Annotated in this window: 57 protein-coding genes and 1 riboswitch (2 of these 58 cut by a window edge); of the genes, 35 read left to right on the plus strand and 22 right to left on the minus strand. The window is 63.1% G+C overall.

The window, feature by feature from the left end; translation table 11 throughout:
• On the minus strand, window positions 1-359 hold the 5' portion of the coding sequence (locus QQL24_RS33375; RefSeq protein WP_284316638.1) for a cytochrome c biogenesis CcdA family protein. Its footprint begins 445 nt before the window's first position; 359 of the gene's 804 nt are visible here — the first part of the coding sequence; its start codon is at window positions 357-359; its stop codon lies off the left edge, out of view.
• A gap of 281 nt (window positions 360-640) precedes the next feature.
• On the opposite strand from QQL24_RS33375, the gene QQL24_RS33380 reads away from it, so the two are divergent.
• From QQL24_RS33380 to QQL24_RS33395, 4 genes are all read left to right on the plus strand, one after another.
• Window positions 641-1624, plus strand: a complete 984-nt coding sequence (locus QQL24_RS33380; protein WP_284316639.1) for a P1 family peptidase — start codon at window positions 641-643, stop codon at window positions 1622-1624.
• 177 nt (window positions 1625-1801) lie between these two features.
• The gene (rpe, locus tag QQL24_RS33385) at window positions 1802-2479 is read left to right on the plus strand and encodes a ribulose-phosphate 3-epimerase (RefSeq protein WP_284316640.1); all 678 of its coding nucleotides are present in this window, start codon (window positions 1802-1804) and stop codon (window positions 2477-2479) included.
• Between the two features lie 161 nt (window positions 2480-2640).
• The gene (purB, locus tag QQL24_RS33390) at window positions 2641-3951 is read left to right on the plus strand and encodes an adenylosuccinate lyase (protein ID WP_284316641.1); all 1311 of its coding nucleotides are present in this window, start codon (window positions 2641-2643) and stop codon (window positions 3949-3951) included.
• Between the two features lie 180 nt (window positions 3952-4131).
• Window positions 4132-4695: an RBBP9/YdeN family alpha/beta hydrolase gene (locus QQL24_RS33395; protein WP_284316642.1), complete on the plus strand. Its 564-nt coding sequence runs from the start codon at window positions 4132-4134 to the stop codon at window positions 4693-4695.
• 87 nt (window positions 4696-4782) lie between these two features.
• On the opposite strand, the gene QQL24_RS33400 is transcribed toward QQL24_RS33395, so the two are convergent.
• On the minus strand, window positions 4783-5577 hold the full coding sequence (locus QQL24_RS33400) for an HpcH/HpaI aldolase family protein (protein ID WP_284316643.1): 795 nt from the start codon (window positions 5575-5577) through the stop codon (window positions 4783-4785).
• Between the two features lie 109 nt (window positions 5578-5686).
• A complete protein-coding gene (locus tag QQL24_RS33405; RefSeq protein ID WP_284316644.1) occupies window positions 5687-6010 on the minus strand; it encodes a DUF1476 domain-containing protein in 324 nt (107 codons plus the stop codon).
• A gap of 356 nt (window positions 6011-6366) precedes the next feature.
• Between QQL24_RS33405 and purC the strand changes: the two genes are divergently transcribed.
• The 3 genes from purC (at window position 6367) to QQL24_RS33420 (ending at window position 8463) form a co-directional block, all read left to right on the plus strand.
• Window positions 6367-7131: a phosphoribosylaminoimidazolesuccinocarboxamide synthase gene (gene purC / locus QQL24_RS33410; RefSeq protein ID WP_284316712.1), complete on the plus strand. Its 765-nt coding sequence runs from the start codon at window positions 6367-6369 to the stop codon at window positions 7129-7131.
• A gap of 107 nt (window positions 7132-7238) precedes the next feature.
• Entirely contained in the window at window positions 7239-7793 is a 555-nt protein-coding gene (locus QQL24_RS33415) for a hypothetical protein (RefSeq protein WP_284316645.1), read from the plus strand.
• A gap of 103 nt (window positions 7794-7896) precedes the next feature.
• Window positions 7897-8463 (plus strand): RNA 2'-phosphotransferase, encoded by a 567-nt coding sequence (locus tag QQL24_RS33420; protein WP_284316646.1) that lies wholly within the window; start codon window positions 7897-7899, stop codon window positions 8461-8463.
• Window positions 8464-8551: 88 nt separating this feature from the next.
• Here the strand turns inward: QQL24_RS33420 and QQL24_RS33425 are convergent, their stop codons facing one another.
• On the minus strand, window positions 8552-9928 hold the full coding sequence (locus QQL24_RS33425; RefSeq protein WP_284316647.1) for an APC family permease: 1377 nt from the start codon (window positions 9926-9928) through the stop codon (window positions 8552-8554).
• 414 nt (window positions 9929-10342) lie between these two features.
• On the opposite strand from QQL24_RS33425, the gene purS reads away from it, so the two are divergent.
• The 4 genes from purS (at window position 10343) to QQL24_RS33445 (ending at window position 12594) form a co-directional block, all read left to right on the plus strand.
• On the plus strand, window positions 10343-10582 hold the full coding sequence (gene purS / locus QQL24_RS33430; RefSeq protein ID WP_284316648.1) for a phosphoribosylformylglycinamidine synthase subunit PurS: 240 nt from the start codon (window positions 10343-10345) through the stop codon (window positions 10580-10582).
• The gene (locus QQL24_RS33435; protein WP_284316649.1) at window positions 10582-11121 is read left to right on the plus strand and encodes a hypothetical protein; all 540 of its coding nucleotides are present in this window, start codon (window positions 10582-10584) and stop codon (window positions 11119-11121) included. The genes purS and QQL24_RS33435 overlap by 1 nt, the downstream gene beginning before the upstream one ends.
• 88 nt (window positions 11122-11209) lie before the next feature.
• On the plus strand, window positions 11210-11905 hold the full coding sequence (gene purQ / locus QQL24_RS33440; protein WP_284316650.1) for a phosphoribosylformylglycinamidine synthase subunit PurQ: 696 nt from the start codon (window positions 11210-11212) through the stop codon (window positions 11903-11905).
• 221 nt (window positions 11906-12126) lie between these two features.
• A complete protein-coding gene (locus tag QQL24_RS33445) occupies window positions 12127-12594 on the plus strand; it encodes a hypothetical protein (protein ID WP_284316651.1) in 468 nt (155 codons plus the stop codon).
• 204 nt (window positions 12595-12798) lie between these two features.
• On the opposite strand, the gene QQL24_RS33450 is transcribed toward QQL24_RS33445, so the two are convergent.
• A complete protein-coding gene (locus tag QQL24_RS33450) occupies window positions 12799-14010 on the minus strand; it encodes an FAD-dependent oxidoreductase (protein WP_284316652.1) in 1212 nt (403 codons plus the stop codon).
• Window positions 14010-14246: an Lrp/AsnC ligand binding domain-containing protein gene (locus QQL24_RS33455; protein WP_284316653.1), complete on the minus strand. Its 237-nt coding sequence runs from the start codon at window positions 14244-14246 to the stop codon at window positions 14010-14012. Before QQL24_RS33455 ends, QQL24_RS33450 begins: the two co-directional genes overlap by 1 nt.
• Window positions 14247-14428: 182 nt before the next feature.
• Here QQL24_RS33455 and purL point away from each other — a divergent pair, with 182 nt between their 5' ends.
• The 4 genes from purL (at window position 14429) to QQL24_RS33475 (ending at window position 18480) form a co-directional block, all read left to right on the plus strand.
• Complete coding sequence (gene purL / locus QQL24_RS33460; RefSeq protein ID WP_284316654.1) at window positions 14429-16651, plus strand: phosphoribosylformylglycinamidine synthase subunit PurL; 2223 nt, start codon at window positions 14429-14431, stop codon at window positions 16649-16651.
• Window positions 16652-16667: 16 nt separating this feature from the next.
• The gene (locus tag QQL24_RS33465) at window positions 16668-16898 is read left to right on the plus strand and encodes a BolA family protein (RefSeq protein WP_284316655.1); all 231 of its coding nucleotides are present in this window, start codon (window positions 16668-16670) and stop codon (window positions 16896-16898) included.
• A 117-nt stretch (window positions 16899-17015) separates the two neighbouring features.
• On the plus strand, window positions 17016-17357 hold the full coding sequence (gene grxD / locus QQL24_RS33470; protein WP_284316656.1) for a Grx4 family monothiol glutaredoxin: 342 nt from the start codon (window positions 17016-17018) through the stop codon (window positions 17355-17357).
• A 172-nt stretch (window positions 17358-17529) separates the two neighbouring features.
• Entirely contained in the window at window positions 17530-18480 is a 951-nt protein-coding gene (locus tag QQL24_RS33475) for a hypothetical protein (RefSeq protein WP_284316657.1), read from the plus strand.
• Between the two features lie 19 nt (window positions 18481-18499).
• Here the strand turns inward: QQL24_RS33475 and QQL24_RS33480 are convergent, their stop codons facing one another.
• Window positions 18500-19405: a DMT family transporter gene (locus QQL24_RS33480; protein ID WP_284316658.1), complete on the minus strand. Its 906-nt coding sequence runs from the start codon at window positions 19403-19405 to the stop codon at window positions 18500-18502.
• An 87-nt stretch (window positions 19406-19492) separates the two neighbouring features.
• Between QQL24_RS33480 and QQL24_RS33485 the strand changes: the two genes are divergently transcribed.
• Window positions 19493-20419, plus strand: a complete 927-nt coding sequence (locus tag QQL24_RS33485; RefSeq protein WP_284316659.1) for a LysR substrate-binding domain-containing protein — start codon at window positions 19493-19495, stop codon at window positions 20417-20419.
• 156 nt (window positions 20420-20575) lie between these two features.
• Here the strand turns inward: QQL24_RS33485 and QQL24_RS33490 are convergent, their stop codons facing one another.
• A complete protein-coding gene (locus tag QQL24_RS33490; protein WP_284316660.1) occupies window positions 20576-21214 on the minus strand; it encodes a glutathione S-transferase family protein in 639 nt (212 codons plus the stop codon).
• 429 nt (window positions 21215-21643) lie between these two features.
• Window positions 21644-22261: a 30S ribosomal protein S4 gene (rpsD, locus tag QQL24_RS33495; protein ID WP_284316661.1), complete on the minus strand. Its 618-nt coding sequence runs from the start codon at window positions 22259-22261 to the stop codon at window positions 21644-21646.
• A gap of 305 nt (window positions 22262-22566) precedes the next feature.
• On the opposite strand from rpsD, the gene QQL24_RS33500 reads away from it, so the two are divergent.
• Window positions 22567-22932 (plus strand): hypothetical protein, encoded by a 366-nt coding sequence (locus tag QQL24_RS33500; RefSeq protein ID WP_284316662.1) that lies wholly within the window; start codon window positions 22567-22569, stop codon window positions 22930-22932.
• A 10-nt stretch (window positions 22933-22942) separates the two neighbouring features.
• Here the strand turns inward: QQL24_RS33500 and murI are convergent, their stop codons facing one another.
• From murI to QQL24_RS33515, 3 genes are all read right to left on the minus strand, one after another.
• On the minus strand, window positions 22943-23764 hold the full coding sequence (gene murI, locus QQL24_RS33505) for a glutamate racemase (protein ID WP_284316663.1): 822 nt from the start codon (window positions 23762-23764) through the stop codon (window positions 22943-22945).
• A gap of 228 nt (window positions 23765-23992) precedes the next feature.
• Window positions 23993-24493: a CYTH domain-containing protein gene (locus QQL24_RS33510; RefSeq protein ID WP_284316664.1), complete on the minus strand. Its 501-nt coding sequence runs from the start codon at window positions 24491-24493 to the stop codon at window positions 23993-23995.
• A 214-nt stretch (window positions 24494-24707) separates the two neighbouring features.
• A complete protein-coding gene (locus tag QQL24_RS33515; protein WP_284316665.1) occupies window positions 24708-25454 on the minus strand; it encodes an RNA methyltransferase in 747 nt (248 codons plus the stop codon).
• A gap of 216 nt (window positions 25455-25670) precedes the next feature.
• Between QQL24_RS33515 and QQL24_RS33520 the strand changes: the two genes are divergently transcribed.
• The 8 genes from QQL24_RS33520 to QQL24_RS33555 all read left to right on the plus strand — a co-directional run bounded on the left by QQL24_RS33520 (window position 25671) and on the right by QQL24_RS33555 (window position 33166).
• Window positions 25671-25913 carry a hypothetical protein gene (locus QQL24_RS33520; protein ID WP_284316666.1) on the plus strand — a complete coding sequence of 81 codons (243 nt, stop codon included), beginning with the start codon at window positions 25671-25673 and terminating at the stop codon, window positions 25911-25913.
• A 64-nt stretch (window positions 25914-25977) separates the two neighbouring features.
• A complete protein-coding gene (locus tag QQL24_RS33525; protein ID WP_284316667.1) occupies window positions 25978-26622 on the plus strand; it encodes a glutathione S-transferase family protein in 645 nt (214 codons plus the stop codon).
• Window positions 26623-26739: 117 nt separating this feature from the next.
• The gene (locus QQL24_RS33530) at window positions 26740-27951 is read left to right on the plus strand and encodes an NADP-dependent isocitrate dehydrogenase (protein ID WP_284316668.1); all 1212 of its coding nucleotides are present in this window, start codon (window positions 26740-26742) and stop codon (window positions 27949-27951) included.
• Window positions 27952-28071: 120 nt separating this feature from the next.
• Window positions 28072-28539, plus strand: a complete 468-nt coding sequence (locus tag QQL24_RS33535; protein ID WP_284316669.1) for a RidA family protein — start codon at window positions 28072-28074, stop codon at window positions 28537-28539.
• Window positions 28540-28768: 229 nt separating this feature from the next.
• Window positions 28769-30004 (plus strand): GNAT family N-acetyltransferase, encoded by a 1236-nt coding sequence (locus tag QQL24_RS33540; RefSeq protein WP_284316670.1) that lies wholly within the window; start codon window positions 28769-28771, stop codon window positions 30002-30004.
• Window positions 30005-30008: 4 nt separating this feature from the next.
• A complete protein-coding gene (locus QQL24_RS33545) occupies window positions 30009-30425 on the plus strand; it encodes an HIT family protein (RefSeq protein WP_284316671.1) in 417 nt (138 codons plus the stop codon).
• Window positions 30426-30673: 248 nt separating this feature from the next.
• Window positions 30674-31252, plus strand: a complete 579-nt coding sequence (locus QQL24_RS33550) for a hypothetical protein (protein ID WP_284316672.1) — start codon at window positions 30674-30676, stop codon at window positions 31250-31252.
• A 351-nt stretch (window positions 31253-31603) separates the two neighbouring features.
• Window positions 31604-33166, plus strand: a complete 1563-nt coding sequence (locus QQL24_RS33555; protein WP_284316673.1) for a DEAD/DEAH box helicase — start codon at window positions 31604-31606, stop codon at window positions 33164-33166.
• Window positions 33167-33293: 127 nt separating this feature from the next.
• Here the strand turns inward: QQL24_RS33555 and mce are convergent, their stop codons facing one another.
• Together mce and QQL24_RS33565 are read right to left on the minus strand one after the other, a co-directional pair.
• Window positions 33294-33698, minus strand: a complete 405-nt coding sequence (mce, locus tag QQL24_RS33560; protein ID WP_284316674.1) for a methylmalonyl-CoA epimerase — start codon at window positions 33696-33698, stop codon at window positions 33294-33296.
• Window positions 33695-34822, minus strand: a complete 1128-nt coding sequence (locus QQL24_RS33565) for an anhydro-N-acetylmuramic acid kinase (protein ID WP_348536517.1) — start codon at window positions 34820-34822, stop codon at window positions 33695-33697. Before QQL24_RS33565 ends, mce begins: the two co-directional genes overlap by 4 nt.
• Before the next feature lie 97 nt (window positions 34823-34919).
• On the opposite strand from QQL24_RS33565, the gene tyrS reads away from it, so the two are divergent.
• On the plus strand, window positions 34920-36161 hold the full coding sequence (tyrS, locus tag QQL24_RS33570; protein WP_284316675.1) for a tyrosine--tRNA ligase: 1242 nt from the start codon (window positions 34920-34922) through the stop codon (window positions 36159-36161).
• A 98-nt stretch (window positions 36162-36259) separates the two neighbouring features.
• On the opposite strand, the gene pssA is transcribed toward tyrS, so the two are convergent.
• Entirely contained in the window at window positions 36260-37108 is an 849-nt protein-coding gene (pssA, locus tag QQL24_RS33575) for a CDP-diacylglycerol--serine O-phosphatidyltransferase (RefSeq protein WP_284316676.1), read from the minus strand.
• Window positions 37109-37120: 12 nt separating this feature from the next.
• Window positions 37121-37819 (minus strand): phosphatidylserine decarboxylase, encoded by a 699-nt coding sequence (locus QQL24_RS33580; protein ID WP_284316677.1) that lies wholly within the window; start codon window positions 37817-37819, stop codon window positions 37121-37123.
• Window positions 37820-37978: 159 nt separating this feature from the next.
• On the opposite strand from QQL24_RS33580, the gene QQL24_RS33585 reads away from it, so the two are divergent.
• The 4 genes from QQL24_RS33585 to QQL24_RS33600 all read left to right on the plus strand — a co-directional run bounded on the left by QQL24_RS33585 (window position 37979) and on the right by QQL24_RS33600 (window position 41208).
• Window positions 37979-38779 (plus strand): ABC transporter ATP-binding protein, encoded by an 801-nt coding sequence (locus QQL24_RS33585; protein WP_284316678.1) that lies wholly within the window; start codon window positions 37979-37981, stop codon window positions 38777-38779.
• Window positions 38780-38892: 113 nt separating this feature from the next.
• Window positions 38893-39669, plus strand: a complete 777-nt coding sequence (locus QQL24_RS33590) for a transporter substrate-binding domain-containing protein (protein WP_284316679.1) — start codon at window positions 38893-38895, stop codon at window positions 39667-39669.
• A 102-nt stretch (window positions 39670-39771) separates the two neighbouring features.
• Complete coding sequence (locus tag QQL24_RS33595) at window positions 39772-40476, plus strand: ABC transporter permease (protein ID WP_284316680.1); 705 nt, start codon at window positions 39772-39774, stop codon at window positions 40474-40476.
• Window positions 40477-40479: 3 nt separating this feature from the next.
• Window positions 40480-41208, plus strand: coding sequence for an ABC transporter permease subunit (locus QQL24_RS33600; protein ID WP_284316681.1), 729 nt, complete (start codon window positions 40480-40482; stop codon window positions 41206-41208).
• Window positions 41209-41368: 160 nt separating this feature from the next.
• Here QQL24_RS33600 and QQL24_RS33605 read toward each other — a convergent pair whose 3' ends face one another.
• The 3 genes from QQL24_RS33605 to alaS form a co-directional block, all read right to left on the minus strand.
• On the minus strand, window positions 41369-42160 hold the full coding sequence (locus QQL24_RS33605; protein WP_284316682.1) for a dimethylarginine dimethylaminohydrolase family protein: 792 nt from the start codon (window positions 42158-42160) through the stop codon (window positions 41369-41371).
• Window positions 42161-42484: 324 nt separating this feature from the next.
• A complete protein-coding gene (locus QQL24_RS33610) occupies window positions 42485-42676 on the minus strand; it encodes a hypothetical protein (RefSeq protein WP_284316683.1) in 192 nt (63 codons plus the stop codon).
• A complete protein-coding gene (alaS, locus tag QQL24_RS33615) occupies window positions 42677-45328 on the minus strand; it encodes an alanine--tRNA ligase (RefSeq protein ID WP_284316684.1) in 2652 nt (883 codons plus the stop codon).
• 297 nt (window positions 45329-45625) lie between these two features.
• On the opposite strand from alaS, the gene QQL24_RS33620 reads away from it, so the two are divergent.
• Window positions 45626-46543 (plus strand): NAD(P)-dependent oxidoreductase, encoded by a 918-nt coding sequence (locus tag QQL24_RS33620; protein WP_284316685.1) that lies wholly within the window; start codon window positions 45626-45628, stop codon window positions 46541-46543.
• Between the two features lie 104 nt (window positions 46544-46647).
• Here QQL24_RS33620 and recA read toward each other — a convergent pair whose 3' ends face one another.
• From recA to QQL24_RS33635, 3 genes are all read right to left on the minus strand, one after another.
• A complete protein-coding gene (recA, locus tag QQL24_RS33625) occupies window positions 46648-47721 on the minus strand; it encodes a recombinase RecA (protein WP_284316686.1) in 1074 nt (357 codons plus the stop codon).
• 311 nt (window positions 47722-48032) lie between these two features.
• Window positions 48033-49319 (minus strand): porin, encoded by a 1287-nt coding sequence (locus QQL24_RS33630; protein ID WP_284316687.1) that lies wholly within the window; start codon window positions 49317-49319, stop codon window positions 48033-48035.
• A 305-nt stretch (window positions 49320-49624) separates the two neighbouring features.
• Window positions 49625-51265 (minus strand): fumarate hydratase, encoded by a 1641-nt coding sequence (locus tag QQL24_RS33635; protein WP_284316688.1) that lies wholly within the window; start codon window positions 51263-51265, stop codon window positions 49625-49627.
• A 178-nt stretch (window positions 51266-51443) separates the two neighbouring features.
• Window positions 51444-51654: riboswitch (cobalamin riboswitch) on the plus strand.
• Between the two features lie 121 nt (window positions 51655-51775).
• On the opposite strand from QQL24_RS33635, the gene QQL24_RS33640 reads away from it, so the two are divergent.
• The 4 genes from QQL24_RS33640 to metH all read left to right on the plus strand — a co-directional run.
• On the plus strand, window positions 51776-53020 hold the full coding sequence (locus QQL24_RS33640) for an aromatic ring-hydroxylating oxygenase subunit alpha (RefSeq protein ID WP_284316689.1): 1245 nt from the start codon (window positions 51776-51778) through the stop codon (window positions 53018-53020).
• Between the two features lie 90 nt (window positions 53021-53110).
• A complete protein-coding gene (locus QQL24_RS33645) occupies window positions 53111-54172 on the plus strand; it encodes an FAD-binding oxidoreductase (RefSeq protein WP_284316690.1) in 1062 nt (353 codons plus the stop codon).
• 3 nt (window positions 54173-54175) lie between these two features.
• Window positions 54176-54475: a hypothetical protein gene (locus QQL24_RS33650; RefSeq protein WP_284316691.1), complete on the plus strand. Its 300-nt coding sequence runs from the start codon at window positions 54176-54178 to the stop codon at window positions 54473-54475.
• A gap of 294 nt (window positions 54476-54769) precedes the next feature.
• A protein-coding gene (metH, locus tag QQL24_RS33655) for a methionine synthase (protein WP_284316692.1) crosses the window boundary here: on the plus strand, window positions 54770-55567 show its start. 2973 nt of this gene lie beyond the right edge of the window; the window shows 798 of its 3771 coding nt (coding positions 1-798); the start codon lies at window positions 54770-54772; its stop codon lies beyond the right edge, outside the window.

A 55567-nucleotide genomic window follows, 5' to 3' on the forward strand; every position in this document is an offset into this window, starting at 1 on the left:
ATGCCGGCCAGCAGGGCAAAGGGGTCGACGGAGGTCGCCCAGCCCATCGGCAGCAGGCCGGCATTGGCGGCACCCACCAGCCACTGGGCAAGGAGCCTGCGGGCCGAGATCAGCAGCGAGCCCACCAGAGACGCTGTGGCTCCGAGCGAGATGAACACGGTGGCGAGCCCCGCCATGAAGACGAGCGCGGAGATCACGGCGCGCCGGCGCACGGTCCTGTCGATGGTCTCGCCTGAGATTTCGTCCAGCGTCGTGCCGGCAAGATAGGTCAGGTAAGGCGGTACCAGCGGCAGCACGCAGGGCGAAAGAAAGGAAAACAGCCCGGCAAGGAACACCCCGGGGACGGTAATATCGGCCATCGACTCATCCACTCTTACGCACCGGGCGCGGCACCGAACACTTTGCTCTAGCGCGCCGCGCACTCCCGCCCAAGTTGTTTCCGCCTTCCTCATCCTCTCGTGATCGGAAGTGATGTCGCAGCATTGACATTACAGGTCCTTTCACCACGGTAGGGCACCTGGAGCAAAGCGCGTTTAAGCGCAAACGCTGCTTTGCTCTAACTCTTTGTTTCGACGCGTCTTTGCGATTCTTGCCGATGCCGTCAAATCGCAAAACGCTTTAGCAAGGTGGAGCCGGTCTCATGCGAAATCTCATCACGGATGTGGCTGGAATCAAGGTGGGCAATGCGCAGGACGCGTCCCTCGCCTCCGGCACCACGGCGGTGATCTTCGACGAGCCGGCGGTCGCCGCCGTCGACGTGCGCGGCGGCGCGCCGGGCACACGCGAGACGGATCTTCTGGCCCTCGAACGCACGGTCGAGCATGTCGACGCCCTCGTCCTTTCCGGCGGCTCCGCCTTCGGGCTCGAGGCGGCGAGCGGTGTCACCGCCTGGCTCGCCGCGCAGGGCCGCGGCTTCCAGGTGGGTGACGCCCACGTGCCCATTGTACCCAGCGCGATCCTGTTCGACCTCATCAATGGCGGCAACAAGGATTGGGGCCGCTTTCCGCCCTATCGCGATCTCGGCTTCGAGGCTGCCTCGCAGGCCGGGCTCGATTTTGCGCTGGGCACCGCCGGCGCGGGCTTCGGCGCCACGACGGCGAGCTTCAAGGGCGGGCTCGGCTCGGCTTCGGCACTGTCAGGCCCCTACACTGTTGGCGCGCTCGTGGCCGTCAATGCGCTCGGCAATGTCACCATCGGCGAAGGCCCTCATTTCTGGGCGGCGCCCTATGAACGGGGTTCGGAATTCGGCGGCCTCGGCCTGCCGCATCCCTGGCCCGCCGACGCCCTGAAGCTGCGCTACAAGGGCCAGCAGCCCGAGAACACCACCATTGCCATCGTCGCCACCGACGCGCGCCTGACCAAGGCGCAGGCGAGGCATTTGGCCGTGATGGCGCAGGACGGTTTCGCCCGCGCTATCCACCCCGTCCACACCCCGTTCGATGGCGACACCGTCTTCGCGGCAGCGACGGGCCGGGTCGCAGTGGCGGAAGCGCCCGTCGATCTCATCTCCCTCGGCACGGAGGCAGCCCATGTGATGGCGCGCGCCTGTGCCCGCGCCGTCTACGAGGCGACTGCCCTGCCCTTCGCGCAGGCCCGGCCAAGCTGGCGGCAGCGTTTCGGATAATCCGGATGCACTGGGATCCTGCCGTTCTTGCCCCGCAGCAGTTGCCGAGAGGGAAGAACGGGCAAGATGCCCGTGCACCCGGAAACCACGCCCGCCCCCTGACTTCATGCGCTGATCGATTGCAATGCTCGCCCCGGTCTGGCAGGTAGAACTCGGCCTTTTTCAGCAGGATTGCCCATGCCCCGCCCCATTGTCATCGCTCCTTCCATTCTCTCCGCGGACTTTGCGTCACTCGGCGCCGAGGTGCGGGCGATCGAGGACGCGGGCGCCGACTGGGTGCATTATGACGTCATGGACGGCCATTTCGTGCCGAACCTCACCATCGGGCCGGGCGTTGCGGCAGCCATCCGACCGCATGTGAAGACCAAGATCGATACCCATCTGATGATCTCGCCCGCCGATCCCTATCTTGACGAGTTCGCCGAGGCCGGCTGCGATACCATCACCATTCATGCCGAGGCCGGCCCCCATCTGCACCGCTCGCTGCAGCACATCAGGAAGCTCGGCAAGCGCGCCGGCGTCGCCATCAACCCGGGCACCCCCCCCGACGTCGTCGACTATGTTCTCAATCTCGTCGATCTCATCCTGGTGATGACGGTCAACCCCGGTTTCGGCGGTCAGGCCTTCATTCCCGAGACGGTTGCCAAGATCGAGGCTATCCGGGCCAAGGTCGGCCATCGCGACATCGACATCGAAGTCGATGGCGGCATCACGCCCGAGACGGCCCCGCTCGTGGTCGCGGCAGGCGCCAATGCGCTGGTTGCGGGCTCCTTCGTCTTCCAGGGCGGGCCTTCGGCCTATGCCGCCAACATCGCGGCGATCCGCCGGGCGGCGCAGGCCGCGGCCAAGCGGTAGTCGGGGGGCGGGTCTTCAGACCCGCCTGCAGCGCCACCCGAGCCGAGAAGGTGAAAGGCGGGTCTGAAGACCCGCCCCGTTCCCTTCCCACATATTTCTCGCAGATTCGGATACACTTTCGTGGCGATCCTGCCTAAAAGGGGCACGAAAGGGACCCTTCCATGATCGCACGCTATAGCCGCCCCCAAATGGTCGCCATCTGGGCGGAACAGACCCGCTTCCGTATCTGGTTCGAGATCGAGGCGCATGCCACCGACAAGCTCGCCGAGCTTGGAGTGGTGCCCAAGGAAGCGGCGGCGAAGATCTGGGAGAAGGCCAGGGACGCCACTTTCGACGTCGCCCGCATCGATGAGATCGAGCGCGAGGTGAAGCATGACGTCATCGCCTTCCTCACGCATCTGGGCGAGATCGTTGGCCCGGAAGCGCGCTTCCTGCACCAGGGCATGACCTCCTCCGACGTGCTCGACACCTGCCTCGCCGTGCAGCTTTCGCGCGCCGCCGATATCCTGATCGCCGATGTCGATCAGGTGCTGGCGGCCCTCAAGAAGCGCGCCATCGAGCATAAATACACGCCGACCATCGGCCGCAGCCACGGCATCCATGCCGAGCCGGTGACCTTCGGCCTCAAGCTCGCCCAGGCCTATGCCGAGTTCACGCGCTCCCGCGAGCGCCTGGTCGCGGCACGCAAGGAGATCGCAACCTGCGCCATTTCCGGCGCCGTCGGCACCTTCGCCAATATCGATCCCCAGGTAGAAGAGCATGTCGCCGCCAAGATGGGCCTTGCCGTTGAGCCGGTCTCGACCCAGGTCATCCCGCGCGACCGCCATGCGATGTTCTTCGCCACGCTCGGCGTGGTCGCCTCCTCGATCGAGCGTCTCGCCATCGAAATTCGCCATCTCCAGCGCACCGAGGTACTGGAAGCCGAGGAGTTCTTCTCCGAAGGGCAGAAGGGCTCTTCGGCCATGCCGCACAAGCGCAACCCCATCCTCACCGAGAACCTCACGGGCCTGGCGCGCATCGTGCGCTCGGCCGTGACGCCGGCCCTGGAGAATGTGGCGCTCTGGCATGAGCGCGACATCTCGCACTCGTCGGTCGAGCGCATGATCGGCCCGGACGCCACCATCACGCTGGACTTCGCGCTCGCCCGCCTCGCCGGCGTGATCGACAAGTTGCTGATCTATCCCGCCAATATGCGCAAGAATCTCGACCGCCTTGGCGGCCTGCACAATTCGCAACGCGTGCTGCTCGCCCTCACCCAGGCGAGCGCCAGCCGCGAGGATTCCTATCGCCTGGTGCAGCGCAACGCCATGAAGGTCTGGCGCGGCGAAGGCGATTTCCTCGCCTTCCTCAAGGCCGATCCGGACGTTTCAGCCAAGCTGTCCGATGCGACGCTCGAAGCCATGTTCGACGAAGGCTACCACTTCAAGCATGTCGACACGATCTTCGAGCGCGTGTTCGGCAAGGATGCCTGAAGGCGGACGCCGGGCCCGGGCGTACCGCAAATGTGTGGAATCAGGCCAGCGAGAAAACAAAGAACTGGTTCAGATCGACTGGCAGGGCAATAAAATAGAAACATAGCCCTGAGTCGGGGCCTGACGGGCCTCTCGCGTGCACGTGGAAACAGTGCCCACTCAATCTGACGGGAGTTTCACATGCGCATCTCCGACACCGACATCCTGATCGTGCCGGGCCTGGGCAATTCGCCGCCGGAACATTGGCAATCGCGCTGGCAGGCCAAGCTCTCGACGGCGCGGCGCGTCATGCAGGACGACTGGCAGCAGCCGCGGCGCGAAGCCTGGGTCAACCGGCTGGTGGAGGATGTGCAGGCCTCGAGCCGCCCGGCGATCATCATCGCCCATTCCATCGGCGTGATCACCACCGTCTTCGCCGCCGAGCAGATCCGAGGCCATGTCATCGGCGCGATGCTGGTGGCGCCCTCCGACTGGGACAAGCCGGATCTCATTCCAGGCTACGATCTCGACTTCACCCCCATCCCGATGACGGCCCTGCCTTTCCCGTCGCTGCTCGTCGCCAGCCAGAACGATGCCTATTGCGACATCAACCGAGCCAGCTCCTTTGCCGAGGCCTGGGGCAGCGAGTTCGTGGACGCCGGCGACGCCGGCCACATCAATGTGGAGTCCGGCCACGGCCCCTGGCCGGAAGGCCTGCTGCGCCTGGCGAGCTTCCTGTCGAAGCTGAAGCTGGGAACGCAGTAGAGCCAGGGATCGCAGGCATCCCTGGCTGCTCTTGGAAATGCGGCGCCCGTGGAGAGGAAGCAGGCAGGGATGCCTGCGATCCCAGGATTAATACTGCGCCTGCACCGGACCTGAATGGCCCCGCGCGGTCTTCAGCGCTGCCTGCGCGCCGGCAGTCAGGAAGGCCCAGTCCGACCCCACCGCCATGATGTCGAAGCCGAGGGCGGCGTTGCGGGCAGCGGCCTCGCCGCCGCTGCAGAAGATGGCGGTGAGCTTGTTGCGGGCCTTGGCGGCGGCAAGCAGCCGCCTCATCACCGCCACCGCTTCCGGCAACTGGTGGTCGAGCTTCTCGCCGCGACTGAGGCTGATGGAAAGATCGCTCGGGCCAACGAAGACGCCATCAAGGCCGGGAACGTCGAGGATCTCCTCCATCGCATCCGCCGCCTGCTGGGTCTCGATCATGGCAAGGGCGATGATCTGGTCGTTGGCGCTGGTGCGATAGCTCTCGGCATCGAGGCCATAAAGGGCGAGCCCCCTGGTGCCGCCCCAGCTGCGTCCGCCCACGGGCGGATATTTCAGGGTGTCGACCAGCTTGCGGGCATCCTCGACACTGTTGATCATCGGCAGGATGGCGAGTTCTGCGCCGAGATCATAGAGACGAGCCGCATCGCCGAAGCCCTCGAGGCCGACGCGCACACCGGCCGGCTTGCCGGCAAGATGGCTGGCCGTAATGGCATCGCGCGCCTCGGCGAAGGAGGCTTCGCCATGCTGGAGATCGAGGATGACGGCATCGAAGCCTGCCCGCCCCAGGGCCTCGGCCATGCGCGGATAGGCCGAAGCCATCCACCCAGCGAAGATCTTCTCGCCTCGTGCAAGGCGATTGCGCAGGGTAGGGCTTGTCATGGCGATATCCGATCGATCAAAGGCAAGGACCGCAAACAAAAGCGGCGCCCGTGAATAGAGCGCCGCTTGCCGGTATTGGCAAGATAGGGCGCGAAAATGCGCCCTGGGATCAGACGCCGCTCTGGACTTCCTGAATCGCGCGCCCGAGCATCTCGGTCAAGACCTGGCGAACCTGCGGCTCGCTCATGCTCAGATTGGCGGCAGCGAAGTCGGCAAGAACCTTGCGCACCACGTCATGGTCGCCGGCTTCCTCGAAGTCCGACATGACCACAGATTTGGCATAGGCGCTAGCGTCCTCGCCCGACAGGCCGAGCTTCTCGGCGGCCCACAGGCCGAGCAGCCTGTTGCTGCGAGCCGTCGCCTTGAAGCGGAGATCCTCGTCATGGGCAAACTTCTTCTCGAAGGCCTCTTCCCGCTTGTCAAACGTGGTCATTGAGTTATTTCCTGTTCAGCTACCGGTTTTTCTTGAAGCGCCGGCCATGCCTGTTGCATATAGGCGCGCAATCCCCAAATCAAATTAAGCTGCCGTAACGCCCTCCTCCCAGGGTCGCATCCGGCATTTCGAAAATACACCGATGCCCGGTGCACAAGCAAATGCACTTTGGCAGGATTCGTGGTTCCAGACCGGTTCACACCGTGGCGCGCATTGTGCGCAGGGCTGTGATCGGGTAGGTTGGCGAAGTCTCCGGTTTGCCGTCGCAAGCCGAATCGCCAATTGCGCCGGCCACGGATCGCATTTCCAGGAGCCCTGGCACGTTGACGGATTTTCTCAAACCACGGTACATCCCGATGAACCGCCGCCGCCGCATCTACGAAGGCAAGGCGAAGGTCCTCTATGAAGGTCCTGAGCCCGGCACCCTGATCCAGCATTTCAAAGACGACGCCACCGCTTTCAACAGCAAGAAGCATGCGATCATTGACGGCAAGGGCGTCCTCAACAACCGCATATCCGAATATCTGTTCCAGAACCTGAATGATATCGGCGTGCCCACGCATTTCATTCGCCGGCTGAACATGCGCGAGCAGCTCATCCGCGAGGTCGAGATCATTCCGCTCGAAGTCGTGGTGCGCAATGTCGCCGCGGGCTCGATCTCCACGCGCCTCGGCCTGGAGGAAGGCACGCAGCTGCCCCGCTCGATCGTGGAGTTCTATTACAAGAACGACGCGCTCAGCGATCCCATGGTCTCGGAAGAACACATCACGGCCTTCGGCTGGGCGAGCCCTCCGGAACTCGATGACATCATGGCGCTGGCCATTCGCGTCAACGACTTCCTGTCCGGCCTCTTCCTCGGCGTCGGGATCCGCCTGGTCGACTTCAAGATCGAATGCGGCCGCCTGTGGGAGAACGAGATGATGCGCATCGTCCTTGCCGACGAGATCTCGCCCGACTCCTGCCGCCTGTGGGACATCAAGTCGAACGACAAGCTCGACAAGGATCGTTTCCGCCGCGACATGGGCGGCCTCGTGGAAGCCTACACCGAAGTGGCGCGCCGTCTCGGCATCATGAACGAGATGGAAAACATAAGTGTGAAGGGCCCCAAGCTGGTCCAGTGACCCGTTAGGGTGTAAATATTGAAAAGGGGGCTCGCGCTGGAAGGCGTCGAGCCCTTTTTGTTAAGCAGGCTCTGAAAGAGTACAGCGTGGTTTACAAGGAAGAGCCTGTGTCGAAACAAGCGCCTGCTCCATGGAAGCGTCAGCTGCTTGCCGGCAGCCTGCTTGGCGTTGTGCTGACGGCCCTCGCAGGCTGCGCCTATTGGAATTTGTGGGATGGCGATCCCGCAGTCTCGCTGCCGGACTCCAGCAAGTGGGTCGTGCTGCCCATGCGCTCCTTCGTGTCCCGCGACGACATCACGGTCGAAGGCATGCAGTTGTGCACCATGCGCCAATGCGGCTACGATGCGACGATCGAGCGTTTCACGGTGACGGGACGGGATGCGGCGATCTGGGAAAAGGCCCTCACCGAGCCTCGCCAACTCGCCGCCCTGGTCGGCAAGCCCTACCCCAAGAGCGTCCTGCCCAAGCCCGAGGTCAGTGCCGAGCCGTTCACCGCTGGCAAATGGACCGGCATCGAGCTTGCCATGACCGGCGGCAAGAAGGCGCATCACTTCAACTCATTCGTCGTCGGGGAGCGCAACAAGAACGGCACCACCTTTATCGTGGTGATCGCGGCGCACGAAGACATTGCCAGGAAGCTGGTGCTCGAAGCGACACAATGACGCCGCCGGTGCGCGAATGGCTCCGGCCGCACATGAATTGCACACCGCGCAAGCGCCCCCACCGATCCCAAATTGTGATGGATTGCGATAAAAGAAGACGATCATGGACGACAAACGTCTCAGCAAATTCCTCAGCCTCGTGCTTCGGCATGAGCCTGAAGCCGCCGGCCTGACGCTCGATGCGCAGGGCTGGGTCGAGATCGACGATCTCGCCAGGGCGACGATGAAGCGCTTCGGCGCCGGACAGCGCGACATCGAGCGTGTGGTGCAGGAAAGCGACAAGCAACGCTTTATCATCCAGGGCTCTCGCATCCGCGCCAACCAGGGCCACAGCGTCAACGTCGATCTCGGCCTTGAGCCTTCCGAGCCGCCCGCCGAACTCTGGCACGGCACCACGGCTGGCCATCTGGAGAGCATTCTCGCGAGCGGGCTCGAGAAGCGCAGCCGCCAGCATGTGCATCTCTCGATCGACCGGGAAACGGCCCGCAAAGTCGCAGCACGCCGCACCGGTCCCTGGGTGATCCTGCGGGTCGATGCCGCGGCCATGCGGGGTGAAGGTGGGGCATTCTATGTCAGCGAGAATGGCGACTGGCTCACCGACGCGGTACCCGCCCGCTTCCTGGGCATCGCCGAGCAGTTTTCCGACGGCGACAGCCCACGCGGTGATTGAACCGCCGGCCCGCCAAGCATACGGCACCGTCGGTCGACAGAAATATTCCGCCAACCGACGGGGACTCTCTCCACCGAGAAGTCCGAGGTCAGGCCGCCTGCACCTCCAGATCGTGCTCCACGCCCAGCAGCGCGTGGGGTGCGCGCATCTTTACAAGGAAGAACCAGCCGACGCCCAGCAGCATGTAAAGGGCGAAGCCGTAAGGAAGGATATTGTAGGGATAGGCCGGCACCGGATAGATGCTGCCGATGAGCGACAGGATCATCAGCACGGTCCCCAGACCGCCCATGACATAATCCATGGGCTTGGCCTCGCCCATCTTGCGCAGCAGCACCGGGGCGGCGATGGAGCAGAGCATGTACACGATGATGAATCCGAAGCTCGCGATTGTACCGAAATAACCGAGCAGGTCGGGATTGGCTTGGCTGGAGAAGCTGGCGCAGACGATGAAGTTCAGGACCACGCCGATGGTAGCGGCGATATGAGGGGTGCGATGCGATTCATGGATCGTGCCGACGGCCCGATGCAGGAACTGGTAGCGCCCGAGGGAAAACAGCATCCGGCTGAAGGCGTTGATCGAGGCAAGGGCGCAGGCAAAGCAGCTGATCGCCGCGCCGATATAGACAAGATTGGTCAGCAGCACGCTTTTGCCTGCCACGAGATCGCTCAACGGCCCTGAACTTGCGCCCAATTTGGAGGCATCGTCGTCGAACCCTTGCGAAATGACGTAGGTCGTCACGATGAAGAAGAGCCCCGCGATGATGGGGGTGAGGATCACGGCACGCGGAATGATCCGGTTGGGATTGCGCGTCTCCTTGCCAAGCGTGGCTGCACTTTCGAACCCGACATAGGAAAAGATGCCGAAGACGATGGCTTGCGCAACGGCGGTGAAGGAGGAGCCATCGAGTTGCACCTGCTTCACGTCGGTTGCATAGCCGTGGGCACGCCAGGAAATGAAGCAGACCAGAAGGATGATGGCCATCGATATCACTTCGATGCCAAGGCCCACCCGAGAGGAGATGCGGATGTCGCGCACGGCAAAGAGCCATACTGCCACCGAGATCAGCAGGAAGAACACCGCGCTGGGCACCGTGGCGGCGAAGCCCATGCTTGCCACCAGATCCTGGAGGAAGAGCGCCGTGGCCGCCGTCAGGGCCATGGCGGTGAATAGATAGGCAGCCAGCATGGCCCAGCCGGCGAGCAACCCGTAGGACGGTCCCAGCCCCCGCGAGACATAGATGAAGAAGGAGCCGGCAGCAGAAATCTTGCCTGCAAGCTTGCCGATATTGATGCCGACGATCACCAGGGAGATCGTCGCCAGGACATAGACCAGCCAGGAGGCCGAGCCTGCCATGCCGGCAACAACGGCAACAGCGATAGTGGGGGTCAGCGTTGGCGACACATTCGCCACCGACTGCCCCAGCGCCTCGATAAAGGACAGACTATCTTTTCTCAGTTCAGACATGCCTTCGTCTCCAAACCGCCGGTTCTGGCGTTGGCGGCATCCGTCGGGATGCCGCGATGTTGAAAGAAACGTTCCTACGCATTCACACCAAAGGCATCCTGGACGTCGCTTCCCCGCACCGGCCTGTTGCGACGGGCGCGAACACCCGGTCACCGACCAGCTTTCCTGTAGTTAAAAATATTTTACTGTTACGATATGCAAGATTCGGGCCGGTCCCGGTGCAACACAGATCTGCTCCTCGAACGCCGTCCTTGCTGAGACACCCGCACTCGCCAAACAGGCGCTCTTGCGTTTTTCTCAACGGCGATGGAATGGATTTCCGGGGCTGAAGGCAGAAGCAGCGATTGAACCGCCGCCCCGACTGCTTTAAGCGCATCCACGATCGGTTCAGGATTGCATCAAGGCAGGTGTTGAATGAAGGCTCGTGTCATCGTTACGCTCAAGAATGGCGTGTTGGATCCGCAGGGCAAGGCGATCGAGGGCGCGCTTGTTTCTCTCGGCGTGAACAGTGTCAATGGCGTGCGTCAGGGCAAGGTGTTCGACATCGAGATCGGTCAGAGCGATGCCGAGGCCGCGCGGGAAACCCTGACGGCTGCATGCGAGAAGCTTCTCGCCAACACCGTCATCGAAAATTACACCATCGAAATCGCCTGATGGCCGGGCGGCGCCTGCTCGCGCTGGCGCTCCTCTGCCTCGGGGGCAGCGCGGCGACGGCGGCGCCGCGGCTTGCCGTGAGTGAAGGCTTTTCCCTTCGCTTCGATGACAGCCAATGGGCGCGGCAGACGGCCGCGCCACCCTCCCTGCTCACCCTGCGCTGCATCGCGCCGGAGTGCTCGCCAGGCAATGTCCTCACCTTCGTGCGGGACGAGCGGCCCCTGATTGTACCCGGCTTTGCGCCTTTCGGCCCGGGCGCCGGCACCGGGGCTTCCGTCGATCTGCGCCTGCAGAGCCTCACGCCAGCATCCCGCCTCCTCGCCCGCGGCCCGGCGGAACCTGTCACCCTCGGCGGTGCGGACGGCTATCGCGGCGTCTACGATATCGAAGACCGGGCGCTCGCGAAAACGGCTGCCGTCATCCTGCTGCTCCGCCAGGGCCACGGCACGCTGGAGGTGCGCCTGGGCGCTCCCAAACTCTCGCAGGCCGATATCGCCGCCTTCAACGCCCTGCTCACCGGATTCGAGCTGCAAAATTAGCAGGTTGCCTCACTCTTCGCTTGACCCGGCTTCGGCAAAGAAACCATAAGGCCCCGATCCGCCTCCCCCGCCACAGCGAGTATGACCGATGAAAGCAGCTGTCATCACCTTTCCTGGCTCCAATCGCGAGGGGGATGTCGCTAAGGCTCTCAAGCAGGCCGGCGCCAAGGTGGAGGCGGTCTGGCATGCCGACAGCGAGTTGCCGGCCGGAACGGACCTCGCCGTGCTGCCGGGCGGTTTCTCCTATGGCGACTATCTGCGCTGCGGCGCCATCGCCGCCCGCGCCACCATCATGGATGCCATCCGCAAACATGCCGAGCGTGGCGGCCTCGTGCTCGGCATCTGCAACGGCTTCCAGATCATCACCGATGGCGGCCTGCTGCCGGGCGTGCTGATGCGCAACGCCGACCTGAAGTTCATCTGCAAGCGCGTATATCTGCGTGTCGAGCGCACCGATACGGCCTATGCCAGCGCCTACAAGCAGGGCCAAGCCATCGATGTCTGCGTTGCCCATGGCGAAGGCAATTATTTCTGCTCGCCGGAGACGCTGACGCAGCTCGAGGGCGATGGGCTGGTGGCCTTCCGCTATTGCGATGCGAACGGCAAGGTGGGCGCCGCGACCAACCCGAACGGTTCGCTCAACAACATCGCCGGCATCTATTCGGCCAATCGTCGCGTGCTCGGCATGATGCCGCATCCGGAAAACCTGATCGATCCGCTGGTCGGCGGCACCGATGGCCGCGGCCTGTTCGCCAGCCTGATCGGCAGCATGGCGACGGCCTGAAGGCCACACTCGTTCAGGTCTGAGCCAATAGCGCTCGATATTCTTACGGCTCGACCCAGTCTCAAGCCGCTGTCGTAGAACTTGCGCATGCCCGTGCTACGGGATGTGCGTTTTCGCACATCATTCACACCCTATTTACTTCACTGCGTGCGGCGGCAAGCGCGAGGTTGCGTGCCCACCCGAGTGGTGCGATTCTGTATTGTGAGCACTGGAGCAGACCGATGAGCCATCGTCTTTCTTCTGGACGTCTTTCCTGGGGTCTGGCCGGCGCTGTCGGGCTCTCTCTCGCGCTGGCGGCTTGCGGCCCCTCGCGCACCAGCGGTCCGCAGCCGGTCTATCAGGAACAGCCGCAGGCGGTGGTGACCAGCGACGGCACCCAGCAGTTCCCCGTGCCGCAGTCCGGTCGTGAGTTGCTCGCCCAGCGTCTCATGCAGCTCGTTCCCGGCCGTATTGTCGATGCGCGCATTTCGAACGGCTGGCGCACAGCGGCCGCCGCCCAGCAGCATCCCGACGACTATGCGGCCTGTGTCAGCGCCGATGCCGGCGGTGGCTCGAAGGTGTTCCTGATCGTGACAAATGGCTCGCATACGGGCGACGTCATTTCCGGTGACAAGGCGAGCCAGCGCTGTGCAGATGGTGCCCGCGTGACACAGTGGACCACGCTGCCGGAAGCCATTTCACGCAGCTGAGTCGGCGTTGAGCACCTGACCGAAAAGTCGCTGGAACCTCAACTTTTTGTCATTGCCGGGCTTGTCCCGGCAAGCCCGGCAACGCTAGGGCTGGATGCCTTGGACAAGCCCGGACATGCCAAAAATTGAGCCTTTTCCACTTCTGTCGCTATTTGAGAGCAAGGCTCGCAGAGAGCGTGATACTGCGCGGAAACCACCGCGCCCTCACCTCTCGGGCGAGGCGACATGCTCGGGCCGTACGCCCATGCCGATGAGGCGCGCCGGAATGCGGCGCAGGACAGGAAATCGCCCGAGAAGCCGCAGAAACAGCGGCGGTTTCAGCGCCTGCTTGCTGGACAGCACCGTGCTGATGATGCGGTTCTGCGCCTGGACCTGTCCCCATTGCGTCGCCCTGGTCGGCCATTCACGCCGGCGCTGCAGGGCAGCAAGATCGGCATCGGTCACGGCGCCCTCTCGCAATTTGGCATGCAGCAGATTGGCGGTGGCGACTGCATCCTGGATAGCGAGGTTGATGCCGATGCCACCGACGGGCGACATCGTATGCGCGGCGTCGCCGATGCAGAGCAGGCCCGGCCGATGCCATTGCCTGAGACGGTCGACGCTCACGGTCAGCAGCTTGACGTCGTCCCAGCTGCGGATCTCCTCGGGCCTTCCCTCCAGGGACGAGAGCCTGGCCAGCTTCTGGCGGAACGCCGCCAGGCCCGCCTGCTTCACCCTGTCATAGCCGCCCTTGGGAATGACATAGGCGCATTGCCAGTAATCGCCGCGATTGAGCATGACCAGGATCGCGCCCGCATCGAAGCGCCCGAGCGTCTGCGCCGGATCGCTCTCGCGCCGCGACAGGCGCATCCAGAGCACGTCCATCGGCGCGCCGAAATCCTGTACCGAAAGACCCGCCTGATCGCGCAGGATGGAGTGGCGCCCGTCGGCCGCAATGGTGAGAGGTGCCCGGATTTCGAAGGCGCCCTGCGGCCCATAGGCACGCACGCCCTCGATGCCGCCCTTGCCCTCGATCAGGCCGGTCGCCTGGGTCTGCATCAGCAGGCGGAAACCTGGATAGCGCCCACCCTGCGAGGTAAGGAAGTTGAGAAACTCCCATTGCGGCATCAGCGCCAGGAATTTGGAGCGGGTCGGCAGATGCCGGAAATCCGCAATCGGTATCACCTGATCGCCGACCTGGCCCGCCAACTGCTCGACCTTGTCATGCGGCAGCTTCAGGAAGGCATCGATCAGGCCAAGTTCATGCATCAGTTCCAGCGTCGAGGGATGGATGGTGTCGCCGCGAAAATCCCTGAGGAAATCGGCATGCTTTTCCAGGACGATAACCTCGACGCCGGCGCGCGCCAGAAGGAAACCGGCCATCACGCCGGCCGGACCGCCGCCGACGATGCAGCACTGGGCGGCCACCCCGGTCATCAGAAGGCCCGGAAGGTCAGCGTGGTGCGGGTATCGGCGATGCCGGGAATGACCTGGACCTTCTCGCCAACGAAATGGCCAATGTCGATATCGTCGTCGATGTAGAACTTGGCCAGGATGTCGTAATCGCCGGCGGTCGAATAGATCTCGGAAGCGATCTCCCCCTCGGCGAGCGCACTGGCAACTTCATAGGTACGGCCGAGCTGGCATTTGATCTGCACGAAAAATGTGCGCATTCCCGCTACTCCCAGACTGCTCTTTGCTGTTTCAAACCACAGGGATGCCAACAAAGTTGCAGTGTCAATGTGGATCGAACGCGTTCCACGCGATCGATGGTTTACATTCGGCGCGGATGCCCCTATCGCCTCCCGTAAACGAGCGCGCGGGCAGGCGCGCAGCATCAGGAGCTCGACGCGGCATGTCCGTCCACGCAGAACCCGCCATTACCCCCGAACTTATCGCCCAGCACGGGCTGAAGCCGGACGAATATCAGCGGATCCTGGACCTGATCGGACGCGAGCCGACCTTCACCGAGCTCGGCATCTTCTCGGCCATGTGGAACGAGCACTGTTCCTACAAATCCTCGCGCCTGCATCTGAAGAAACTGCCGGTCACCGGCAAATGCGTGATCCAGGGCCCGGGCGAGAACGCCGGCGTGATCGACATCGGCGACGGGCTCGCCGCCGTATTCAAGATGGAGAGTCACAACCACCCCTCCTATATCGAGCCCTATCAGGGCGCGACCACGGGCGTGGGCGGCATCCTGCGCGACGTCTTCACCATGGGCGCCCGTCCCATCGCCTGCATGAACGCCCTCTCCTTCGGCGCGCCGGATCATCCCAAGACGCAGCATCTGGTCTCCGGCGTGGTGGCCGGCGTCGGCGGCTACGGCAACTCCTTCGGTGTGCCGACGGTAGGCGGCCAGGTACGCTTCCACACGCGCTATGACGGCAATATCCTGGTCAACGCCTTCGCTCTCGGCCTCGCCGAGCAGGACAAGATCTTTTACGCCAAGGCGACGGGTGTGGGGAATCCGATCGTCTATCTCGGCTCCAAGACCGGCCGCGACGGTATCCACGGCGCCACCATGGCTTCGGCCGAATTCGACGACAAGTCGGAGGAGAAGCGCCCCACCGTGCAGGTCGGCGATCCCTTTGCCGAGAAGCTGCTGCTCGAGGCCTGCCTCGAACTGATGAACACCGATGCCATCATCGCCATCCAGGACATGGGCGCTGCCGGCCTGACCTGTTCGGCCGTGGAAATGGGTGCCAAGGGCGACCTCGGCGTCGAGCTCGACCTCGACAAGGTGCCCGTGCGCGAGACCGGCATGACGGCCTATGAGATGATGCTGTCGGAGAGCCAGGAGCGCATGCTCATGGTACTGAAGCCCGGCAAGGAGGAAGAGGCCGAGGCGATCTTCCGCAAATGGGGACTGGACTTCGCCATCGTCGGCAAGACCACGGACGATCTGCGCTTCCGCATCTTCCACAAGGGCGACCTCAAGGCTGACCTGCCCATCAAGGAGCTGGGCGATGAGGCCCCGCTCTATGACCGCCCGCATGTCCCCTCGCCCAGGCAGCCGGTGCTCGACGCCGCCACGCTGAAGGCGAATGTCACCCTTGGCGAGGCGCTGCTCAAACTGGTCGGCTCGCCCGAGCTTGCCTCCAAGCGCTGGGTCTATGAGCAGTATGATCACCTGATTCTTGGCAATTCCATCCAGACACCGGGCGGCGATTCGGCGGTGGTGCGCGTGCTCGACGGACCCAAGGGCCTCGCCATGACCTCCGACGTGACGCCGCGCTATTGCGAGGCCGATCCGGTCGAGGGCGGCAAGCAGGCCGTTGCGGAAGCCTGGCGCAACATTTCGGCCGTCGGCGGCCTGCCGCTGGCGGTGACCGACAACCTCAATTTCGGCAATCCCGAGCGCGCCGACATCATGGGCCAGTTCGTCGGCTGCCTGGAAGGCATCGGCGAGGCCTGCCGCGCGCTCGACTTCCCGATCGTCTCGGGCAATGTCTCGCTCTACAACGAAACCAATGGCCGCGGCATCCTGCCGACCCCGACCATCGGCGGCGTCGGTCTGGTTGATGATGTCTCGGTGACCGCCTCCATCGCCTTCAAGGCCGAGGGTGAAAAGGTGTTGCTGGTCGGTGAGCCGGGCACCTGGCTCGGGCAGTCGATCTGGCTCAACGAGATCCTGAAGCGCGAAGAGGGCGCTCCGCCGCCGGTGGATCTTGCCGTCGAGAAGCGCAATGGCGATTTCATCCGCAGCCAGATCCGTTCAGGCAACCTCAAGACCTGCCACGACATTTCGGACGGTGGCCTGCTTATCGCCGTCGCGGAGATGGCGATGGCCAGGGGTATTGGCGCCGATCTGTCGAAGGCGCCCCAAGGCGGCCAGCCGCATGCCTTCTGGTATGGCGAGGATCAGGCCCGCTATGTCGTTGCCCTGCCCGCCGGCGAGGCTGAGGCCTTCGTCAAGGCGGCCGAGGCTGCGGGCGTGCCTGTCACCACCCTGGGCACAACCGGCGGCAATGCCTTGATCCTGCCCGAAGGCAAGCCCATTCTGGTCTCGGCGCTCAGCGAACGCCACGAGGCCTTCCTGCCCGAGTTGATGGGCGCCAAGCGCAAAGCCGCCTGAAAAGGAATTGTTCCGCATGCCGATGCCGGCCGCCGATATCGAAGCGATGATCAAGGACAGCTTCCCCGACGCCAAGATCGAGATTCGCGATCTCGCCGGGGATGGCGATCACTATTCGGCCACGGTGATTTCCGAGGCCTTCCGCGGCAAATCCCGCGTGCAGCAGCACCAGATGGTCTATGCCGCATTGAAGGGCAAGATGGGCGGCATGCTGCATGCTCTCGCGCTTTCGACCAGCGCGCCCTGAGCCTATTCTGCAGCGCAAAATATGTTAGGTTGAGGCCTGACATTGCGCTTCGGCATGCTTACATGTTTGGCATTGCTTCCTGAATCGAGATTGAACCCAAGAAATCGAGATAGACCCATGAGTGATATCGCCTCCTTCATCGAGAATGAGATCAAGTCCAACGACGTCGTGCTCTTCATGAAGGGCAACAAGGCGTTTCCGATGTGCGGCTTCTCCGGCCAGGTCGTGCAGATCCTGGATTATCTCGGCGTCGACTATAAGGACCACGACGTCCTGCAGAATCCGGAACTGCGCAGCGGCATCAAGGATTTCTCGAACTGGCCGACCGTGCCCCAGATCTATGTGAAGGGCGAATTCCTCGGTGGCTGCGATATCGCCCGCGAGATGTTCCAGTCGGGCGAATTGGTGACCTACCTGCAGGAGAAGAACATCCCGGTGAAGGCGCCCGCGCGGGTGTGATCCTGGGAGCGTCCAAGGTCGTTCTTTCATCTGATTGTATAGGGCGCGGGACTTGCCGAGCGTTGTCACACCGACGGACCCGCGCCCGGCGTTCAGGCTTCAGCTTGACGCCATTTTTTCCCCGTTGCTCATAGCTATACTGCTGGCAGTGGCCCTTAGCGGAAGCTTGCTCATGCATGTGCCCGATGTGGCACCAGAGCTCGCCATTGAGCACGTCGAATATCTCCACGATCCTTTCGCTGTTTCTATTCGTTTTGCCCACGTCCTGGCCGTCTCCGCTCTGTTCGCGTTGATCTACCTACGTTTGGCTCTTGCACTCGTCGCAGGAAAAACGAGTTGGGTGGTGCTCGGATGGTCTGCTCTCCTGATATGGTCCTTGTTTCTCGCCGTGAGCGGGAAGGCTTCGGCCGGAACACAAGCCAACTTCTGGTTCAGCCAGGTTTTCGTTTCGGCAGCCCTGAATCTGTCGAGCCTTGACCTTGGCACGCTGAGCAGCTGGCTTTACTGGCATCTCAACGGGCAGGCTCAATGGACAATGTTTCACGTCATGCTGGCTGGCATGATGTTCGTGTTCAGCTTTGCCTTGCTGCTCGCCAATCTGTCGCGGATTTCGATCCGTCTCTCACAACTATCCTGGGCGTCGAGCTTGGGTCGTGCCGCGTTTGTCCTCAGCCTAACGTTACTGATCGCCGCAGTGATGACGTGGCCTGGGGCGTTCGACGACCCCAGTAATTCTGTTCAGGCGACGCCAAACTATGTCCCAGCTCAGATCATCCCGGAGTGGTATCTGTCGCCGTGGTTCGAAATGTTGAGAAGTGGCAGCAACCGCGCTGCCGGCTCGAAGATCCTGTGGGCTGCTCTTCTCTTGCCTATGTTGCTATCAGCGCTCTTTCGCGGCCGCCGTTATCCATTGGGGATCGCCATGACCTTGGCAACGGGCCTTCTCGCGATCGACTTCATCGCTCTTTCTGTCTTCGGCCGCAGCAGTCCGATCTTATCCTCGCATCTGCCCATTTCCTGGCTGACGGCTTACTACTTTCTCTATTTTCTGCTCATCATTCCAGCTCTCGCTTTCCTCGACACGAGAGCGAAGCATCTCCAAGCTGGAGTAGACGTGCCTTGAAATATCCGGGGGCGTCCCCTCACCGCCCCCGCATCACATTGACGATCACCACACCGAAGATCGCCATGCCACCGCCGATCAAACCTGCGACAGTCGGCGCCTCGCCAAGCCAGAGGAAGCCGATCAGCGTGGCGGTCGGCGGCACGCCATAGAGGAAATTGGCGGCGCGGCCGGCCGGGAGGCGCTTCAGGGCGATTGCCCAGGTCACATAGCCGATCGCCGTGGGAAACAGCACGAGATAGGCAACGTTCCAGTTTACCACCGCCGGCGCGGCGGCCAGGGCCTTCACCGTCGCCGGCACGGCGGGCAACAGGGGAATCGAGCCGAGCAGCATGATCCAGGCCGTCACGGCGAGTGCCGGGAAGCGCTTCAACAGAGGCTTTTGCATGATGCTCGCCACGGCGGCGCAGATGGCGGCGCCCAGAATCAGCACGGCATTGGGGTCGAAGCTGAAATCGCCATCGGCTGCCGCGGCGATCAACGCCACGCCGCCGAAGGAGACGGCGGTGCCGATCCAGCCCCACAGGCCGAAGCGTTCGCCCAGCACCATCAGCGCGATCAGCGCCGTGAACACCGGCATGGTGTTGATGATGAAGCTGGCAGGCCCCGCCGGCACGGTCTGCTCGCCGGTGTTGAGCAGCACCGCATAGACGGTGATGAACAGCACGCCGGCAATGCCGAGGCGGATGAAATCCCTTCCACTCGGCAAGGGCGGGCGCACAATCAGGAGATAGGCCGCTCCCAGGAGGCCGGCGGAGACGTAGCGCGCCGCAGCCAGTTCGATCGGCGTCAGCGGTCCGAGACAGACGCGGATCACCGCGAAGGACGACGCCCAGAACAGGATCGTCACCAGGATCGCCCCGAAGGCGATGAGGTCAAATCCACTCTTTTTCTCCGCCACCGACTCACTCGCAACGGCACTCATCGTCATCTCCCGCAACCTGTTGGTGGTGGTGAAGTAGGCCTTCGATACGTGCTTGAAAAGCACCGCAATCGATGATCAAATGTGCGTATGGTTCACAGCTCTGCTTCCCTTCCACCGCTCGACACGCTCGAAACCTTTGCGCGTGCGGCACGGCTCGGCTCGTTTTCGGCGGCGGCGGAGGAGAGCGGCATCACCCATGGGGCCGTGTCGCGTCAAGTCTCCCGGCTGGAGCGCTGGATGGGCGTGCGCCTGTTCGAACGGGCGGCGCGCGGCGTCAATCTTACGGCCGAGGGCACGCGCTTCTTCGCACGGGCCGAGGAGGCTCTCGCTCTGCTCGGCAACAGCGGCGAGCGCTGGTCTCCCAAGCGCGGCAAGGCGGTGGTGCGCCTCTCGGTGACACCCTCCGTGGCCTCGCTCTGGCTCTTCCCGCGGCTGCAGCGCCTCGAAGGGCACGATATCCATCTCGAACTTTTCCTGGAGCACCGCCTAGCGGATCTCGGCGAAGGGACGGATCTAGCCATCCGGTGCGGCAAGGGGCCATGGGCGGGCGTGCGCGGCCAGCACCTGTGGCGCGAACGGGTCTTTCCGATCGCCTCCCCTACCCTGGCCAAACGCCTGGCCGGACGCACGAAGGCGGAGGCCTTGCTGGAACTGCCGATCCTGCATGATTCAAATATCGAGGGCTGGCGGCGCTGGCTGGCGCCCGAGGGCATCGACTACATACCACGCGGCCAGGACCGGCGCTTCGAAGACTACAACATCGTCGTCGACGCCTGCTGCCAGGGCCTCGGCATCGCGCTGGCGCGACCACCTTTGGCGTCAGCGGCGCTGGAAGCCGGGCGCGTGGTAGCGGTTTCGGACCGAACGATCGATTATCACGTCGCCTTCCACCTGATCCGCTCCGACGACGCGCTGCGGGCGCCGGCTGCAGAGTTCGCGCGCCGCTTCCTGCGCGAGGCCGGGCATGACGAGGCAGCAATCGCGGCCTTCACCGCGCCGGGAAGGAAGGGGTAGCTGGGAGCGCGGACATCTTGTCCGCTCTTGAACCACCGACATCGTCGACAAAGGCGCGCACTTCTTGGGCCCGCCGGTCGACACTGCGTGCAATCCACCGACGTTACCGTTTCAAGAGCGGACAAGATGTCCGCGCTCCCAGGCAAACGCTCCCTGCTAGTTCTCCTGCGCGCCGAAATGGCGGCGCCAGATCGGGGCGACGAGGGGACGGTTGGCGACATTCTCGGTGATGCGCGTCAGCTTGGGGCACTCTTTCCCACGCCATTCGGCGCCGATGGCCCAGTTGCTGATGGCAGCGATGGCGAGATCGATGGCCGAGAAGCCGGAGAGCAGGAAACTGCCCTCGGAACTTGCCGCCTGCTCGACCAGCAGCCAGCGCTCGCGGATCCGGTGGCGTACGCGCGAACGCATGGCCGTCTCGGCCGTCTCGGGCGGCGCGAAGCGCAGGGGATAGTCGTAGACTTCGATGAGCGGGTAGATTTCGGCGGCCACATGGATGAGCCAGCGCAAGGCGTGGCGGCGATCGGGCGCGCCGAGCGCCGGCAACAAATGGGCCTGGGGGTGGGCTTCGGCGAGCGCCATCAGGATGGCGGCTGACTGGACGATGGTGGTGCCATCCTCGAAGCGCAGGGCCGGAATCTTTCCAAGGGGATTGATCGCCAGATATTGAGCGTGGTGCTGCTCATCCTTGGTCAGATCGATATCGATCAGGTGAACCTCCTGCCCTGCCTCGGCCAAGGCGGCCTCGATCATGAAAGAGCCAGAATCCGGTTCGCCCCAAAGCGTGTAACCCATACAGACCTCTTAGCATTGACCCGCCGGAGAGGTCGTCAGCCTGTCCGCGGCAAGCATGCGCAATGACGGTTCCCGCCCTGCCGTATTGTTTGCTAAAGCAGAGCGCGCTTAAGCGTAAACGCTGCTTTGCTTCAGCTCATTGTTTCGACGCGTCTTTGCGATTCCTGCCGATTCCGTCAAATCGCAAAACGCTTTGGTTTTTGCGCGACAGCCCCTGCCGCTTTCTTGCTTGTTTCGCCGGCTTTGTCTGGCAAGACCATACGCACCTGAGCCGCCTTGTCTCATGATCTTTTTGCAATACGGCTATCCCGATTTGCTGACCGTCAGGACAAGAGATCCTGTTCTTCACGCATTACTTGGCTGGCAGGCGCTCCAAAAAGAAAGGCCGCCGATGCGGCGGCCTTTCGGTGATGTTCCGTTACGGACGGATCAACGCGAATAGAATTCGACCACGAGGTTCGGTTCCATCTGGACCGGATAGGGCACGTCCTGCAGCGTGGGCACGCGGACATACTTGGCGCTCATCTTGGTGTGATCGGCCTCGATGTAATCGGGGACGTCACGCTCGCCGGAACCAACGGCCTCGAGCACCAGCACGAGCTGCTTGGACGCTTCCTTGACCTCGACGACGTCACCCGGCTTGACCTTGTAGGAGGGCACGTTGACACGGCGGCCATTGACCTTGATGTGGCCATGGTTGACGAACTGGCGGGCGGCGAACACGGTCGGCACGAACTTGGCGCGATAGACCACGGCATCCAGGCGGCGCTCGAGCAGGCCGATCAGGTTGGCGGACGAGTCGCCCTTCAGGCGGAGCGCCTCCTGATAGGTCTTGCGGAACTGCTTTTCCGAGATCGAGCCATAATAGCCCTTGAGCTTCTGCTTGGCGCGCAGCTGCGTGCCGAAGTCAGACATCTTGCCCTTGCGGCGCTGGCCATGCTGGCCCGGGCCATATTCGCGACGGTTGACGGGGGACTTGGGACGGCCCCAGATATTCTCGCCCAAACGGCGATCGATTTTGTACTTGGCGGCGTGGCGCTTCGACATTCGCGTCCTCTATGGTTTGCGAAGTTTATGAGGAACGCGCCCTCCTCTCCCGACTGCCAGCATATGCTGCAACCCGGGCGACAGACATCCGTCAAGCGGATATCGCGGGAGCGTAAAACATCACGCGGGACCAAAAGGCCCCGCGTGATGGCGGTCACTTAGTCGAAACTGGCGGATGTGTCAATTCGGTGAAGGGGCCAGACACCTCTCCGGCCGGAGAATCATTCCCCGTTGGTGCGTATCCGAGGTAGCTCGACACGCTTTCGGCCTCTCTATATCCCATTGGCAGGAATTGGGAGACCGCCATGAAACTCGCTTGCCTGTCCGCCGCCTGCCTGCTCGCCTTCACGACCATGGCGGCGGCCGAGCAGCCGCTCACCAGCTATGACGCACGCCTGAGCGCGCAGGATCACTTCAACTCCACGGGCGAGCGCCTCACCAGCGTGGCCGCGATCATCCGGCAGGACCGGGCGAACTACTATGTCTATGGCAACCGTGACGCGGAGGACGAGGGCGACAGCTTCTTTGCCGACAAGGCGAACCGGGAAAGGCTGGAGGAATTCCTCAACAATGGCCGCATCAGCGCCTCGGCCGAGAGAGCAATCCTCAACGGTTCACCGCTGATCCACGTTGATGTCTACAGGCGCTTCATTGTCGTGACGGTGGAGTAAGCAACGCGCCTCAGTGCCAATGAGGCGGCATCGCCTCGATGGTCATGGCCGGCAGGCCACGATCTCTCAACGCCCGCCGCAGATCGTCGGTGATCGCCACGCCGCTGGTGAAGACGGCCGTTGCGTCCGCTGGAATCGTTCTCGGCGGTACGGGCCCGGCAAGATCGACCGCACGGCGGGCGATAGCGGGTGCCGGATCCAGCCAGGTCACCGGCCAGGGCGCCAGGTGCTGCATCGTCTCCAGCAGCAAGGGATAATGCGTGCAGGCGAGCACCACCACATCGGTGCGCTTGCCGTCCCTGTCGACGAAGCAGGGCGCGATCTCCTCGATGACCGCCTTGTCCTCCACCGCATACCCCTTGAGATGGGCTTCGCAGAGCGTCGCCAGGCCGGTCGCGCCCACGAGTTCGACCTCGATACCCCCAGCGAAGGACTGAATGAGCTGATGCGTGTAGTCGCGCTTCACAGTGCCTGGCGTCGCCAGGATGGCCACCCGGCCAGTCCGGGTCAGCGCCACTGCGGGCTTGATCGCCGGCACCGTGCCGACGAAGGGGATCGAGAAGCGGCTGCGCAGCGCCGGCAGCACCAGGGTCGAGGCCGTGTTGCAGGCAATCACCACCAGGTCGGGCCGGTGGAGCGGGATCAGCCGCTCCATGATCTCCACGACGCGGGCAATCACCACGTCTTCAGGCAGCCGGCCATAGGGAAAGACCGCATCGTCGGCGGCATAAATGAAATTGGCGCCCGAAAGCGCCGTTCTCAATTCTGAAAAGACGGTGAGGCCGCCAAGGCCTGAATCGAAGACGAGGACAGTTGGAGTGCGGCCAGACATGACCGCAACTCCATAAACCGTGCCAGCCAGAAGGTCGACCCCCAAAGGACTTGTGCCTTTGCGGGGCTCTTCCGAATGATCGAAACCCATAAGGTCCAATCGCTGCATATCGAATTGCCCGTACGCACTACCCAACCGGGCGCACGTCCATAAAAGCCCAGATGAGTGAATGAAGCGTTTCCATCGTGCTCTTTTTTTGATCCCAAAGCGGCACGCTTGCGGCGGGCTTTACCACAAGGCCTCGGCCATGAAGGTCTCATCGCTCCAGCTCGTATAGGGAAAGCGCGCCAGGTTGGAATTGCCATAGCGCCGGTCGCCCGTCACCTCCAGGCCGGCCCAGGGCGGGATGGCCACCTTCTGGGCTTCGTACACCAGCTCCACCTCGGCGATAACCAATCCCGTATTGGCGCCGGTAAAGACGTCCACCGCCCAGAGCGTGTCGTTATAGATCACATCGTAGCGCGTCTTGGCGATAAGAGGCTCGATGCTGAAGCATTTGATGATCTCCAGCGCATCGGCTTTGGGGATCTCATATTCGAACTCATAGCGCGTCATCACGCCCGGCTCGCTCTTCAAGGTGATGAAGCCCTTGTCGCCGAACACCCGGATGCGGGCGCGTAGCAAAGGCGTACGGCAGAAATAGCCCTGGCGGATGGGGGCGGAGGCCTGGACATGTTCGCGCCAGGACTCATCACGAACGAGGAATTTGCGCTCGATCTCCAAAGCCATGGGACACCTGCAGATGGACGATGGTCCCGCAGGGTAGCGAGCCTTTGTGACAGGTGTTTCGCGCGGGCGGGAACGGAGCTTGCGTTCGTCATTGCGAGCGCAGCAAAGCAATCCAGGGGCCAAAGGGCCGCGTTTGTTGCCCCTGGATTGCTTTGCTGCGCTCGCAATGACGGCATTTCTACCGTTCTAAAGGCTGGCGCCTGGCCTCCGCCCCTCAGTCCCGCTTGAAGCGCGTGCCTTGCCGCGCGCCCACCAGCGAGGCGACAGCGCCGCGCATGGTCTGGACGTCCTGCTCTGTCATCTCCAGCCGATGCCAGATGTTACGGAAATTGCGCACCATCACTTCGCGCTTCTCGGGCGGATAGAAGAAGGAGACGGCGTCGAGCTCCTTCTCCACATAGTCGAAGAAGGCGAGCATGTGCTCGCGCGTCGCAGGCGGGGACGTGCGCGTCGGCGCGATAGGGGCCTTGCCGCCCGAGATCAGCTTCCACCACTCGTAGCCGACCAGCAGCACGGCCTGCGCCAGGTTGATAGAGGTGAAGGCCGGGCTCACCGGAAAGGAAATGATGGCATCGGCCAGCGCCACATCGTCATTGGAAAGGCCCATCCGCTCGGGCCCGAACAGGATGCCCGAACGTGCGTCCTCGCCGGCCAGCGCCTGCATCTTCTGGGCGCCCTCGTCGGCAGCGAAGATGTCCTTCATCTGGCCACGCTCGCGGGCCGTGGTGGCGAAGACATAATTGAGGTCGGCGATCGCCTCCTCGGTCGTCTCGAACAATTTCGCATTGTCGAGCACGGCCGAAGCGCCGGAGGAGGCCTGGCGCGCGCCCTTCTTGGGCCAGCCGTCGCGCGGGGAGACCAGGCGCATCTCGCTGAGGCCGAAATTCATCATGGCGCGGGCGCACATGCCGATATTCTCTGCGAGCTGGGGGCGGACCAGGATCACGGCGGGAGGCGTCACGGCTGCTCTCTTGTTCGAAACGGCGATTCCCGCTCCATACCGCCCTTCATCGGCGCGGTCGATCCCTGTTCTCGGGAACATTCCTGTTCCCCGCGAAACACCCCTGCCCGGCCTTTCCGGGTCGGCGTGTCATACCGCACGGTCGCCCCGGATCGGTGGAGATAGGGTTCTTTCATCGACAAGGGCACAACGCCCACAAATTGAAGGACCATGACGATGCGCAAGATGCTCCTTACCCTCGCTTTCGCTGCCAGCGCCCTCACCGCCGCCACCACCGTGTCCCTGGCCGACGATTGCGACTACGGCTATTCGAACGGCTACAGCAGCTACTCCAACTCCTATCGCGTGACCCAGACCTACAGCCGCACCACCTATTATGATTGCCGCACGGTGAGCTACCGCGTCTGGGACGACTATTCGCAGACCTACATCTACCGCACCCGCGAAGTCTGCAACTGAGCCGGGCTGGTCAAATTCGCCTTCCCTGCTACCCTGCCGGCCCGACATGCACAGGACCGGCGCCATGAGCGAAGATCTCGTTCTCTATACCAATCCGATGTCACGCGGGCGGATCGCCCGCTGGATGCTCGAGGAAGTCGGCCAGCCCTATCACGCCGAGATCCTCGCCTTCGGCGACGGCATGAAATCGGCCGACTATCTCGCCCTCAATCCGATGGGCAAAGTCCCGGCCCTTTCGCACAAGGGCACCATCGTCACCGAATGCGGGGCGATCTGCGCCTACCTCGCCGATGCCTTTCCGGAGGCGCAACTGGCGCCACCGCCGGGCAGCCCCGCCCGCGGATCCTATTACCGCTGGATGTTCTTTGCCGCCGGCCCAGTGGAAGCGGGCGTCACCAACAAGGCCCTCGGCTTCGAAGTTCCGGCCGGGCGAGAGCGCATGGCCGGCTATGGCCGCTATGGCGACGTGATAGACACGCTCGAATTCGCCGTCACGCAGAACGAATTCATTGCCGGCGACCGGTTCACGGCGGCAGACGTCTATTTCGGCTCGCAGATCGGCGCGGGCCTTGCCTTCAAGACCATCGAGCCGCGCCCAGCCTTCCAAGCCTACTGGCAGCGTCTGGCCGACCGGCCGGCGGCGCTTCGAGCCCGTGCGATCGACGATTCCCTGATTGCCGAAATGAAAAAGGCACAGTCCGCGCACTGACGTGCTTTTGATACCGCTGCGGCAAAATTTGCCGCAGCCGAGAGGCCCGCCAACTTCCCCCGCCGCAAACGCGGTGCTATAGCCCGCCATATTTCCCCTAAAAATGAGGCGTGCACGATGGCGAAGATCAAGGTGGCCAATCCGGTCGTCGATATGGACGGCGACGAGATGACCCGGATCATCTGGCAACAGATCAAGGACAAGCTGATCTTCCCTTATCTCGACCTCAAGCTCGATTATTACGACCTCAGCGTCGAAAACCGCGACAAGACCCGCGACAAGGTCACCGTGGAGGCCGCCGAGGCCACCAAGCGCCACGGCGTTGCCGTCAAATGCGCCACCATCACGCCGGACGAAGCCCGCGTGAGGGAGTTCAACCTCCAGGAAATGTGGAAGTCGCCCAACGGCACCATCCGCAACATCCTCGGCGGCGTGATCTTCCGCGAACCGATCATCTGCAAGAACGTGCCGCGCCTGGTGCCCGGCTGGACCCAGCCCATCGTCGTCGGCCGCCATGCCTTCGGCGACCAGTATCGCGCCACCGATTTCCGCTTCCCGGGCAAGGGCACGCTGACCATCAAGTTCGTCGGCGACGACGGCACGGTGATCGAAAAGGAGGTCTACAAGACCCCCGGCGATGGCGTGGCGCTCGCCATGTACAATGTCGACGAATCGATCCGGGAATTCGCCCGCGCCTCCTTCAACTACGGCCTGGCACGCAATTTCCCGGTCTATCTGTCGACCAAGAACACCATCCTCAAGGTCTATGACGGCCGCTTCAAGGACATCTTCGCCGAAGTCTTCGCCAACGAGTTCAAGGCGGAGTTCGACAAGCGCAAGCTGACCTATGAGCACCGCCTGATCGACGACATGGTGGCCTCGGCGCTGAAATGGTCCGGCGGCTATGTCTGGGCCTGCAAGAACTATGACGGCGACGTGCAGTCCGACATCGTGGCGCAGGGCTTCGGCTCGCTCGGCCTGATGACCTCGGTGCTGCTCAGCCCCGACGGCAAGACGGTGGAAGCCGAAGCCGCCCACGGCACGGTGACCCGCCACTACCGTGAGCACCAGAAGGGCAAGGAAACCTCGACCAACTCCATCGCCTCGATCTTTGCCTGGACCCGGGGCCTCGCCCACCGCGCCAAGCTCGATGACAATGCCGAACTCGCCAAATTTGCTTCGACGCTGGAGAGGGTCTGCGTCGATACTGTGGAATCCGGCTTCATGACCAAGGACCTCGCCCTTCTGGTCGGACCGGACCAGAGCTGGCTGTCGACCACGGGATTCCTCGACAAGGTCGATGAGAACCTGAAGAAGGCGATGGCGTAATCCGGGAGCGCGGACGTCCTCGTCCGCTCTTCCCTTCCAGCACCCTCAACGTTTCCAAGAGCGGATCGTCCGACACTCTCTTGAGTGTCGTCGGGACGTCCGCGCTCCCAGGAACTCCCCATGTCCACCATCGACACCCGCCTCGCCGAACTCGGCATCACCCTTCCCACCCCCGCAGCCCCGGTTGCCAACTATGTCGGCACCGTGCGCACCGGCAATCTCCTCGTCATCTCCGGCCAGCTCTGCTTCAACGCCGAGGGCAAGCTCGCCGCCACCGGCAAGCTCGGTACCGGCACGGTCACGGTAGAAGATGCCCGCGTTGCCGCCCGCTACTGCGCCATCAATGTGCTCGCCCAGATCAAGGCTGCCGTCGGCTCGCTCGACAAGGTGGTGCGCGTCGTCCGCCTCGGCGGCTTCATCGCCGCCACGGCCGAGTTCACCACCCATCCGGCGGTGATGAACGGCGCCTCGGACCTGATGGTCGAGGTCTTCGGCGACAAGGGCCGCCATGCCCGCTCGACCATCGGCGTGCCTTCGCTGCCGCTCGACTCGACCGTCGAAGTCGAAGCGCTGATCGAGGTCGAGTGACGCATAAGCGTCGACTTTGATACCTGACACGGAGTGGCGGTCACCGACCGCCATCTTCTTTTCAGAAGACGCCTCGTTTCCAACAATGTCGATCGGTGAGCGACACTCCGATTTCTTGCCCTTGCCTATCGCCTGATTACGCCTAAATGATTGGCAAGGGAGCGCCCCGGCCTCGACCGCGCGCCGCTGCCCATTATAGTGATCAAGCAATAGTCGAGGGATACTGGCCTTGAGCGATACCGGCTTTACGATCAAGGTTGCCTCCTCGATCGAAGCCATCGGGCGTGACAACTGGGACCTCTGCGCCAATCCCATGCGCGCATGGCCGCAGCAGGATCGCGGCGGCGCAGCCTCATCCGACGGCGAACTGGCGGCACCCGATCCGGCGGCCGAGCACTTCAATCCCTTCATCGCCTATGATTTTCTGCACGCGCTCGAGGCAAGCGGCTGCGTTGGGCAGCGCAGCGGCTGGACTCCACTGCATCTCGTCGCCGAGCGCCCGGACGGCCGCCTCGCCGGCATCATGCCCGCCTATGGCAAGACGCACAGCCAGGGCGAATATGTGTTCGATTGGGGCTGGGCCGATGCCTATGAGCGGGCCGGCGGACGCTATTATCCCAAGCTTCAGGTGAGCGTGCCCTTCACACCGGCCACCGGACGGCGCATCCTCGTTCGCCCTGGCGAGGATCGAGAAGAGGTGTCCGCCGCCCTCGTCGCCGGCGCCAAGGCGACGCTGCGCTCAATCGGTGGCTCGTCCATCCACACCACCTTCATCGGTCATGACGACTGGCGGTGGCTCGGCGGCCAGGGCTTCCTGCAGCGCACAGACCAGCAGTTCCACTGGATCAACGAGGGCTATGGCAGCTTCGAGGACTTCCTCGCCGCCCTCGCCTCGCGCAAGCGCAAGACCATCAAGCGCGAACGGCGCGATGCACTGGCCAACGGCATCACCATCGAGCATCTCACCGGAGACGCGATCACCAGGGAAGCCTGGGACGCCTTCTATTCGTTCTACACCGATACCGGCTCGCGCAAATGGGGGCGACCCTATCTCAACCGCAAATTCTATGCCCTGATCGGTGAGACCATGGCCGAGCATGTGCTGCTGGTGATGGCCAGGCGCGATGGGCGCTATATCGCCGGCGCCATCAACTTCATTGGTTCCGATACGCTCTACGGCCGCAACTGGGGCTGTATCGAAGACCACCCCTTCCTGCATTTCGAGGTCTGCTATCATCAGGCCATCGATTTCGCCATAACACGCGGCCTCAAGCGTGTCGAAGCGGGGGCACAGGGCGAACACAAGCTTGCGCGCGGCTACCGGCCGGTTACAACCTATTCCGCCCACTATATCGCCGATCCCGGCCTGCGACGTGCGATCGACGATTACCTCGCGCATGAGCGCGCGCAGGTGGCGGCCAATCACGAAGCCCTCGACGAGGCAGCGCCCTTCAAGAAAGGATAGCGGCATGACCGCTTACGATCCCGACAACATCTTCGCCAAGATCCTGCGCGGTGAGATCCCGAACCATACGGTCTACGAAGACGAGGGGACCCTCGCCTTTCTCGACATCATGCCCATCGTCGACGGCCATACGCTGGTGATCCCCAAGAAGCCGGCGCGCAACATCTTCGATGTCGAGCCGGAGGATCTCGCCACACTCGTGAAGGCCGCCCAGAAGGTCTCGCTCGCCGCCTGCAAGGCCTTCGGCGCCGACGGCCACACGCTGCGCCTGCATTCGGAAGCCTCGGGCGGCCAGGAAGTGCCGCATATCCACTTCCACCTCCTGCCGATGAAGACGGGCGTGCCGGTGCGCCCGCGGGCGATGGCCGATCACGGCGTGCTGGCCGAGCATGCGAAGCGGATCCGCGAGATGCTGAAGTAGCGCGAGGAGCGTGCTTCCCGGGAGCGCGGACGTCTCGTCCGCCTCTTGGAAACAATGACATCACAATAAGGGCGCGGACCTCAACGGTTGCGCCCTTTCTTATATCGCTGGCGGTTCAAGAGGCGGACAAGATGTCCGCGCTCCCAATAAATTTCTTACCGACCGATTCGCCTTGGCAAGCTTTTCTTCACCATCACGCGCAATAGTGCCTGTCACTGATTTGCGTTGCGTTGTGTCTGGAGTTGAAAATGTTGCTTGCGAGTGCTGTCGATATTTCCATCGGCTGGCTTTGGCATACTGCCTACCGGGCCCGCTGGCATTGGAAACTGAAGCGTGAGGGCGCACTGGTTGCCGCGGGCTTCGTTGCCCTTGTCGGCGTCATCGACACGGCGCGCTCGCTGTACTCAGCCCATCCGACAACCCAAGGGCAGACGGCAACGATCACGACGCCTGCTCCTGGCGCAGCGCCGCAGCCGGTGGTCGCGAGCACGGTTCCGGCGGCGATCGCCCCCGCTGCCACGGCGCAGCAGCCTGTTGGCAGCACCGTGCAGGCCTATTCGGATCCGAGTACGCCGCAATTCCCGATCATCCAGGACCAGACGGGCTCTATCGACCAGGCCGACCCTGTCGAGACCATCCTGCCGATGGATCCGGCGGCCCAGAAGGACGACCCGATCGCCCGCAAGATCAACGAGCGCTTTGGCGATGCGGCCGAGGCTCCCGCTGTCCATAAGCCCAAACCGAAGCCGGTCAAGACGGCCGCCAGCAAGCCGGCCAAACCTGCAAAGCCCGCCAAGAAGCCGGCGGACGACCCGTCCACGAACTGAGGTCACAGGACAAGCAACGCCGAAGAAGGTGGGCTCTGCCCGCCTTTTTCGTTTTCGACTCAGGCAGCGGGGTACCGGCCGCGGTCATCCCTCCTCCTGCTTCTCAACCTAGACTTCCCCAAGGGCATGTTCGTAGCGCTGCCATCCAACTCTGCGCACCCAAAGAAAAAACGGGCAAACAAACAGAAAACGGCCCGCTTTCGGCCCCAAACCATTGACAATTCCACTTTCACCCCTATGTTCGCGGCATCCAAGCCTCCTTGATGAGGCCATGTGGATTATCCGTGCGGCGATGCGAGCCGCCCTCTGCCGTCCGATGGGGGCGGCCTCTGTAGGTTCGACATTCCCGCAATGAGCTTTACTGAACTCGGTCTTTCTCCCAAGGTCCTCGCTGCTGTGGAAGCGGCGGGTTACACAACGCCGACTCCAATCCAGGAGCAGGCCATTCCCCATGTGCTGCAGCGCCGCGACGTGCTGGGCATCGCGCAAACGGGCACCGGCAAAACCGCCGCCTTCACCCTGCCGATGCTGACGCTGCTGGAAAAGGGCCGCGCCCGTGCCCGCATGCCGCGCACGCTGATCCTCGAACCCACCCGCGAACTGGCGGCGCAGGTTCAGGAAAACTTCGACCGCTACGGCACCAATAGCGGTCTTTCGGTGGCCCTCCTGATCGGCGGTGTCTCCTTCGGTGACCAGGACGCCAAGATCACACGCGGCGTCGATGTGCTGATCGCCACCCCCGGCCGCCTGCTCGACCATGTCGAGCGCGGCAAGCTGCTCCTCACCGGGGTCGAGCTTCTGGTGATCGACGAAGCCGATCGCATGCTCGACATGGGTTTCATTCCCGACATCGAGCGCATCTGCAAGCTGGTGCCCTTCACTCGCCAGACCCTGTTCTTCACGGCCACGATGCCGTCCGAAATCAAGCGCATCACCGACCAGTTCCTGCACAATCCCGTGCAGGTGGAAGTTTCCCGTCCGGCCACAGCGGCCACCACAATCATACAGGCCTTGGTACACACCCGTTCGGGTCCACCCGAAAAGCGCATTACGCTGCGCCGCCTGATCCGGTCAGCCGAAAATCTCCAGAACGCCATCGTCTTCTGCAACCGCAAGTCGGAAGTCGCCATCCTGCATAAATCGCTGGTGAGGCATGGCTTTGGCGCCGTCGCCCTGCATGGCGACATGGACCAGCGCTCGCGCATGGCGGCACTGGAAAGTTTCCGCAACGGGGAAATGTCGATCCTCGTCGCCTCGGATGTCGCTGCCCGCGGCCTCGACATTCCAGAAGTCAGCCACGTCTTCAATTTCGACGTGCCCGTGCATGCCGACGATTACATCCACCGTATCGGCCGCACGGGCCGAGCCGGCCGCGCCGGGTGGGCCTTCACGCTGGTGGCGTCCGCCGACGGCAAGCATGTCTCGGCCATCGAGGCGCTGACCGGCAACAAGATCCCCTTCACCGGTGACCCGCCACCGATCGAAGGCGATGCCGAGGAAGAGATTTCGGAGCGCCCACGCCGTGGCCGCCGCGAACGCGGTGCCAAAAAGGACGAGGGCGAGCGCTCGCAACGTGCCAAGCCGCGCGACGCCAGGCCGGCACGAGAGCCTAGACCCGAGCGTGAGCCTAGATCCGAGCGCGAGCCCAGACCTGAGCGCGAGCCCAAGCCCAGACCTGAGCGCGAACCCAGACCTGAGCGCGAACCCAGACCTGAGCGCGAGCCGCGGCCCGAGCGCGAAGCCGAGGAAACACCTCGCGCCGCCCGCCACGCCCCTGCCCCGCAGCAGCGGCCACCCGAGCAGCAGCGGCCGCATCGGCGTCGGCATGATGACGATGACGGGCCGGTGGTGATCGGCCTCGGCGATCACGTGCCGTCCTTCCTGCTCAATCCGATCCGCCGCAAGAGCGGCTAACTGGGAGCGCGGACATCCTGTCCGCTCTTGGAAACGATCAGGTCGTAAGAAAGGGTGCAACCGTCGAGGTTTGCGCCCTTCTTTCTGTGTGGGTGATTCAAGAGCGGACAGGATGTCCGCGCTCCCATCACACCTGCTCCAACTCCACCAGCGTCCCGGAAAAATCCTTGGGATGCAGGAACAGTACCGGTTTGCCGTGCGCGCCGATCTTCGGTTCGCCATCGCCCAGCACGCGTGCGCCGGCCTGCTTCAGGCGGTCGCGCGCAGCGACGATGTCGTCCACCTCGTAGCAGATGTGGTGCATGCCACCGTCCGGGTTCTTCTCCAGGAATCGCGCGATCGGCGAGTTCGCGCCGAGTGGCTCCAGTAATTCGATCTTGGTGTTGGGTAGAGTGATGAACACCACCGTCACGCCATGCTCAGGCAACTGCTGCGGCGCCGAGACATCGGCCCCCAGCGTACCGCGATAAAGCGCCGAAGCGGCAGCGAGATCACGCACCGCGATGGCGACATGGTTGAGGCGTCCGATCATGCGCGGAGCCGGCTTTGGCCGGGCGTCGCGAGCACGCCGCCCGTCAGCGCCCGCGGCACTCCCGTGCTGGAGGGGAAGGTCAGCGGCAGCCCCTTCAGCGAGCGCACGGCAAGATAGGCGAAGGCCTGGGCTTCCATCATGGAGGCCGACCAGCCGAATTCATCGGCGGTGCGGACAGTTGCGCCGGTTTCCTCGCGCAGGAATTTCAGGATGGCGGGGTTGCGCGCTCCCCCTCCGCTGACGATCCAGAGCCTGGGCTCGCGCGGCAGCCATCGCCGCGCGGCGGCCGCACTGCGGGCCGTGAAGGCGGCGAGGGTCGCTGCCGCGTCACGGGTCGAAAGCCCCGCCACCGTTTCGCGTGAGAAGGCGTTGCGGTCGAGCGATTTCGGCGGCTTCTCCCCAAAGAAGGGATGCGTCATCAGCGTGACGAGCATCTCCTGGTTTACCTGTCCCGCCAGGGCCTGGCGGGCGTCCTGGTCCATGGCGACGCCGCTGCGCTCCAGCATGAGGTCGTCGATCAAGGCGTTGGCCGGACCGGTGTCGAAGGCGACGGGATCGTGCCCCTCGGCGATATAGGTGATATTGCCGACGCCGCCGAGATTGAGGACGGCGACGGGGCCGGCGAGCTTGGCCTCGCGCACCAGCGCCTGGTGATAGGCAGGCACCAGCGGAGCTCCCTGCCCGCCCTCGGCGACATCGGCGGCGCGCAGGTCATGAACAACGGGGATGCCGAGGCTGTCGGCCAGTGCCTGGCCGTCGCCGATCTGAACCGTCAGGCGCTCATGCGGGCGATGCAGCACCGTCTGGCCGTGGAAGCCGACGACGTCGATATCCTCGGGGGAGAGATCGTGCTCCTTCAGGAAATCGGAAATGATGTCGGCATGCTTGCGGGTGATCAACCGCTCGGCCGCACCGACCACACCGGGGCGCTCCGTCCGCTTCTTCATCGGCAGGGCATCGGCGAGAGCCTGGCGCAGCAGCGCGCGCTCCTCCTCCGTGTAAGCGAGTTCGACCGAGGCGCCCATCCGCACCACGCCCTCGCCATCCGTCTCGATCAGGGCGGCATCGATACCGTCCATCGAAGTGCCGGACATCAATCCAAGGGCGGTCAACATCGTCTTCATGCGCAATCTGCCTCGATTTCAAGCCTGGACTGTACCAAAGCGCATCCAAACCTGATAGACGGCGGCGGCATATCTATGGTGATCGAAAGTTTCTGTCATGACTGCGTTAAAATCCGATTTCCTGCGCATCCTCACCGAGCGCGGCTATATCCACCAGGTTTCGGATCTGGAAGGCCTCGATGATGCGGCCTCCAAGGGCCAGCTCACGGCCTATGTCGGTTATGACTGCACGGCGCCTTCGCTGCATATCGGCTCGCTCATCTCGATCATGATGCTGCACTGGTTCCAGGAGACCGGCCATCGGCCGATCACGCTGATGGGCGGCGGCACCACGCGCGTGGGCGATCCCTCGGGCAAGGACGAGACGCGGCGCATCCTCACCGTCGAGCAGATCGACGAGAACAAGCAGAGCATCCAGAAGGTGTTCGCCAAGCTGATCGATTACCAGGGCGACAAGGCCCTGATGATCGACAATGCCGAATGGCTGACCAGGCTCAACTATATCGACATGCTGCGCGACATCGGCCGGCATTTCTCGGTCAACCGCATGCTGTCCTTCGATTCGGTGAAGCTCAGGCTCGATCGCGACCAGGAGCTTTCCTTCATCGAATTCAACTACATGATCCTGCAGGCCTATGATTTCGTTGAGCTTTCTCGACGTCACGGCTGCGTGCTGCAGATGGGCGGCTCGGACCAGTGGGGCAACATCATCAACGGCATCGATCTGGGGCGGCGCATGGGCACGCCGCAGCTCTACGCCCTCACCTGTCCGCTGCTGACCACCTCCTCCGGCGCCAAGATGGGCAAGACCGCCTCAGGCGCCGTCTGGCTCAACGAGGACATGCTGTCGGCCTATGACTACTGGCAATACTGGCGCAACACCGAGGATGCCGATGTCGAGCGCTTCCTGAAGCTGTTCACCACGCTGCCGCTCGATGAGATCGCCAGGCTTGCCGCGCTGGGCGGGGCCGAGATCAACGAAGCCAAGAAGCGCCTGGCCACCGAGACGACTGCCCTGCTCCATGGCCGCGACAAGGCCCTGGCGGCGGAGGAAACCGCGCGCAAGACCTTCGAGGAAGGTACGCTGGCGACCGACCTGCCGAGCTTCGATCTGCCCGGTCTCAGTGCTGGCGTCGGCGTGCTCAATGCCTTCGTGCTGGCCGGGCTGGTGCCCTCCACCAGCGAGGCGCGCCGGCAGATCGCGAGCGGTGGTCTGAGGGTCAACGACGTCATCGTGACAGATCCCAAGGCCGTGCTCGGCTTGGGTGATGTGACGGCCGACGGCGTGATCAAGCTTTCGCTCGGCAAGAAACGCCATGTGCTCGCGAAGCCGGTCTAATCCCGGGTGCGCGGACGTCTCGTCCGCATCTTGGAACCGATGCGTTTGTTGGTGAGGAAGATGCGGACGAGACGTCCGCGCACCCGGGAAGAACCGCTTCAGGCAGAGGGCTGGTCCGGGGCTTCCTGCGGTGCCGCCTTCTCCTGCGTGGCCTGGTAGGCCCTGGCCTGCCGGCGGTAATAGACGATGCCGAAAGGGATGGTCGCCAGATAGATCAGCGTGATCGCCGTCAGCGTCTCCCAGGGATTGAAGGCCAGCAGCAGCACGACCACGACGGCGACCACGAAGATCGGCAGCACCCACTCCCGCGGTATGCGGGTGCCGAGTTTCTTGCCCGAGAATGTGGGGATGGTCGAGATCATCAGGAACGCGATGAGCAGCACATAGGCGAGCTCGAACATCGCATGGCTGGGCTCATGCGCCAGCCCCAGGAAACTGAGATAGATCGGCAGCAGCACCGTACAGGCGCCCGCCGGCGCCGGCATGCCGGTGAAGAAATTGGACTGGTAGGGCGGCCGGTTCGGATCGGCGCTTGTGACGTTGAAACGCGCCAGACGCAGCACCATGCAGATGGCGAACACCAGCGAACCGATCCAGCCGAGCGACCTCAAATCGTGCAGGCCCCAGAAATAGAGCACGATGCCCGGCACCACGCCGAAATTGACGAAATCGGCCAACGAATCGAGTTCCGCCCCGAATTTCGAAGTGCCCTTGAGATAGCGGGCCACGCGCCCGTCGATGCCGTCGAGCAAGGCTGCGACCACGATGCAGCCGATGGCGAGATCGAGCTTGTTCTCGATGGCAAGGCGTATGGCACTCATGCCCGCACAGAGCGCGAGCAGCGTGATGACGTTGGGGATGAGCACCCGGAAGGGAATGGCGCGCCGCCCCCAGCCCTTCCTCGGATCCGGGTTCTCGGGCTGGAATGGCGGAAACAGCGGATCCATGGTTTGGCCGATTCAGCCGATGCGGTGGGTGAGATGCGGCATGGCAGCGGCAGCATCGGCGATGATCGTCTCGCCCGCCACCATTTTCTGGCCGATGCCCACCTGCGGGCGCACGCCCTCGGGCAGGTAGACGTCGACGCGCGAGCCGAAGCGGATCATGCCGAGGCGCTGGCCGACGGCGACGTGCTCGTTCTCGCTGGTCCAGCAGACGATGCGGCGGGCCACCAGGCCGGCGATCTGCACCACGCCATAGCGCACCGAACCGGTATCGATGATGAAGCCGTTGCGTTCATTGTCCTCGCTCGCCTTGTCGAGGTCGGCGCTGAGGAACTTGCCCGGCTTGTAGGCGATCCGGGTGATGGTGCCCGTCACCGGGCTGCGATTCACATGGCAGTCGAACACGTTCATGAAGACCGAGACGCGCAGCAGCGACTGGCTGGCGAGGCCGAGTTCCGGGGGCGGCAGCACGTGAGCGATCTGGCTCACCACGCCATCGGCCGGCGAGACCACGAGCCCGTCCCGCACCGGGGTGACGCGCGGGGGATCGCGGAAGAAATAGGCGACCCAGGCCGTGATGATCAGCAGCGGCCAGAACAGCACCTTGACCCAGATCAGCGCGATCAGGGTGAGCACGCCGACTATGGCCAGGAAGGGGTAGCCTTCGCGGTTGATGGGGACCAGGACTTTCCGAATGGAAGAGGCAATCGACATCGATGGGTTCCAATTTGGCTGCTTGGGTACCCCAAACTTCCGTAAAAGACTAGGGCGTGTCGCAACTCAGAAAGGCACCTGCTCCCAGCTTGTGCAATCTGAAATGGCTGCTACAGTTCTAGGCAGAACCGCTTGAAAAACGAAACGAGAGGTAACTGGATGCCTGAGGGAAGCACGCAAGCGGCAGAGGATCAGACGCCGGTTGTCCAGCTCGACAATATTCACAAGAGCTTCGGCCGGCTGGAAGTCCTCAAGGGCGTCTCCCTTACGGCACATGAAGGCGACGTTACGGCGCTGATCGGCGCCTCCGGTTCGGGCAAGAGCACGCTGCTTCGCTGTACGAACCTGCTGGAGATCCCCAATTCCGGCCGTATCCTCATCGGCAATGAGGAGATCCGGCTCAAGCCCGCGAGCGGCGGCACCATGGCGGTGGCCGATCAGAAGCAGTTGCAGCGCATCAGAAGCCGTCTCGGCATGGTGTTCCAGAGCTTCAACCTCTGGGCCCATCGCACCGTCCTGGAGAATGTCATCGAGGCGCCTGTGCACGTGCTCGGCGAGAACAAGGCCGAGGCGATCGAGCATGCTGGGGAACTTCTCAACAAGGTCGGCCTCTACGCCAAGAAGGACACCTATCCCGCCTTCCTCTCCGGCGGCCAGCAGCAGCGCGCCGCCATCGCCCGGGCGCTGGCCATCCGGCCCAAGGTCATGCTGTTCGACGAGCCGACCTCGGCGCTCGATCCGGAACTGGTGGGCGAGGTGCTGCGCGTGATCCGCGATCTCGCCGCCGAGGGCCGCACGATGATCGTGGTCACGCATGAAATGGCCTTCGCCCGCGATGTCGCGAACCACGTGATGTATCTCTACAACGGCAATGTTGAAGAGGAAGGCGCACCCTCCAAGGTGTTCGGCAATCCCAACAGCGAGCGTTGCCGCCAATTCGTCACCCCCAGACAGCACTAGCTTGCACATCTCGTTCCGGGGCAGAGGGGCGCCAGGACACTCGCGGATCAAGAAACAACCATCCAAACATCAAAAACAATAAAGACCACCAGTTCATCCAGCAGGGAAACACGATGAAGACTCTGAATATGAAAATGCTCGCGGCCACCGCGATCTTCTTTGGCGCGGCTTTCGCTTCCGCCCAGGCCGACACGGTCAAGGTCAGCGTCGCTGCCGAGCCCTATCCGCCCTTTGCCTCCCTCGACGCGTCCGGCAAGTGGGTCGGCTTTGAGGTCGATCTCGCCAATGCCGTGTGCAAGGCGGGCAAGCTCGATTGCGAAATCGTGGCTACCGCCTGGGATGGCATCATCCCCGCTTTGACCTCCAAGAAGATCGACGTGATCTGGGCCTCGATGACCATCACGCCCGAGCGCTCGGCGCAGATCGCCTTTACCATTCCGTATTACAACACGCCGGCCGAATTTATCGCCAATAAGGATGACAAATTCGACTTCGCGCCTGGCAGCCTGAAGGGCAAGACGATCGGCGTGCAGACCAGCACGATCCACGCCCAATATGTGCAGAAGGCCTATCCTGACGCCGACATCAAGACCTACGGCACGCAGGATGCAGCCAATGCCGACCTCGCGGCCGGCCGCCTCGACCTCGTGCTGGCCGATGCCGCAGCCCTCGACGACTTCCTCAAAGGCAAGGACGGCACTTGCTGCGACGTCAAGACCTTCCCCAAGGATCCGATCTTCGACGGTGGTGTCGGCGGTGGCCTGCGCAAGGAGGACACCGACCTCAAGGCCAAGCTCGACGAGGGCATCAAGGCCATTTACGCGAGCGGTGAATACGCCACCATCGAGAAGAAGTACTTCAGCTACGAAGTCGGCACTCCTCCGAAATGAGCAATATCAGAGCGTTGGCGTAACCGCGCCTTCGGCACTGATTTCCTTCTCCAACCGGCCTGAATCATCAGGCCGGCCCCTCCCCTCATGGCGGAAACGGACGTGGAAGCATTCTGGGACCAATTGGCGGCAGGCTGGGGCACGGCCTTTCTGGCCGGCCTGCGGATAACCGTCGAACTGTCGATCGGCGGCTATATCACGGGTTTGCTGATCGGAGGCCTGGTAGCCTGGGCCAAATTGCGCGGACCGCGCTGGCTTGTGGCACTGGCCAACGGCTACTCCACGATCTGCCGCGCCGTGCCGGAAGTGCTGATGATCCTGATCCTCTATTATGCGGGACAGCAGGCGCTCAACGGCCTGATGGCATCCATCGGTTTCGGGGCCGTTGGGATCGACGGTTTCTACGCTGCCCTCATGGTGCTCGGCATCGTCCAGGGGGCCTATGCCTCGGAAATCCTGCGTGGCGCGGTCCTGGCCTTGCCCAAGGGGCAAATCGAAGCCGCCAAGGCCTATGGCATGCACGGTTTCGTTCTGTTTCGCCGCGTGATCCTGCCTTTGATGGTGCCTTTTGCCTTCGCTGGCCTGACCAATCTATGGATGTCGATCCTCAAGGACTCCGCCCTGATCTTCGTGGTGGGCTACAAGGAACTGATCTCCACGGCCATGGCGGCTGCGGGTTCGACACGCATGTATTTTTCATTCCTGCTGTTTTGCGGAGCGATCTTCTACGCGCTCACGCAGTTTTCCAACATCTTCATCAAATTGATCGACGGTCATATCCGGCGCTGGATGCCGAGGCTGGGGTGAGACATGTCCACAGATCTGGCGTCATCGTTCTTCGATAACTTCACCTGGATCGGCAAATATTGGCCGATGATCCTGGGCGGTTTCTGGACCACGCTTCAGCTGCTGTTCTTCTCGCTGCTCCTTGGCTATCCACTGGCCATCCTGGTCGGCTTTGGCCGTGTGTCGAAGAACAAATTCATCTATGGCCTCGCCACGGGCTTTGTCTCGGTGATCCGCGGTACGCCGCTCCTGGTGCAGTTGTTCATTCTCTATTTCGGCCTCGGCTCGCTCTTTCCGGCTATTCCCCACATTCGCCAGAGCTTCATCTGGCCGGTGCTCAAGGATGGCTATTACTATGTCATCCTGGCCCTGGTGCTCAGCGTCGGCGGTTATGTCGGCGAGATCATGCGCGGCGCCCTGCTTTCAGTGCCGCGTGGCGAGTTGGAGGCAGGCCGTGCCTATGGCTTCCATGGCTTCTCCCTTGTCCGCCGCATCTGGCTGCCGCGCGCCATGCAGGCGATGATGCCGACCTTCGCCGGCGAGACCGTGCTCTGCCTGAAATCCACAGCGCTCGCCTACCTCGTCAGCGTGCAGGACCTGCTCGGCCAGATCAACATCATCCGCTCGCGAGAGGCCATCACCTATACGCCGCTCCTGGTGGTGGCGGTGGGCTATCTTCTCGCCACGCTGGTGATCGAGGCCGTATTCCGCCGCTTCGAGGCGAATTTCGCGAAAACGACGCGGCCGGCGTAACGCCGGGAGCGCGAACGTCCCTACGACACTCGAGAGAGTGTCGGACGATCCGCTCTTTGAAGCGATATCGGCATAAGAATGGGCGCAGACCGCTATGGCTGCGCCCTTCCTTGTTGGACACCCTACTTCCAAGAGCGGACGGGACGTCCGCGCTCCCAGGTCAACTATGCCAGCGCAGCGACATGCAGGAGAGGCCCGCGTCGATCTTGGCGATCTCGCCCGTCGGCAGGCGCACCACGCTGTAGCCTTCCGCCTCCAGCATCGCCGCCGTGCGCGGATAGTCGGCGCCCACGAAGACGCGTTCGTTGACGCGTAGCGCATTGGCCGCGGCCTCCTCGCCTTCCGGCACCAGCAGCACGCGCAGGCCGTCGAACACGCCGGAAGCCGCCAACCGGGCGGTCGCGAGCATGGTGGACGCATCAAGCAGCGAGCAGTCCGACTTGAAATGCAGCACGCCCGGCGGCGTGGTGACGATGACGCCCTTGCGGCCGAGTTCGGCCAGCAGTGCGATCAGGGCGTCCGCTCCCTCCTGCGTGGTGCGATCGGACAGGCCGATCATGACCTTGTCCGGCGTCACCAGCACGTCGCCGCCATCGGCAAAGCCCGGCGCCGGAAGGGACAGGACCTTGTCGAAGCGCCGGCGCAGCACCTGTTCGATCGCGGCCGTCTCGCCGAAGCGGCTTTGCGCGCCCGGACGCAGCAGGATGGCGCCTTCCGGAAACACCAGCGCGGGATCCTCGACAAACAGGGAATCCGGGAACGCCTCCAGCGCCGGCAGCACCTCGACCGCGACCCCGGCAGCCTGCAGTGCCTCGACATAGAGCCGGTGCTCGGTGCCGACCCCCTCATGCGTCGGCGCGCCGCGATCCTCGGCTCGCAGGCCCTGAGTCACGCTCACGGGCGGCAGGCGAACGATGGCGTTGTCGAAGCTGTAGACGGGAAAGCTGCTCATGGTCGTCCCCACTGCGAAAGCGTCTTCTGGCCCGGCGGCCGCGCCGGGCAATTGAAGGGTTTGTGTTTTCTTCAGGTGGGAACTGCATCCCCACGTGCTGACTCTGCGAACAGAAGCGCCGAACTGGAGTGGCAGTCTCCGACTACCAACGACCTTCAGGGCGTTTTACTTTCAGATCGAATCACCAGGAATCGCAAAATGCTTTTGATGCCAGTGAGTTAATTTCGAAATTCGCTCCCACCTGAACGCATTTTGCTCTAGGGCAAGCGCGGCGGTTCTGAGAATGGCAGTCTGAGACCGCCACTCCTATTCCCCCTGGCCTGCTCAGGCCTCCGGCGGCTTGTACTGGATCAGATAGGTCCAGGCACCGTAGGCGGCAACCAGGGCGAACATGATCCCCCAGAACTGATCACCGTTGGTGAACTCAAAAACAGCCCAGGCGCCCGGCAGGATACAGAGCGCCAGGCGCACCCAGAGCGGCTGCATCCATTTCGGGGTGGGAGGAGGAGGCGGCATTCAGGCCTCCGCCACTGCGGCGGCGATGGCCTCGAGCGCCGCCTGGGCCTTGGCGCCATCCGGACCACCGGCCTGCGCCATGTCGGGGCGCCCGCCACCGCCCTTGCCGCCGAGGGCCTCGGAGCCCCTGCGCACCAGATCGACGGCGTTGAAGCTGCCGGTCAGGTCCGAGGTGACGCCGACCACGAGGCCGGCGCGGCCGTCCTCGGAAGTGGCGACGATGGCGACGACGCCGGAACCGATCTGCTTCTTGCCCTCGTCAGCCAGGGCCTTGAGGTCCTTGAGCTCGATACCGGACACGGCCTTGGCAAGCAGGCGCGTCTTGCCGGCGGTGCGGATCTCGCTTTCGCCGCCGCCACCGCCCATGGCGAGCTTCTTGCGGGCCTCGGCGAGATCGCGCTCCAGCTTGCGGTGCTCCTCGACCAGGACCGTGAGACGGTCGCCCGCCTCATGCACGGGCGTGCGCAGCACGTCGGAGAGGCCCTGCAGCAGGCGGCTCTCATTGACGAGATGCTTGCGCGCGCCTTCCGCCGTCATGGCCTCGATACGGCGCACGCCGGCGGCCACCGCACCGTTCGAGACGATGCGGATCAAGCCGATATCGCCGGTGCGCCGCACATGCGTGCCGCCGCACAGCTCCACCGACCAGGCCTTGTTGGAGCCCGGCTGGCCCTCGCCCATCGCGACGACGCGAACCTCGTCGCCATATTTCTCACCGAACAGCGCACGGGCGCCCGAGGCGATGGCATCATCGACACTCATCAGGCGAGTGGTCACTTCGCTGTTCTGCAGCACGATCTCGTTGGCCAGGTCCTCGATCTCCCGCAGCTCCTCGTCCGTGATGGGCTTGGGGTGTGAGAAGTCGAAGCGCAGGCGGTCGGGTGCCACCAGCGAACCCTTCTGGGCCACATGATCGCCCAGCGTGAGGCGCAGCGCCTCGTGCAGCAGATGGGTGGCCGAATGGTTGGCGCGAATGGCCGAGCGGCGCTTGTGGTCGACGGCCAGTTCCAGCGCATCGCCGACCTTCAGCGTACCTTCCTCCACCGTGACCGCGTGGACGAAGAGATCGCCGAGCTTCTTCTGCGTCTCAGTGACTTGCACCTTCAGGCCCGTCGCATGGACGAGGCCGGCATCGCCCTGCTGGCCGCCGGATTCGCCATAGAACGGCGTCTGGTTGAGGATGAGGAAGCCGCTCTCGCCCTTGTTGAGGGCCTCGGCTGGCTTGCCGTCCTTGACGAGAGCAAGCGCGACGCCTTCCGCCGTCTCGGTCTCATAGCCGAGGAATTCGGTGGCGCCCACCTGCTCCTTGAGGCCGAACCACACCGTCTCGGTGGCGGCATCACCGGAGCCGGCCCAAGCCGCGCGGGCCTTGGCCTTCTGCTGCGCCATCGCAGCCTTGTAGCTCTCCTCGTCCACCGTGATGTTGCGGGCGCGCAGGGCATCCTGCGTCAGGTCGAGCGGGAAGCCGTAAGTGTCGTAGAGGGTGAAGGCGACATCGCCCGAGAAGACCTGGCCGTCACCGAGATTCTTCGACTCGGCATCCAGCAGCGCAAGCCCACGTTCCAGCGTGCGGCGGAAGCTGGTCTCCTCAAGGTGCAGCGTCTCGCTGATCAGAGCCTCGGCGCGCACGAGCTCGGGATAGGCGGCGCCCATCTCGCGCACCAGCGCGGGCACCAGCTTCCACATGATCGGGTCCTTGGCGCCGAGCAGGGAGATATGGCGCATGGCGCGGCGCATGATGCGGCGCAGCACATAGCCGCGGCCCTCGTTCGAGGGCAGCACGCCGTCGGCGACCAGGAAGGAGGAGGCGCGCAGATGGTCGGCAATGACGCGATGGCTGGCAAGCGTTTCGCCCTCGGCCGGCACGCCGATCGCCTCGACCGAGGCACGGATCAGAGCCTGGAAGAGATCAATGTCGTAATTGTTGTGCTTGTGCTGCAGCACGGTGGCGATGCGCTCGAGGCCCATGCCGGTATCGATCGAGGGGCGCGGCAGGTTCACGCGCTCGCCGCCCGGCAGATCCTCGAACTGCATGAAGACGAGGTTCCAGATCTCGATGAAGCGATCGCCATCGGCATCCGGCGAGCCGGGCGGGCCGCCCCAGATATGGTCGCCATGGTCATAGAAGATCTCCGAGCACGGGCCGCTCGGGCCCGTATCGCCCATGCGCCAGTAATTGTCGGAGGTCGCGATGCGCACGATCTTGTCGTCGGGAAGGCCGGCGATCTTCTTCCACAGCGCATGGGCATCATCGTCCTCGGAGAAGACGGTGACCATCAGCTTGGAGGCAGGCAGGCCGAAATCCCTGGTGAGCAGGTTCCAGGCAAGCTCGATCGCGCGTTCCTTGAAATAGTCGCCGAAGGAGAAGTTGCCCAGCATCTCGAAGAAGGTGTGGTGGCGCGCGGTGTAGCCGACATTGTCGAGATCGTTGTGCTTGCCGCCGGCGCGCACGCATTTCTGCGAGGTGGAGGCCCGCGAATAGGGGCGCTTCTCAATGCCGGTGAAGACGTTCTTGAACTGCACCATGCCGGCATTGGTGAACATCAGCGTCGGGTCGTTGCGCGGCACCAGCGGCGAGGACGCCACGGCCTCGTGGCCGTTCCGCACGAAATAATCGAGAAAGGTGGATCGGATCTCGTTGACGCCGCTCATTGCCCGGTATGCCTGTTCCGGCTGGCCCTCCCTTCCGGCAGGACCAGCATCATCATGGTGGAGGGGCGTTGTAGCGGGGCGTTCCCGGCCTGTCGAGGGTTGCGACGGCCCGAAGGGAGAGGAGTAGGCAGCATTTCGCAAGAATGCCGATCCTGGGCGCGTTGTTCTGCCCCCTCGCACCCCGCCTTTGCAATGCGCGGAATTGTCCTACCAATTTGCTTGCATTCCTGCGTGCGACGCCCTCCATTACGCTCCTTTCAGAACCACGGCCAACAGGGCGGAAACAGGATCATTGCCATGACGGACAGGAAAGAGACGGTCGGCTTCATCGGGCTCGGCTTCATGGGCCACGGCATGGCCAAGAACATCGTCGAGAAGGGCTATCCCCTCACCATCATGGGCCACCGCAACCGGGCGCCGATCGAGGATCTGGTGGCGCGCGGAGCCAGGGAGGTCGCGACGCCCCGCGAGGTTGGCGCCAATTCCACCATCGTCTTCCTGTGTGTCACGGGTTCGAGGGAAGTCGAGGCGCTGGTGCGCGGGCCGGACGGGCTGAAGGCCGGCCTCAAGCCGGGCTCCGTGGTGGTGGACTGTTCGACCTCGGATCCCACCTCCTCCGCCGCCATCGCCGCCGAACTCGCGGAGGCCGGCATCGAGTTCGCGGACGCCCCGCTCGGCCGCACGCCGAAGGAGGCCTGGGAAGGCACGCTCGATACCATGGTGGGCGCCGGCGACGCCCTGTTCGAACGCCTGAAGCCGGTGCTCTCCACCTGGGCCGGCCGCGTCATCCATATGGGCGGCACGGGCGACGGGCACCGCATGAAGCTCCTCAACAATTTCATCTCGCTCGGCTATGCGGCGCTCTATGCCGAGGCCATCGCGCTGGCCGACAAGGTCGGCATTTCGCCCAAGCGCTTCGATGCGGTGATCCGGGGCGGGCGCATGGATTGCGGCTTCTACCAGACCTTCACGCGCTGGGTGCTGGAGGGCGACCGCGACGCCCACAAATTCACCATCGCGAATGCCTTCAAGGATCTGCGCTACCTGGAATCGATGGCCGATGCCGCCGGCGTGGTCAATCCGATCGGCAATGCGGTGAAGAACTCCTTCGGCGTCGCGATGGCGGCTGGCGGCGAGCGTTCCTATGTGCCGATGCTGACCGACTTCATCGGCAATCTCAACGGCGTGGACCTCAAGCCGGCCAACCAGCCCTGAGGATTGGGCTGGCGGCAAAAAGAAGGGCGGGTTCAGCACCCGCCCATGTCAACGCAGTACAGGGGTCAACGCAGTACAGGGGTCACGCGATAGAGGCCAGTGGCCTATTCGTCTTCCGCCTCGGACGGGTCGATATTGTCGAGGATGCGCTCGGCGATCAGGCCGGCATTCTGACGGATCGCCTGCTCGATCTTGTTGGCGATATCGGTATTTTCCTTAAGGAACTGCTTGGCGTTCTCACGCCCCTGCCCGAGGCGCTGGCTCTCATAGCTGAACCAGGCGCCGGACTTCTCGACCACGCCGGCCTTGACGCCGAGATCGACCAGCTCGCCCACCCTCGATACGCCTTCGCCATACATGATGTCGAATTCGATCTGCTTGAAGGGCGGCGCCACCTTGTTCTTGACCACCTTGACGCGGGTCTGGTTGCCGACGACCTCCTCGCGGTCCTTGATGGCGCCGATGCGACGGATATCGAGGCGCACGGAAGCGTAGAACTTCAGGGCATTGCCGCCCGTCGTCGTCTCGGGGCTGCCATACATCACGCCGATCTTCATGCGGATCTGGTTGATGAAGATCACCATGGAATTGGAACGGCCGATCGAGGCGGTGAGCTTGCGTAGCGCCTGGCTCATCAGGCGAGCCTGCAGACCAGGCTGGACATCGCCCATCTCGCCTTCAATTTCGGCCTTCGGCGTCAGGGCGGCGACGGAGTCGATGACGATGACGTCGATGGCGCCGGAGCGCACCAGCGTGTCGCAGATCTCCAGCGCCTGTTCGCCCGTATCCGGCTGGGAGATCAGGAGATCGTCGAGATTGACGCCGAGCTTGCGGGCATAGACCGGATCGAGCGCGTGCTCGGCATCGATGAAGGCGCAGACACCACCCTTCTTCTGTGCTTCGGCAACGCTATGCAGCGCCAGAGTGGTCTTGCCCGAGGATTCAGGCCCGTAAATTTCGATGACACGGCCCTTGGGCAAGCCGCCGACGCCGAGCGCGATGTCGAGGCCGAGCGACCCGGTGGGAATCGCCTCCACTTCCATCGATTTGTCGTTCTTGCCGAGGCGCATGATCGAGCCCTTGCCGAAGGAGCGTTCGATCTGTGATAGGGCGGCGTCGAGCGCCTTCGTCTTGTCCATGGAAGTTCCTTCGACCAAGCGCAGCTGTGTCTGACTCATATGCCCGTTCCCTATCAAGCATGAATGGATTCGTCATCCAATGGATGCGTTTCCTAACGTTGGCCTTTGCTGCCTTGCCGGCGACTCCGTGCCCATGAAGGTATGTACGCATTTTGTTCTCGTTTACGCAAGTTCTATTTTTGTTCTGGGTCCGCAAAGTGAACCCCACGTAAACCGCCCATAGTCTACAGTCGTATATTTCTGTATGGAAGCGAGATTGAAATGGCGCTCACCGGCCGGTCAAAGGATCCGAAATAAAAACGCCGCGTCGGATGACGCGGCGTTGCTCCGTCTTGAGAAGAATGGAAGGGTTAGAAGGTCCGGCGCAGACGTACACCGGCGCCAACGCTGTCAGCGGTATCGCGAGGATTTGCCGTTACCGTCGTACCGCCGCCATTCGGATCCTTGTTCTGATACCAGACTTCGGCGCCAGCGATGAAGCCTTTCACCACAGTGTAATTCACCTGGCCGCCGATGACATAATAATGAAAGTCCGCGGTCGCGCTGGTGGCGATGTTCGGCGCATCGTAGTCGAGATAACCGCCGAACAGCACAGCCTGGAGCTGGTCGGTGAACTTGAGGCCAGCTTCGGCCTGGATGGCCCAACCCTTGGCACGGTCAAGATCAAATGGTGCCACGGTGGAAGCATATACATCCGCGCCACCGAAGCTCAGCAGGCTGCTGCCACTTGGTTGGGAACCACCCACGCCAAGATACTTCACGGCACCTTCCGAATAGCTGCCTTCGGCCGCGATATAGGCACCGGAGAGGACCGGGAAGTTGATGTTGCCGGCTGCACCGACCGAATAGCCCCAATCGCTGCCATAGGCCGCGAGCGCAGAGCGGTTCTGATGGAGGGCGCCCATCACCTGTACGCGTCCCCAGCCCGTCTTGTTGTCGTCATAGCCGATCACGCCTACGATGTCCGGAACCTGGGAACCGCCCTCGGTATTGATGGCGACGCCATTCAACGTACCGCTATTGCCGAAGGTGGTGCCGGCGCGGTGGTCGCGGTTGTCTTCGATGGACAGCGTGGCAAAGGCCTTATCAAACTGAGCGGTGTAGCTGATCAAGTCCCGGCGGCCCTGCTCGCCGAAATAGGGCGCGAAAAACTCGGCCTGATATTTCGGATCGTAGAATGCGTAAGGCGACCACGCGAAACCAGCCGTCAGCCCACCGAATTGCAGATAGGCCTGGCGAACGGTAAAGGTGTCATGGACACCCGTTCCGAACGGCGGAGCCGTGCCGGCATTCGACTCCGCCTGCAATTCGAAGAACGAGCGCAAGAGACCGTAATCTGTCTGGGTACGCGCATCGAAGCGAATGCGGGCATTCGTGCGGAACTGGGTCTGGTTGATATTCCGCTTGTTGGCAGCAGGATCCGGGACCGACTGGTACCAATAGTCCGCGCGGATCTGGCCACTGATCTGGAGGCAGGTATCGCTTCCCGGAATATAGAAGAAGCCTGGGCCGAAGGCCGAGCAGACCTTCACATATTCGACCGCCTCCCCCTTCGTCATCGGAAGATCGGCAGCAGCCGCCACCCCAACAGTGAGCAAGCCGGCGCAGGCGCCGAGAATAACGGAACGTATTGTCATCGATAAACCCCGAACAATTTATTTGCCGTCTCAACAAAGGCTTTTACTTGTTGAAACATTCGCGTTTAAGTTGTAGACATAGTCTCACATCACTTAAACAAGGCTGCCTTTTTTGCGTTGCAGCAAAAGGAGCCTGCGCCTTGGCGTTAAATTACACAATGTTAAGGTGTGTCACCTTTTAGACACAAAATTCGTTTGTTTATGACTGTGGCGAATGTGCACCACTGCGTCACGACTGCATGCAGGCAAAAGAAAACCCCTCCCGTGTGACGGAAGGGGTCGAACATGCGTCGGTATGAGCGTTTTCAGCCCAGATTGAGTTCCTTGAAGAAGTCGTTGCCCTTGTCGTCGATCACGATGAAGGCGGGGAAATCCTCAACCTCGATGCGCCAGACGGCTTCCATGCCGAGCTCGGGATATTCGAGCACTTCCACTTTCTTGATACAGTCCTGGGCGAGGCGGGCCGCCGGGCCGCCGATCGAGCCGAGATAGAAGCCGCCATGCTTGGCGCAGGCCTCGCGCACCTGGGCCGACCGGTTACCCTTGGCCAGCATTATCATCGAACCGCCAGCGGCCTGGAACTGATCGACATAAGAGTCCATGCGCCCCGCCGTGGTCGGGCCGAAGGACCCGGAGGCGTAGCCAACCGGCGTCTTGGCGGGGCCGGCATAATAGACGGGATGGTTCTTGATGTAGTCGGGCAGCCCGCCGCCGGCTTCCAGGCGCTCGCGCAGCTTGGCATGGGCGAGGTCCCGAGCCACGATGATCGGCCCCGAGAGGGAAACGCGCGTCTTCACCGGATATTGCGACAGCGTCTCCAGGATCTTCGACATCGACTGGTTGAGGTCGATCTTGACCACCGGGCCGCCGAGCTTGCTCTCGTCGATCTCGGGCAGGAAGCGCGCGGGATTATGCTCGAGCTCTTCGAGGAAGATGCCCTCGCGGGTGATCTTGCCCATGGCCTGGCGGTCCGCCGAGCAGGAAACGCCGAGACCGATGGGAAGGCTGGCGCCATGGCGCGGCAGGCGGATGACACGCACGTCATGGCAGAAATATTTGCCGCCGAACTGCGCGCCGACACCGAGCGATTGGGTGAGCGCGTGCACTTCCCGCTCGAGCTCGAGGTCGCGGAAGGCATGGCCAAGCTCGGAACCCTGCGTCGGCAGCGTATCGAGATAGTGCGCCGAGGCGAGCTTGACGGCCTTCAGCGTGAGCTCCGCCGAGGTGCCGCCGATCACCACCGCGAGGTGATAGGGCGGGCAGGCCGACGTGCCGAGGGTGAGGATCTTCTCCTTCAGAAAAGCGATCAGCCGGTCCTTCGACAGGATCGAAGGCGTCGCCTGATAGAGGAAGGTTTTATTGGCCGAGCCGCCGCCCTTGGCGATGAACAGGAATTTGTAGGCCTCCTCCCCTTCCGCTGCAATGTCGATCTGGGCCGGCAGATTGGTCTTGGTGTTCTTCTCCTCGAACATGGAGAGCGGGGCGAGCTGCGAATAGCGCAGGTTCTTCTTCTCATAGGCGTCGCGGATGCCCTGGGCGATGGCGCCCTCGTCCTCGCCGTCGGTCCAGATCTTGCGGCCCTTCTTCGCCATCACGATGGCGGTGCCGGTGTCCTGGCACATCGGCAGCACGCCCCCGGCGGCGATATTGGCGTTCTTGAGGAGGTCGTAGGCAACGAAGCGGTCATTGTCGGTCGCCTCGGGATCTTCGAGGATGTTGCGCAGTTGCTGCAGATGGCCGGGGCGCAGGAGATGGTTGATGTCGGCGAAGGCCTGCTCGGCCAGGAGGCGCATCGCCTCGCCATCCACCTGCAGTATCTCCTTGTCGCCGATCTTCTCCATACGCACGCCCTGGTCCGTCAGCTTGCGGTAGGGCGTCTCGTCCGCTCCCAGCGGAAACAGGGACACATGGGGATAAGAGGGGTTGGAGACGGAATCGGCAGGCATTGGAGAAAGGCTCCGGCTGGATTGCGAGATCAGGGCAATTCCAAACTGCCCATCATGGGCCTTGATGTAGACCTTATCGCCGCCGCTGCCTATGGCTTCCTGGATGCGCTCCCCGCGACAATGTCCCGAACACACCAGCCGACGTCGCTTCGTCTCTAGTGCGTGCCGCGACTCCCTGTAGTCTTTGCCTATTCGAGGTGCCGGTCCTGCTTTGGGAGGAGGACTGGATAATTGGGAAGCCGGTGGAAACCCCGGCGCTGCCCCCGCAACGGTAGAGGAGTTGGTCGAGGCAATCAGCCACTGGATCGGAAACGATCTGGGAAGGCGCCGAGACCAGGCCCCAAAGGCCACTCCTGAGCCCGGAAACCAGCCGCGAATGAAACCGATGGATCGCGGTGGGCGTTCCGGAAGGAGGATCGGGTTTCGGGTGCCGCCGGCACGAGGAGTTCCATCCGCTTCCAATCCCACCGCTCTCCGTCAAACGCACAGATGGTCACGTGGGATTTTGACATGAATGCGCATCAGGACATGCTCGGCCGCCTCCGCGGCCATCGGCCCGGCACGACGCTGGACGGCAAGTTCTATACGGACGCCGACTACTTCAAGCTCGACATGGAGCATATCTGGTACCGCGAATGGCTGTTCGCCGGCCATGATTGCGAGCTGGCCAAGCCCGGCAGCTACATCACGCTGCAGATCGGCGACTATCCCGTCATCGTGCTGCGCTCGGGCGACGGCGCCATCCGCGCCTTCCACAATTCGTGCCGCCACCGTGGTTCGCGCCTGTGCTCGGCCGAGCGCGGCACCGTTGCCAAGCTCGTCTGCCCCTACCACCAGTGGACCTACGAGCTCGACGGCCGCCTGCTGTTCGCCCGCGACATGGGCGCCAATTTCGATGCCAGGCAATACGGCCTGAAGCCCGTCCACTGCGAGAGCGTCGGCGGCTATCTCTGGATCTGCCTCGCCAAGGATGCGCCAGACTTCGAGGCCTTCCGCGCGCAAGTGATGCCTTATCTGGCGCCGCATCGGCTCAAGGATGCCAAGGTCGCGTTCGAGAGCACCATCGTCGAGCAGGCCAACTGGAAGCTGGTGTGGGAAAACAACCGCGAATGCTACCATTGCTCCGGCAACCATCCCGAACTCTGCCGCACCTTCCCGGAAGCACCCACGGTGAGCGGCGTGCAGGGTGCCAAGGATGATCCCCTGATTTCAGCCCATTGGGATCGCTGCGAGGAGGCTGGCCTGCCCTCGACCTTCAAGATCTCGGAGAGCGGCCAGTTCCGCACAGCCCGCATGCCGCTGCTGCGCAACGCGCTCAGCTACACCATGTCGGGCAAGCCTGCCGTGAACCGGCCGCTGAGTTCCTCGATCGAGGACGGCAATATCGGCACGCTGCTGCTCTTCCACTACCCCACCACCTGGAATCACGTGCTGGGCGACCATGCGGTCAGCTTCCGCGTCCTCCCGATCGGCCCGAAGGAGACGCAGGTCACCACCAAGTGGCTGGTGCACAAGGATGCGGTCGAAGGCGTCGACTACAATCTCGATGACCTCACCCATGTCTGGACCATGACCAACGACCAGGACCGCCAGATCGTCGAGGAGAACCAGCGCGGCGTGTCCTCGCCCGCCTACACGCCCGGCCCCTATGCGCCGGATCATGAAGGCGGCGTGATGCAGTTCGTCGAATGGTACCGCAACGCGATGGAAGCCTCGCTGGGCGGCGACGCCGTGCGCCTGCGCAGCGTGGCGTAAGCTGAGAGCGCGGACTTCCAGTCCGCTCTTCCTCTCCTGCCTGCGACCCGTCTCCAAGAGCGGACTGGAAGTCCGCGCTCCCAGGATCCCATGTTCAAGCATCTCGACCAAACCCAGCCCTGGAACGACAAGGCGCAGACGCTGGAATGCGTCTCGATCGTCAGCGAAGGCCGCGATGTGGCGACCTTCACCTTCCGGGCTTCCGAGGAAGGCTGGTTCCGCTATGAGCCGGGCCAGTTCATCACCCTGGAGATACCAGTGGCCGACGGCCCCGTCCTGCGGACCTATACGCTCTCCTCCAGCCCCTCGCGCCCGCTTTCGATCAGCGTCACCGCCAAGGCGCAGGCGACCAGCATCGGCACGCGCTGGATGCTCGACAACCTCAAGCCTGGCACACGGATGAAGGCCTATGGCCCGCTCGGCCGGTTTACCCTCCACCGTCATCCGGCCGAGAAATACCTTTTCATCTCCGCCGGTTCCGGCATCACGCCGATGATGTCGATGACGCGCTTTGCCGCCGACCACGGCAAGGCCACCGACATCGCTTTCATCAACTGCGCGCGCCGACCTTCGGAGATCATCTTCCGGCACGAGCTGGAACGCCTTGCTGCCGGCATGCGGCATCTGCGCCTTGCCTGGATCGTGGAGGAGGCGGATGCCGGCGAAGTGTGGACCGGCTTCCGCGGCCGCCTCAATGCCCCGGCCCTGCGCCTGATCGCGCCGGATTTCCGCGAACGCGAGGTGTTCTGTTGCGGTCCCGCGCCCTTCATGGCGGCGGTGAAGGACATGCTGGAGGCCAATGGCTACGACATGCGCCGCTATCACGAGGAGAGCTTCCAGCCGCCGGAGACCGACGAGAAAACCGTCGAGATCGATCCCGACGCGATAAGCGAGGGCAGCGTCGCCTTCACCCGTTCCGGCATCGAGGTCCCCTCCTCCAGCCAGGAGACCATCCTGCAGCTCGCCCGCGCCGCCGGCCTCAATTTGCCGACCGGCTGCACCATGGGCCTGTGCGGCACCTGCAAGGTGCAGCGCCTGTCCGGCGAAACGGTGATGAACCATCAGGGTGGTATCCGTGAGGAGGAGATCGAGGCCGGCTTCGTGCTTGCCTGCTGCACACGGCCGGTCGGCCGCGTCGAGATCGAGGCCTGAGCCATGCAGGTCTTCGAACCTCTCAACCCCGATGCGCTTGTCATGCACGCTTTGCTCTCGATGTCAGACGATATTGTCGAGACGGCGGAGGAACGGGCTCGCACGCTGCTGTTCAGCTGGGTTCTCAGCCTCAAGCCGGGTGTGGATCTGGGCTCGGCGGCGATCGATCTGAAGTGCCAGCTCCTCACCGCTTCTCCCGAGCACAACCCGCTGCTACCGCATTTGTGCGAATTGCTGGACGAAGTTCGTGTGCATGCAGGCCGTATGCGCGGCCGGCGGCGTCGCGTTCGCGCGGACGCTTGAGGCATTCCTGGGATCGCAGGCTTCCAGCCTGCCTCTTCCTGGGTGCGCGGACGTCCCGTCCGCTCTTGGAAACGTCGCATTCCAGGATAAGAGTTGCCGCCGCTATCGTCTCGCACGTATGCTCAACTGGAGCGCTCTCATCACTCGGTATCATCAAGAGCGGACGAGACGTCCGCGCACCCGGGAAGAGAGGCAGGCTGGAAGCCTGCGATCCCATGAATACCTTGACCTCCCAAAATAATAAGTATCATATAAGGATATCTTGATATCACAATTCGCTTATAGGAGCCGATCGTGGGCGCTCCCGTCGAAGCTTTATTTCCTGCTCCGCCCGATACCGATCGCGGTGTGGAGATCCTTGCCGCCCTTACAGCCGCCGCGCGCGAGCGCATTCTCATCCTCGACGGCGCCATGGGCACGCAGATCCAGGGACTTGGCTTCGAGGAGCAGCAATTCCGCGGTGAACGCTTCACCGGCTGCGAATGCCACCTCAAGGGCAACAACGACCTGCTGACACTGACCCAGCCGGAAGCCATCGAGGCGATCCATTACGCCTATGCCATGGCCGGCGCTGACATCATCGAGACCAACACCTTCTCCTCCACCTCGATCGCGCAGGCCGATTACGGCATGCAGGACGCGGTCTATGATCTCAACCGCGACGGCGCCCGCCTTGCCCGACGCGCCATCGTGAAGGCGGAGCAGCAAGATGGCCGCCGGCGCTTCGTGGCCGGCGCACTCGGGCCGACCAACCGCACGGCCTCGATCTCACCGGATGTCAACAATCCCGGTTATCGCGCTGTTTCCTTTGACGATCTGCGCATTGCCTATGCCGAGCAGCTCCGAGGCCTCATCGATGGCGGAGCCGACATCATCCTCATCGAGACCATCTTCGACACGCTCAACGCCAAGGCAGCCATCTTCGCCACCGAGGAGGTTTTCGCGGAAAAGGGCGTCCGCCTGCCGGTGATGATTTCCGGCACCATCACCGATCTTTCCGGCCGCACGCTGAGCGGCCAGACGCCCACCGCCTTCTGGCATTCGGTGCGCCACAGCAGGCCCTTCACCATCGGCCTCAATTGCGCACTCGGT

The sequence above is a fragment of the Labrys miyagiensis genome (assembly GCF_030160835.1).
Classification (GTDB): domain Bacteria; phylum Pseudomonadota; class Alphaproteobacteria; order Rhizobiales; family Labraceae; genus Labrys; species Labrys miyagiensis.

Bases quoted from the DNA above. Each gene is read 5' to 3' on its own strand.
- QQL24_RS33380 (WP_284316639.1), top strand. From the start codon at position 641: ATGCGAAATCTCATCACGGATGTGGCTGGAATCAAGGTGGGCAATGCG.
- rpe (WP_284316640.1), top strand. From the start codon at position 1,802: ATGCCCCGCCCCATTGTCATCGCTCCTTCCATTCTCTCCGCGGACTTT.
- purB (WP_284316641.1), top strand. From the start codon at position 2,641: ATGATCGCACGCTATAGCCGCCCCCAAATGGTCGCCATCTGGGCGGAA.
- QQL24_RS33395 (WP_284316642.1), top strand. From the start codon at position 4,132: ATGCGCATCTCCGACACCGACATCCTGATCGTGCCGGGCCTGGGCAAT.
- QQL24_RS33400 (WP_284316643.1), bottom strand. From the start codon at position 5,577: ATGACAAGCCCTACCCTGCGCAATCGCCTTGCACGAGGCGAGAAGATC.
- QQL24_RS33405 (WP_284316644.1), bottom strand. From the start codon at position 6,010: ATGACCACGTTTGACAAGCGGGAAGAGGCCTTCGAGAAGAAGTTTGCC.
- purC (WP_284316712.1), top strand. From the start codon at position 6,367: ATGAACCGCCGCCGCCGCATCTACGAAGGCAAGGCGAAGGTCCTCTAT.
- QQL24_RS33420 (WP_284316646.1), top strand. From the start codon at position 7,897: ATGGACGACAAACGTCTCAGCAAATTCCTCAGCCTCGTGCTTCGGCAT.
- QQL24_RS33425 (WP_284316647.1), bottom strand. From the start codon at position 9,928: ATGTCTGAACTGAGAAAAGATAGTCTGTCCTTTATCGAGGCGCTGGGG.
- purS (WP_284316648.1), top strand. From the start codon at position 10,343: ATGAAGGCTCGTGTCATCGTTACGCTCAAGAATGGCGTGTTGGATCCG.
- QQL24_RS33435 (WP_284316649.1), top strand. From the start codon at position 10,582: ATGGCCGGGCGGCGCCTGCTCGCGCTGGCGCTCCTCTGCCTCGGGGGC.
- purQ (WP_284316650.1), top strand. From the start codon at position 11,210: ATGAAAGCAGCTGTCATCACCTTTCCTGGCTCCAATCGCGAGGGGGAT.
- QQL24_RS33445 (WP_284316651.1), top strand. From the start codon at position 12,127: ATGAGCCATCGTCTTTCTTCTGGACGTCTTTCCTGGGGTCTGGCCGGC.
- QQL24_RS33450 (WP_284316652.1), bottom strand. From the start codon at position 14,010: ATGACCGGGGTGGCCGCCCAGTGCTGCATCGTCGGCGGCGGTCCGGCC.
- QQL24_RS33455 (WP_284316653.1), bottom strand. From the start codon at position 14,246: ATGCGCACATTTTTCGTGCAGATCAAATGCCAGCTCGGCCGTACCTAT.
- purL (WP_284316654.1), top strand. From the start codon at position 14,429: ATGTCCGTCCACGCAGAACCCGCCATTACCCCCGAACTTATCGCCCAG.
- QQL24_RS33465 (WP_284316655.1), top strand. From the start codon at position 16,668: ATGCCGATGCCGGCCGCCGATATCGAAGCGATGATCAAGGACAGCTTC.
- grxD (WP_284316656.1), top strand. From the start codon at position 17,016: ATGAGTGATATCGCCTCCTTCATCGAGAATGAGATCAAGTCCAACGAC.
- QQL24_RS33475 (WP_284316657.1), top strand. From the start codon at position 17,530: ATGCATGTGCCCGATGTGGCACCAGAGCTCGCCATTGAGCACGTCGAA.
- QQL24_RS33480 (WP_284316658.1), bottom strand. From the start codon at position 19,405: ATGAGTGCCGTTGCGAGTGAGTCGGTGGCGGAGAAAAAGAGTGGATTT.
- QQL24_RS33485 (WP_284316659.1), top strand. From the start codon at position 19,493: ATGGTTCACAGCTCTGCTTCCCTTCCACCGCTCGACACGCTCGAAACC.
- QQL24_RS33490 (WP_284316660.1), bottom strand. From the start codon at position 21,214: ATGGGTTACACGCTTTGGGGCGAACCGGATTCTGGCTCTTTCATGATC.
- rpsD (WP_284316661.1), bottom strand. From the start codon at position 22,261: ATGTCGAAGCGCCACGCCGCCAAGTACAAAATCGATCGCCGTTTGGGC.
- QQL24_RS33500 (WP_284316662.1), top strand. From the start codon at position 22,567: ATGAAACTCGCTTGCCTGTCCGCCGCCTGCCTGCTCGCCTTCACGACC.
- murI (WP_284316663.1), bottom strand. From the start codon at position 23,764: ATGTCTGGCCGCACTCCAACTGTCCTCGTCTTCGATTCAGGCCTTGGC.
- QQL24_RS33510 (WP_284316664.1), bottom strand. From the start codon at position 24,493: ATGGCTTTGGAGATCGAGCGCAAATTCCTCGTTCGTGATGAGTCCTGG.
- QQL24_RS33520 (WP_284316666.1), top strand. From the start codon at position 25,671: ATGCGCAAGATGCTCCTTACCCTCGCTTTCGCTGCCAGCGCCCTCACC.
- QQL24_RS33525 (WP_284316667.1), top strand. From the start codon at position 25,978: ATGAGCGAAGATCTCGTTCTCTATACCAATCCGATGTCACGCGGGCGG.
- QQL24_RS33530 (WP_284316668.1), top strand. From the start codon at position 26,740: ATGGCGAAGATCAAGGTGGCCAATCCGGTCGTCGATATGGACGGCGAC.
- QQL24_RS33535 (WP_284316669.1), top strand. From the start codon at position 28,072: ATGTCCACCATCGACACCCGCCTCGCCGAACTCGGCATCACCCTTCCC.
- QQL24_RS33545 (WP_284316671.1), top strand. From the start codon at position 30,009: ATGACCGCTTACGATCCCGACAACATCTTCGCCAAGATCCTGCGCGGT.
- QQL24_RS33550 (WP_284316672.1), top strand. From the start codon at position 30,674: ATGTTGCTTGCGAGTGCTGTCGATATTTCCATCGGCTGGCTTTGGCAT.
- QQL24_RS33555 (WP_284316673.1), top strand. From the start codon at position 31,604: ATGAGCTTTACTGAACTCGGTCTTTCTCCCAAGGTCCTCGCTGCTGTG.
- mce (WP_284316674.1), bottom strand. From the start codon at position 33,698: ATGATCGGACGCCTCAACCATGTCGCCATCGCGGTGCGTGATCTCGCT.
- QQL24_RS33565 (WP_348536517.1), bottom strand. From the start codon at position 34,822: ATGAAGACGATGTTGACCGCCCTTGGATTGATGTCCGGCACTTCGATG.
- tyrS (WP_284316675.1), top strand. From the start codon at position 34,920: ATGACTGCGTTAAAATCCGATTTCCTGCGCATCCTCACCGAGCGCGGC.
- pssA (WP_284316676.1), bottom strand. From the start codon at position 37,108: ATGGATCCGCTGTTTCCGCCATTCCAGCCCGAGAACCCGGATCCGAGG.
- QQL24_RS33580 (WP_284316677.1), bottom strand. From the start codon at position 37,819: ATGTCGATTGCCTCTTCCATTCGGAAAGTCCTGGTCCCCATCAACCGC.
- QQL24_RS33585 (WP_284316678.1), top strand. From the start codon at position 37,979: ATGCCTGAGGGAAGCACGCAAGCGGCAGAGGATCAGACGCCGGTTGTC.
- QQL24_RS33590 (WP_284316679.1), top strand. From the start codon at position 38,893: ATGAAGACTCTGAATATGAAAATGCTCGCGGCCACCGCGATCTTCTTT.
- QQL24_RS33600 (WP_284316681.1), top strand. From the start codon at position 40,480: ATGTCCACAGATCTGGCGTCATCGTTCTTCGATAACTTCACCTGGATC.
- QQL24_RS33605 (WP_284316682.1), bottom strand. From the start codon at position 42,160: ATGAGCAGCTTTCCCGTCTACAGCTTCGACAACGCCATCGTTCGCCTG.
- QQL24_RS33610 (WP_284316683.1), bottom strand. From the start codon at position 42,676: ATGCCGCCTCCTCCTCCCACCCCGAAATGGATGCAGCCGCTCTGGGTG.
- alaS (WP_284316684.1), bottom strand. From the start codon at position 45,328: ATGAGCGGCGTCAACGAGATCCGATCCACCTTTCTCGATTATTTCGTG.
- QQL24_RS33620 (WP_284316685.1), top strand. From the start codon at position 45,626: ATGACGGACAGGAAAGAGACGGTCGGCTTCATCGGGCTCGGCTTCATG.
- recA (WP_284316686.1), bottom strand. From the start codon at position 47,721: ATGAGTCAGACACAGCTGCGCTTGGTCGAAGGAACTTCCATGGACAAG.
- QQL24_RS33630 (WP_284316687.1), bottom strand. From the start codon at position 49,319: ATGACAATACGTTCCGTTATTCTCGGCGCCTGCGCCGGCTTGCTCACT.
- QQL24_RS33635 (WP_284316688.1), bottom strand. From the start codon at position 51,265: ATGCCTGCCGATTCCGTCTCCAACCCCTCTTATCCCCATGTGTCCCTG.
- QQL24_RS33640 (WP_284316689.1), top strand. From the start codon at position 51,776: ATGAATGCGCATCAGGACATGCTCGGCCGCCTCCGCGGCCATCGGCCC.
- QQL24_RS33645 (WP_284316690.1), top strand. From the start codon at position 53,111: ATGTTCAAGCATCTCGACCAAACCCAGCCCTGGAACGACAAGGCGCAG.
- QQL24_RS33650 (WP_284316691.1), top strand. From the start codon at position 54,176: ATGCAGGTCTTCGAACCTCTCAACCCCGATGCGCTTGTCATGCACGCT.